This is a genomic window from Streptomyces sp. NBC_01314 (assembly GCF_041435215.1).
In the GTDB taxonomy this organism is placed as follows: Bacteria; Actinomycetota; Actinomycetes; order Streptomycetales; family Streptomycetaceae; genus Streptomyces.
The window spans coordinates 8,102,929-8,160,599 of the sequence record NZ_CP108394.1 but is presented as its reverse complement, the minus strand read 5'-3'; the positions used below and the strand labels follow the sequence as shown (position 1 = coordinate 8,160,599).

Sequence of the window (57,671 nt, the reverse complement as noted above, 5' to 3'; positions counted from 1 at the left end):
CACGTGGGAGATCGGAGCGCCGCAGGGCGGTGGGCGGTGCAAAGCGGTGAGGCCGCCGGGCGGTGAGGCCGTGGAAAAGTGGTTGCTGTGGGGGCTGGGGGCGGTTGAGCATGGCCCGTCGTGACTGCTTCCGATGATGCCTCTTCGGCCTCCACGGCTTCCTCCCCGCCCACCTCGGCCCCCTCCTCTCCCGATTCGACCTCTTCGGACTCTTCGACCTCTTCGACCTCTTCGGACTCTTCTGCGGCTTCGCGGCTGAGCGGGCTGTTACCCGATCTCGCGCCGTGGCGGGTGTCCGTGGACTTTCGGCGGTTGTGGGTGGCGGGGCTGATCACGAACTTCGGGAGTTTTCTGACCTTCGTGGCGCTGCCGGTGCAGATGAAGGAGCTGACGGGGTCGGTGGTGGCGGTCGGGGCGATCGGCGCCGTCGAACTCGTGCCGCTGATCGTGTTCGGGCTGTACGGCGGGGCGCTCGCCGACGCCCTGGACAAGCGGGCGCTGATCCTGTGGAGCGAGGCCGGGCAGGGGCTCCTGTGCGCGGGGCTGCTGGTGAACGCGTTGCTGCCGGAGCCGCTGGTGTGGCCGTTGTACCTGGTGGCCGCCCTGTCGTCCGCGCTGGTCGCGGTCCAGCGACCGGCCCTGGACTCGATCGTCCCCCGTATCGTCCCGCACGAGCATCTGCCGGCCGCCGCCGCGCTCAACTCGCTCCGCTGGACGGTGGGCGGCGTCGCCGCGCCGGCCCTCGCGGGTGTCGTCGTGGCCTACGCGGGGCTCGGCTGGGCCTACGCGGCGGACCTCGCGACCTTCGTGGCGTCCGTCGCGCTGGCCGTGGGACTCGCCCCCTCCCCCGCGTCGCACGAGGCGGCGAGACCGTCGTTGCGGTCCATCGTGGAGGGGGCGCGGTACGCCTGGAGCCGCAAGGAACTCCTCGGTACGTACGCCGTCGATCTCGCCGCGATGTTTCTGGCGATGCCGCTGGCCCTGCTGCCGTTCCTCGCGGACGAGTTGGACGCGGAGTGGTCGCTGGGGCTGATGTACGCGGCGTTGCCCGCGGGGGCGTTGCTGGTGACGTTGACCAGTGGGTGGGCGTCACGGGTGCACCGGCACGGGCGGATGGTGGTGCTGGCAGCGATGTTGTGGGGGCTGTCGGTGATGGCGGCGGGGCTGGTGCGCGATGTGTGGCTGGTGCTGGCGTTCCTGGTGCTGGGGGGTGCGTTCGACATGGTCAGCGGGATCTTCCGGGCCGCGATGTGGAATCAGACCATTCCGGATGAGTTGCGGGGGCGGCTGGCGGGGATCGAGCTGCTGTCGTACTCCGTCGGGCCTCAGCTGGGGCAGGTGCGGGCCGGGGGCATGGCGGCGTGGACGTCCGTACGGGCGTCCGTGTGGGCCGGTGGGGTGCTGTGCGTGGGGGCGGTGGGGTTGCTGGCGCTGTGCCTGCCGCAGCTGATGTCCTACGACGTGCGGACGAACGAGCATGCGGCCCGGTTGCGTGAGCGGCGGGGAGCTGTCCCACCGAGCCCGCCCGTCACTCCCGCCTGACAAGTCCGGGCCTCCAGCGGGGGCGGACCCCCGACGGCCCCTGCGGACCATGGCTCCGGCCCCACCGCCCGTGGTTGGGGCCGGACACCGGGGCGACTGCGGGCTGCGGCCGACCGGCTGTGCTGAACCCTCGCCGGAGACCCACACCCGCCGCTCGGCGGTTCCGTGCCGCCGGGCCGGTCAGTCGGTGTTCGGGTCCGTCGTCGGGGTGTCGTGCCAGCGCGGGTCGGTCTCCCATTCCGCGTTGCGTTCCTGGGCCGTTTCCATGGCCCGGGTGGCGTCCTGACGGGAGGCGTAGGGGCCCATACGGTCCTTTCCGGGGCAGTCGGGGCCCTCTTCGACCTTCTTGTGCTCCAGGCAGTAGAACCACTCGCCGGGCTTGCCGACCGTGCGCCGCTTGAACAGGGGCATGACCTGAGTTCCCTTCTCCAGTCGTCACCTGCATGGTCCCCCACCACCGCTGGTTAAACTCGCTGGCATGTCTGGCCAGTCGCTGCTCGCACCGGGGAAGCTCTCCCCCACCCGCCCCGTCCCGGGAAACATCCGCCGACCCGAGTACGTGGGCAAGCCCGCCCCGACTCCGTACACCGGGCCGGAGGTGCAGACGCCCGAGACCATCGAGGCGATGCGGATCGCCGGCCGGATCGCGGCTCGGGCGATGGCCGAGGCGGCCAAGCACATCGCGCCCGGTGTCACCACGGACGAACTGGACCGGGTCGCGCACGAGTACATGTGCGACCACGGGGCCTACCCGTCGACGCTCGGCTACCGGGGCTTCCCCAAGTCGCTGTGCACCTCGGTCAACGAGGTCATCTGCCACGGCATCCCCGACTCGACCGTGCTGCGCGACGGCGACATCGTCAACCTGGACGTGACGGCGTACATCGGCGGCGTCCACGGCGACAACAACGCCACCTATCCGGTGGGGGATGTCGACGAGGAGTCGTCGCTGCTCGTCGAGCGGACCCGGGAGTCCCTCACCCGCGCCATCAAGGCGGTCAGGCCCGGTCGCCAGATCAACATCATCGGGCGGGTCATCGAGTCGTACGCGAAGCGGTTCGGGTACGGGGTCGTGCGCGACTTCACCGGGCACGGGATCAACTCGTCGTTCCACTCCGGGCTGATCGTCCCGCACTACGACTCCCCGCACGCCACCACGGTGATGCAGACCGGGATGACGTTCACGATCGAGCCGATGCTGACGCTCGGGTCGTACGACTACGACATGTGGGACGACGGCTGGACGGTCGTCACCAAGGACCTCAAGCGCACCGCCCAGTTCGAGCACACGCTGGTGGTGACGGAGACCGGCGCGGAGATCCTCACGCTTCCGTAGCTCCACGTCGTTCGTCGCCGCGAGACAGCCTGCCCACGGTTCCGGCCGCAGGGCGGGCTTTTCGTCGTGCGGATTCGCCGCGCGGGTTCGTCGCACGGACAGTCGCCCGGACCGTTGCCCTGATCGTCGCGCAGACCGTTGGCCGGACCGTCGCGTGGATTGCATGTGGGGCCGGTGGAGATTCGGGGTACCGTTTTACCGACAGGGAGTCGGGAACCTGTTGACTTAGGTAAGCCTAACCATAGAAAATGGCGTCAGCTTCTCGTCTTCCTCACTTCGGCACCGGAGGCCTTCATGAACGCGTCGGTCACATCGGACACGGCGTTCTCCACGCTCATTCGTGCCGCCTCGCACGAGCAGCACACCGAGGTGGTGTCCACGACGTTCATGGACGACATGCTCGGCGGCAAACTCGGCGTCGAGGCGTACACGCGGTACACCGAGCAGCTGTGGTTCGTGTACGAGGCGCTGGAGAGCGCCGCGCCGGGGCTGGCCGGTGACCCGGTCGCCGGGCCGTTCATCCAGCCCGAGCTGATGCGGCTCTCCGAGCTGGAGCGGGACCTGGAGTATCTGCGCGGTTTCGGCTGGCGCTCGACGCTCACGGCGCTGCCGGCGACCGAGGCGTACGCGGCGCGGGTCGCCGAGTGCGCGCGCACCTGGGCCGGCGGTTATGTGGCCCACCACTACACGCGGTACCTCGGTGACCTCTCCGGCGGGCAGATCGTCCGGGACCGGGCCGAGAAGACGTGGGGCCTCGCCAGGAAGGGCGACGGGGTCCGGTTCTACGTCTTCGAGGAGATCACCAACCCGGCCGCGTTCAAGCGGGGTTATCGGGAGCTGCTGGACCGGGTGCGGGCCGATGATCTGGAGAAGCAGCGGATCGTGAGTGAGTGCAAGCGGGCGTTCGCGCTGAACACGGCGGTCTTTATTGCTTTGGGGGAAGAGTTTCCGTTGAGTGCGTGAGGGCTCCGCCGGGGGGTTCGTTGGTCGCTGCGGGTTCGTGGGGGCTGGTCGCGCAGTTCCCCGCGCCCCTTGAAAGCACGGGGTGCGGCCTTCCCCAAGGCGCCCCACGCTCCTCGTAAAGGCGCCCTACCGCTCTTCCCAACAGCACCCTCACCGCTCCAGGAACACCCGTCCCCCGACCTCCACCCACCCATGCGGCTGTGGCGCCGTCAGGATTTGGGAGCCCGTGCCCTGGGTGATGTTCAGGGCTCGGCCCAACTGGGCGGTCAACTGCAGCGCCGCCGCGCCCGTGGCCTCGTCCTCGTCGATACCGTCGTCGCGGCCGGGGAAGGCGCGGGCGCGGACACGGCCGGCGGCCTCGTCCTCCCAGGCCCAGGCGTAGATCCAGTCGCCGGGCGGCGGGACGCGCAGGTCGTCGACCTCGGCGGCGGAGGCGTACTGGCGGAACGTGCGGGGCGGGGCCCACTCCGGCAGGGCTTCGATCCAGCTGAACTCCCCGTCCAGCCGGGCCCCGACGACACCGGCCGGGGTGACGAGTTCGGGAACGTCGAGCAGCCAGGCCGCGCCCACGCACGGGTATCCGGCGAAGGGCAGGCGCAGCGACGGGGTGTAGATGTCGATGACACCGCGCTCGGGGTCGTCCACGAACACGGTCTCGCTGAAGCCGAGTTTGGCGGCGAACTCCTGGCGCTCGGCACGGTCGGGCATCACGGAGCCCTCGCGGACGACGCCCAGTTCGTTGCCGTATCCGCCGCGGGGTCCGCAGAACACCCGCAGCACATCGAAGTCGGTCACCCCAGCATTGAAACATCAACCGGGCCCCGGGTCGTACCAGGTCACCGCACCGCCGGTCAGCGATCAGGCAGGGCCGACCCCAGCCCTGGGACCAGCCCCGAGACCAACCTTGAGAGGATCAAGTGACCGTACTGGACAAGCCGGTTGAGCCGGAGTGGTCCGACAGGCCCGCGGAGGCGGGCGAGTCGGCCGCGGCCGGTGGGGCACAGGCCTCCGCCTCCGCCCGTCGTCACGCTCCCCTCCTCCTCACCGTCGGTCTCGTCGTCGCCCTCCTCATCCTGGTTCCCGTCGCCGGTGGACTCGGGGCCTATCCGATCCCCACCGGTGACGTGATCTCCTCGGTCGTCCACCGGATCGGGCTCGGCGGGGCGGAGCTCGAACGCGTTCCCGAGTCGGTGTTGTGGAACGTGCGGTTCCCGAGGATCGTGCTGGCGTTGCCGATCGGGGCGTCGCTCGGGTGCGCGGGGGCGCAAATGGGGCGGGCGCCGTGGGCGCCGCAGCCGCACGCGGACGAGTGAGAAGACCCCGACGACAGAGCCGTGGCGGAGGCGATGGCGGTCACGGAGGTCACCGGGTTCGCGGCGCGGACCTTCTCCGCGCTGAGCGGCGGCGAGCGCGCCCGGGTGGCGCCGGCGCGGGTGCTCGCCCAGCGGGCGCCGCTGCTGATGCTGGACGAGCCGACGGCCGCGCTGGACCTGCGGCACCAGGAACTGGTGCTGCGGGTGTGCCGGGCGCGGGCTCGGGCCGGGGACGCGATGGTCGTCGTGCTGCACGACCTGGGGCTGGCGGCGGCGTACGCGGACCGGGTGGCCGTACTGCGGGACGGGCGCATCGCGGCGGACGGGCCGCCGGGCGGGGTCTTCGAGGAGGAGTTGCTGTCGGAGGTGTACCGGCAGCCGGTCGAGGTGTTCCCGCAGCCGCGGACCGGCGATGTCCTGATCATGCCGAAACGGGATTCTTGATCACGAAGGCCCACGGAAGATCCCGTGAGGTTGCGCAAGACCCCTAAAGATCACTGATGATCCAGGAAGATCCCCAAACATCAAAGAAAGTCCAGGAACATCTAGGAACGTCCCTGAACGTTCCGGAAAGTCTCGGAAGGCCTCGGAAGGCCACAGAAGTTGACGCTTCGACGTGAAACCGCGTTCTTGACCGCCGAATGGGTCTCTTGACCCGCTCTTGACCGGATCATGGGGGCTGTTTTTGGCCACCGTGATCGGGCCGTGCTCGCACGGCTCCGGAGAGAGGGTTTCACTGGGGGTACAGCATTTGGTGAGGTTAGCCTCAGATAACTTGGGGTCGCCTCACCTTCTCTGTGTGTCCTCTGTGTACTCCCTTGGAGCCGAAATGCGCCCCCTCAGACTCTCCGCCGTCACCGCCGCCGCGACGGTGGCAGCCCTGACCGCTGTCACCGGCTGCACCGAGAAGAGCAGCGCGGGCGCGGACGGGGCCATATCGGTGACCGCGACCGACACCAAGTGCGAGGTGTCGAAGAAGGAGTTCCCGGCGGGCCACGTCGAGCTGGACATCGAGAACAAGGGCTCCAAGGTCACCGAGGTCTACCTTCTCTTCCCGGACGACCGCGTGGTCACCGAGCGCGAGAACATCGGGCCCGGCACCAAGCAGAAGGTCACCGCCGAGGTGAAGGCGGGCGACTACCGGATCGCCTGCAAGCCGGGCATGAAGGGCGACGGCATCCGGCAGGACGTCAAGGCCACCGGCGGCGGCAAGGTCGCCAAGAGGGACCCCCGGCTCGACGCGGCCGTCGCCTCGTACCGCAAGTACGTGCAGGGCCAGGCCGACGAGACCCTCCCGCTGGTGAAGGTGTTCGCCGAGGCCGTCAAGGACGGGGACGTCGAGGCCGCGAAGAAGGCGTACGCGCCCTCCCGTATCGGCTGGGAGCGGACCGAGCCGGTCGCCGAGTCCTTCGGTGACATCGACCCGAAGGTCGACCTGCGCGAGGACGGTCTGGAGGAGGGGCAGGACCTGGAGAAGGACTGGACGGGCTGGCATCGCCTGGAGCGTTCGCTCTGGCAGGACGGCAAGCTCACCGACCGTGACTCCGAGCTGGCCGACCAGCTGGTGACCGACCTGGAGGACTGGCAGAAGCGGGTCGGCAAGGCCGAGATCACCCCGACCTCCATGGCCAACGGCGCCAAGGAACTTCTCGACGAGGTCGCCACCGGCAAGGTCACCGGCGAGGAGGAGCGCTACTCGCACACCGACCTGGTCGACTTCAAGGCGAACGTCGAGGGCGCCGAGGAGTCGTACGAGTTGCTGAAGTCCGTCGCCGCCGAGAACGACCCGGAGCTGACGAAGGAACTCGACCAGCAGTTCGCGGCCCTGAACACGCTGCTCGACAAGTACCGCAAGGACAAGACGGGTTACGACTTCGTCTCCTACGACAAGGTCGGCAAGGCGGAGCAGAAGGAGCTGTCGGACGCGGTGAACGCGCTCGCCGAGCCCCTCTCGCAGCTCGCGGCAGCCGTGGTGAAGTGACGATGACCACCGACGACTCCCCCGAGCCCGGCCCCCGTACTGCGTCGGAGAACTCCCGTACTCCGTCGCGGCGTGCGCTGATCGGCTGGGGTGGTGCCGGGCTCGCGCTCGGTGCCGCCGCGGCCGGCGGCGCGGTCGCCGTGGCGCGCACCGGCGACGACACGGCTCCCAGCGCCGGGGCGGGCGTCGCCTTCCACGGCGCCCACCAGGCCGGTATCGCCACGCCCGTGCAGGACCGGCTGCACTTCGCGGCGTTCGACGTGGAGACGGACGACCGTGCCGAGTTCGTGGCCATGCTGAAGGACTGGACGGCCGCCGCGCGCCGGATGACCGCCGGGAAGGCGGTCGGCGACGGCGCGTACGGCGGTCTGGCGGAGGCCCCGCCGGACGACACCGGCGAGGCCCTGGGGCTGAAGCCGTCCCGGCTGACACTGACGATCGGCTTCGGGCCGTCGCTGTTCGACAGGTTCGGGCTGGCGGGGCAGCGGCCCGAGGCGCTGGTGGACCTGCCGCAGTTCGCCGGTGACAACCTGGACCGGGCCCGCAGCGGCGGTGACCTGTGCGTCCAGGCCTGCGCGGACGACCCGCAGGTCGCGGTGCACGCCATCCGCAACCTCGCCCGCATCGGCTTCGGCAAGGTGTCGGTCCGCTGGTCCCAGCTCGGGTTCGGCAAGACCTCGTCGACCACGCCCGAGGCGCAGACCCCGCGCAACCTCATGGGGTTCAAGGACGGCACCCGCAACATCGCGGGCACGGAGACGGCCCGGCTGAAGAAGTTCGTGTGGGTGGGCGAGAGGGACGTCGACGACAACTCGGCCTGGATGACCGGCGGCTCGTACCTCGTCGCCCGCCGCATCCGGATGCACATCGAGCCCTGGGACCGGACCTCGCTGCAGGAGCAGGAGGACATCTTCGGCCGTGACAAGGGCGAGGGCGCCCCGGTGGGCAAGGCGAAGGAACGCGACAAGCCGTTCCTGAAGGCGATGCTGCCGGACGCGCACGTACGGCTCGCTCACCCCGACTCCAACGACGGGGCGACGCTCCTGCGCCGCGGCTACTCCTTCACCGACGGCACGGACGGGCTCGGCCGCCTGGACGCGGGCCTGTTCTTCCTCGCCTACCAGCGCGATGTGCGGACGGGGTTCATCCCGGTCCAGCGCAATCTGGCCACGGACGCGCTCAACGAGTACATCCAGCACGTCGGTTCGGCGGTCTTCGCGGTGCCGCCGGGTGTCCGGGACGCGGACGACTGGTGGGGCCGGGCGCTGTTCTCGAAGGAGGCGTAGACCGTGTTCGCGAACTACCTGATCGGTCTGCGGGAGGGCCTGGAAGCCAGTCTCGTCGTCTGCATCCTCATCGCCTATCTGGTGAAGACGGACCGCCGGGACGCGCTGAAGCCCATCTGGATCGGTATCGGTGTCGCCGTCGCGCTGGCGCTCGCCTTCGGCTGCGTCCTCGAATTCGGCTCCCAGGAGCTGACGTTCAAGGCGCAGGAGGCGCTCGGCGGCTCCCTGTCGATCATCGCGGTGGTCCTGGTGACGTGGATGGTCTTCTGGATGCGGCGCACGGCCCGCCATCTGAAGGCCGACCTGCACGGCAAGCTCGACGCGGCCCTGCGGATGGGCACGGGCGCCCTGGTGGCGACCGCGTTCCTCGCGGTGGGCCGGGAGGGTCTGGAGACCTCGCTGTTCGTGTGGACGTCGGTGCGGGCGTCCGGCGACGGCGCCGAGGCCCCGCTGATCGGCGCCCTGCTGGGCCTGGCGACGGCCGTCGTGCTCGGCTGGCTGTTCTACCGGGGCGCGCTGCGCATCAACCTCGCCAGGTTCTTCACCTGGACCGGCGGCATGCTCGTCGTGGTCGCGGCCGGCGTCCTCGCGTACGGCTTCCACGACCTCCAGGAGGCCGACTTCCTGCCCGGCCTGAGGGACAGGGCGTTCGACATCACGGGGACGATCCCGCCGGACAGCTGGTACGGCACCCTGCTGAAGGGCGTCTTCAACTTCCAACCGGACCCGACGGTCCTCCAAGTCACGGTCTGGCTCCTGTATCTGATCCCGACGCTCGCGCTGTTCCTCGCCCCGGTAGGGTTCGCCTCCGGGAAGGGGAAGGTGAAGATTCCTGATGAGCAGGGTTCTCGGGGTTCCGAGCCCACGAAGGCTTCGTGAGGTTCGTCCGATTCGTGCAGGCGTGAGGTTCCTCGGGCTCCTTCGGGACACCGAACTCGGTCAGAACAGCGGACTCCTTCGGCACGACGGGCTACGTCGGCGCAACGGGCTACGTTCGTACGGCCGCGCCGCGCTGGTGACCACGGCGGTGACCGCGCTGTCCTTGACGGCGAGCGGGTGCGTGGTGGTCCGCGGCGACCTGGAGATCGTGCCCACGGCGACCCAGGGGGAGGCGGCGCGGGCGCTGGAGGACTTCACCACCGCGTACAACAAGGCGGACAAGGAGTACGACCAGTCCCAGGACGCCTCCCGGGTCACCGGCGCGCTCGCCGACATCGACGGCGGCAAGCTCCGCTCGGGCGCGAAACTCAACCCGGGCGGCAACCCGAACCACGTGGCGCTGAAACTGACCGACGTCACGTACACGATCCCGGAGAAGGCGGCCTGGCCGCGCTGGTTCGTGGCCGACGCCGCCGCCAACAAGGGCAACGCGACGGACCGTTGGCTGTTCGTCTTCACCCGGGACGGGCTGACCGATCTGTGGGAGGTGTCCTTCCTCACGGTCGTGGCCGCCGCCGACCTGCCCGAGTTCGAGAAGGACGAGAACGGCCACGCCCAGGCGGTCACGCCGGACGACCCCCAACTCTCCGTCGCGCCCGCGGAGTTGCCCGACAAGTACGTCACGTACCTGAAGGAGGACAGCGCCCTCTTCGCGGACGGCCCGTACACCTCCGAGGAGCGTTCCGAGCGCCAGCAGAACGCGGCGAAGCCGGGGCTGGCGCGGCAGTACATCGACGAGGCGCTCACCAACGGCGACTACGCGCCGGTCGGCCTGCGCACCACGGACGGCGGGGCGCTGGTCTTCTTCACCACCCGCCACTACCAGAAGCAGACCGCCGCGCGGGACGTGAACATCCCCGTCAACGACGCGGCCGTCAGGGCGCTGATGACGGGCGAGCCGAAGCAGTCCCTGACCCTGGAGTTCGTGAACAACCAGGTGGTCCTCGATCCGGCGAAGACACGGTCGGACCAGCAGGTGAAGTTCCTGAGCCAGGTGGGCGGGCTCACGGGGGCCAAGGGCGAGTGACGGAGGGCGGGGTGACCGCCGGGCCGGGCCGAGCGGTCACCGCCGGGCCGGGCGGTCAGCCCCTGGAGGGCCAGGCGGCGTTCGTGTGGCCCGACTGCTCGGCCACATGGCGGGAGCAGGCGTCGGTGAGGATTTCCAGCAGGGTCAGCGGGTCCGGCAGCGGATGCTCGGGGCCGCGCACCCAGTGGACGGTGAGGTCACCGGGGAGCCGGGCCGGTGGTACGGGGACGTAGGAACCGCGGCAGTGCCAGCGCAGGCCGGGGTGCTCGTCCATGGTCTCCGGGTGGCAGTCCAGCTCGCAGGGCCACCACTCGTCCTCGTCCTCGGGCGTGCCCCGGGTGAGGGTGAAGAAGAGCAGCCGTCCGTCGTCGGACTCGGACTCGGACTCCGCGACGGGCCCCACCTCGATCCCGGCGGCGAGCAGCCGCTCCAGGGCCTCGCTCCCGGCGGCGAGCGGTACGTCCAGCACGTCGTGGGCCATGCCGGTCGCGGTGATGAAGTTGGCCTGCGGCTGCTGCCGGGCCCAGTGCTCGATCTGGGCGCGGTCGGTGGTCGACTGCGTCTGCCAGGCGAACGACACCGGGTGCCGGGCGGGGGTGGGACAGCCCACGCGGTCACAGGAACACCCGTAGCCCGAGGGGTACGCGGCGGGGGCGAGCGGGAGTCCGGCAGCGGCGGCGGCGAGCAGCAGTTCCTCACGGCCGGCTTCGTCGGCGGCTCCGTCGAGCGGGCGGCTGGTACGTCGGGCGCGCAGCCACTCGGAGAACCTGCCCTGCCGACCGCTCCGGCCGCCGAACGTCGCGCTCATCTATCGCCTCGCCTCGCTGTGGTGCGGACAGCATGCTCCATGGTCCCACCATCCTGCGCCGCGGGTGGCCGGAGCCCACATCCGGGGTAGGTGGGGCGATGCCGGAGTGCGGACAGGAATGGTGGGCTATTGCATGATTTGACGGGATTTACGTCCCGCCCACCGGGCCACGTGTTCGGCGCTCGGCCGCCACTTGGTCGGATTGATCACACCCGGGCGGGAAGTTGACCCGGCTCAGCGGGGCGCGAGGCCGTACAGGGCGTACTCGACGAGGGCGTCCGTGTACGCGTACGAGATGGGTCCCGTGCGCTGGAGCCAGCGCTGGGCGAGCGGGGAGACGAAGAGCTCCAGGGCGATCCGCGGGTCGATGTCGGGACGTACGGCACCCTGCCGCTGGGCCGCGCGCAGGCGCTTCACATAGAGCTGGAGCTGGGGTTCGAGCAGTTTGGCGACGAACTCGGCGCCGAGCTCCCGGTTGACCACCCCCTCGGCGGCCAGGGCGCGCGAGGGGACCTCGAACCTGGGGTCGAGCAGTTCGTCCACGGTGGCGCGCAGGACCGCCTTGAGGTCGGCCTCCAGGTCCCCCGTGTCCGGGATCTCGTACTCGGCCCGCTCCCCGATGACCTCGGGCCGGGCGGCGGCCTCCGCCGCCTGGGCGCTCAGATCGATGAACGCCTCCAGCAGGACGTCGGCCTTCGACGACCACCACCGGTAGATCGTCTGCTTCCCTACGCCGGCACGGGCCGCGATGCCCTCGATGGTCGTCTTCTGGTACCCGACCTCACCGACGAGGGCGAGGGCGGCGTCGTAGATGGCGCGACGCGACTTCTCGCTGCGCCGGGCGGAATCAGGGACGGTCTTGTTGGCCATGGTCCGAATTTATCAGGTTGACAAGACGGTGCGTCTCGCTGGATGGTGGTGGACGTAAGCGAGACGAACCGTATCGTCATTGAGAGGGAGACCGTCATGGCCCGAGGTGGAGCAGGAAACATGCTGGGAGTGGGCGGTTCGCGCCGGAAACTGGGCCGCGAGGCCCTGCGCGGCGGCCCCGCGAACGGCCGTGTCGGCGGCGGCCTCGACCCCCAGGCCCAGAAGCGGGAGCTGCTGCGCAAGCTCCAGGAGAAACGCCAGGAAGCGGAGACGGCAACGGAAGGTACGACCGGCGAGTCCTCGTGAACCGCAGCGGGTCCGCCCCGCCGGAACCACCTTGAGTGGGCCCGGCGGGGCGGACCCGCCTCTCGTCCACAGATGCGGAGCCGGGCCCGCCAGGGAGGTGAGGCCTGTTGAGCGGCTCAGCGGCGGCACGGGACGGCCGTCATCCGCCCAGTTCCAGCACCGCCACCGTCTGGTCCCCGCTGGTCTCCCCCGTCGTGCGGAAGCCGAGGCCGAGATAGAAGGCCTCCGGGCCGTCGGGGCCGGGGTGCCAGGTGACGTACAGCTCGCTGCCGCCGCGGCTGCGGATCTCGGCGGCCACCGACTCGACGGCGAAACGGCCGTACCCCCGCCCCTGTTCGTCGGCGGCGATGTTGAGACGCCACAGCCCGGAGCGGATGTCGGTGCCCGATCCGTCGCCCTTCCAGTCGATGTCGAGGAAGGCCATCAGGAAACCGACGGCCCGGTCGCCGTCCCGGATCAGCCGGGGCCAGGCAACACCGGGGTGGACGTACGCCTCGGCCAGCGACTGCGCGACCGGCTCCACCAGGTGTTCCTGGTCGGGGCGGATGCGTACGGCGAGTGCTGCTGCGAGGTTGGCGGGAGTTATCTCGGCCAGGTGTGGGGTGGTCGGCATGATCGATTAGATAGCCAGAAGTGGTGCCGGTACCGCAAGCGATTTATGGGCGCGGGCAGGGGGCGGTCGGGGCAGCGGTTCAGTCCGCGCCCTCGCCCCCGCCCTCGTCCCCGTCCGCGACCGGCGGCCAGGCGTCGCCCCACTCCGCGTCGCGGGCCGCCCTGTAGAGGAGGCCGTGGCGCTTGGTGACGGTGGTCCGGCTGAGGGCGGGCACGGCTCGCGCTCCGACGGCTTCGGTCTCGGTCGCTTCCGTCTTGGTCGCTTCGGTCTCGGTCGCTTCCGTCTCGGAGTCGGTGGCCGTCTTCGTCTCGCAGAGGTCCAGGAGGACCTGGCCCTTGCGGATCTGGGGCTTGCGGACGATGCGGGAGGGGGCCGGGGCCGGGGGGAAGCGGGTGGCGGCGACGTAGCTGAACTTCTCGTCCTCGTACGGCAGGGAGCCGCCCTTGACCTGGCGGTGCAGGGAGGAACGGCTGACGCGGGCGGAGAAGTGGCACCAGTCCTCGCCGGGGACGATGGGACAGGCGGCGCTGTGCGGGCAGGGCGCGGCGATGTGGAACCCGGCGGCGACAAGACGGTCGCGGGCCTCGATGACGCGGGTGTAACCGTCGGGAGTGCCGGGTTCGATGATCACGACGACCTGGGCGGCGGTCGCGGCCGCCTCGACCACGGCCGCGCGGTCGGCGGCGGTCAGCTCACCGAGGACGTAGGAGACGGTGACGAGATCAGCGCTCTCGATCGTGAGCGCCGATCCGATACGAGAGCGCTGCCACTCGGCGGCCTTCAGCTCCGGGTTCACCGCGGCGATCTCCCGCCCCAGCGCCAGCGCCGGCTCCGCCCAGTCGAGCACCGTCACCGGCCGGCCGCCCTCCCAGGTCGCGTTCACCGCCCACGTCGCCGCGCCCGTGCCCCCGCCGACATCCACATGACTGCCGGGCACCCACCCGGGCACGGTCACCGCGAACGCCTCCAGCGCCGAGCACACCGCCTCGAACGTCGCCGGCATCCGGTAGGCCGCGTACGCCACCACGTCCGACCGGTCCCTCAGCACCGGCGCGTGCGTCGGCGTCCGCCCCCGGTAGTTCGCGATGAGCCGCTCCACCGCCTGCGTGGCCGACTTCGGCGGAAGCCCGTCGAGGAGCCCGGCGAGGGCGGTACGGAGGGTGTCGGCGGAGGAGGCGGGGGCGTTCACATGGCGATTCTATGGGGCCGTCGTCCGCCGTTTCGGCGGCCGTCCGGAGGGTCTGAGGCCCGCGATCTGAGGCCACGGTCGGGAAGGCCGGGCCGACTCCCCCGCACCGTCGCACCGCCCACGCGGCTCACCTGCCCCGCACCGCCCTCGCCACCCGGGTCCCCGCCGCCGCCCGTGCCGCGTTGATCGGGTCGCGGCGTCGGGGGTGGACCGCGTTGGTGAGGAGGACGAGGAAGGTGTCCGTCGCCTGGTCGAGGACGAGGGACGTGCCCGTGAAACCGGTGTGCCCGGCCGCGCCCCGGCCGGCCAACTCGCCCATGAACCAGGGCTGGTCGAGGGCGAAGCCGAGGCCCGGCGGGGTGAGCATCAGCTCGGTGAAGTCGGGGCCGAGTATGCGGGCGGGGCCGTAGGAGCCGCCCGCGAGCAGGGTGCGGCAGAAGATCGCCAGGTCCCGGGCGGTGGAGAAGAGTCCCGCGTGGCCGGCCACACCGCCGAGGGACCACGCGTTCTCGTCGTGGACCTGGCCGCGGACCATGCCCCGGTCCGCCTTCGCCCAGGGGCGGCGCTGGTCCTCCGTCGCCGCGGCGGCCGGGCAGGGGCCGAAGGCCGTCGCCACCATGCCCAGCGGATGGGTGATGCCGTCACGGATCAGGACGTCGAGGGTCCGGCCGGTCAGCCGTTCCAGGACGTGCTGGAGGAGCAGGAGGTTCAGATCGGAGTACAGGTAAGCCGTGCCGGGGGGCGCCGTCGGGGCCTCCGAGCGGAGCATCGCCAGCCGGGCGGCCGGGGACGGGCAGTCGTACAGCGGGAGTTCGGGGCGTAACCCGGAGGTGTGGGTGAGGAGGTGGCGGACGGTGAGGCCGTGTTCGGCGGCGCCCGTGAAGCCGGGGAGGTACGCCGCCACCTTCGCGTCGATGCCGAGGGTGCCGCGTTCCAGTTGCTGGACCGCCGCCACCGCGGTGAACAGCTTGGTGAGGGAGGCGAGGTCGAACAGGGTGTGGGGGGTCGCCGCCACGCGGGCGTCCGGCGGGAGTTCCCGTCCCCTGTCGGCGCGTTCGTCGTAGGCCTCGTAGCGGACCGCCCAGCCCGCCGCCTCCTCGACGGCGATGACGGGGCCGCGGCCGGCCAGGACCACGGCGGCGGGGGCCCGGGGGCGGTCCCCTTCCGTCAGCGTGCGCACGTCTCGTACGAGACGGCGCAGTTCCTCGGGGTCGAGTCCGGCCCGTTCCGGGGTGTCCGTGCGCAGTCTCGGCGCGCTCAGCTGTCTGCTCCCTCCACCGTCGTACCCACCGTCGTACGCCTGTTCCAAGGACGGCACAGTGCCATGAAGCAGGCCGCGGCCACCAGTGTCGCGGCCAGTTGGACGACGGCCATGGGCACGGCGGTGTCCTCGCCCGCGACGCCGACCAGGGGGGACGCTATCGCGCCGATCAGGAACGACGAGGTACCCAGCAGGGCCGACGCGGAACCCGCCGCGTGGCGCACCCGCATCAGGGCGAGTGCCTGGGTGTTGGGGAGGGTGACGCCCATCGCGGACATCAGGACGAAGAGGGCCGCCGCCACCGGCGTCAGGCCGACCTCGCCGAAGACGCCCAGGGACATCAGCAGCAGCGCGGTGGCGGACAGGGCGACGACGGTGAGGCCCGCCGCAAACACCTTGTCCAGGCTCACCCGGCCGACCAGGATCTTGCCGTTGATCTGGCCGACGATGACGAGGCCGATGGAGTTGACGCCGAAGAGCAGGCTGAACGTCTGCGGGGAGGCGCCGTAGATCTCCTGGATCACGAACGGGGAGGCGCTGATGTACGCGAAGAGGGCGGCGAAGGCGAAGCCGCCGGCGAGCGTGTAGCCCATGAAGATCCGGTCGGTGAGCAGGCCGCGCATGGCGCCCAGGGTCTCGCCGATGCCGCCGCTGTGGCGTTCGGCGGGGGTGAGCGTCTCGGGAAGTTTCACCCAGACGACCGCGAGGAGCGCGATGCCGATGACCGTGAGGACGGCGAAGACGCCCCGCCAGTCCGTGGCGCGGAGGATCTGGCCGCCGATCAGCGGCGCGATGACCGGGGCCACCCCGGAGACCAGCATCAGGGTCGAGAAGAAGCGGGCCATCGCGTCGCCGTCGTACAGGTCGCGGACCACCGCTCGGGCGATCACGATCCCGGCGGAGCCGGCGAGGCCCTGCACCACGCGGACGGCGATGAGGGTCTCGATGGTGGGGGCGAGGGCGCAGAGCGCGGTGGCGACGATGTAGACGGCGAGACCGAGGAGCAGCGGACGGCGGCGACCGAAACGGTCGCTCATCGGACCGATCAGGAGCTGGCCGAGCGCCATGCCCGCGAGACAGGCCGTGAGGGTGAGCTGGACCGTGGTGGCCGGGGTGTGGAGGGAGTTGGTGACCTCCGGCAGGGCCGGGAGGTACATGTCCATCGCGAGGGGCGGGATGGCGGTGAGGCCACCCAGGATGAGGGTGACGAGGAGACCGGTACGGCGGAGGGCGGTGGGGTTCGTCTTCGAGGACTGCGGCTTCGAGGACTGTGGGATGGACGACGGCGGGGTTGACGACCGTGGGGTTGACGGCTGTCGCTTCGGCCGTCGTGGCGGTCGCGGTTCCGCCGCCGCCGTGCCCGGCTTCGCGTACTCCCCCGCCGTCGTGTTCGACTCGGCTGCCGTCGCCGAGCCCGGTATGTCCCCCTCGGGCATGTGCCCCTCCCTCTCCGTTCGGTCCGCCACCTATGCTCTCAGCTCGTACGACGTGGGCGGGGTCACAATCCCGCGCCGGGGCCGAGGACAGGGGTGGCGATGTCGAACGACGGACGTGTGCGGTGGGGGATCCTGGCGACGGGAGGGATCGCCGCGGCCTTCACGGCCGACCTCGTCGACCTGCCGGACGCCGAGGTCGTGGCGGTGGCCTCACGGAGCGAGGCCTCGGCGAAGACCTTCGCGGAACGGTTCGGGATACCGAGGGCGTACGGCGACTGGCGCGCGCTCGCCGAGGACACGGACGTGGACGTGGTGTACGTCGCCACTCCGCACGCGGCACACCGGGTCGCCGCCGGGATGTGTCTGGAGGCGGGGCGGAACGTGCTGTGCGAGAAGGCGTTCACGCTGAACGTGCGGGAGGCGGAGGAACTGGTCGCGCTGGCGCGGGAGCACGGGCGGTTCCTGATGGAGGCCATGTGGATGTACTGCAATCCGCTGGTGCGGCGGCTGGCCGAGATGGTGCGGGACGGCGCGATCGGTGAAGTGCGGACCGTGCAGGCGGACTTCGGGCTCGCCGGGCCGTTCCCGCCCTCGCACCGGCTGCGGGATCCTGCGCAGGGCGGGGGCGCGCTGCTCGACCTCGGTGTGTACCCGGTGTCGTTCGCGCAACTGCTGCTCGGGGAGCCGTCGGATGTCACGGGGAGAGCGGTGCTCTCCGACGAGGGCGTCGATCTCCAGACCGGAGCACTGCTCTCGTGGGAGAGCGGTGCTATCGCTTCGGTGCACTGCTCCATCGTGGGTGGCACGGGCACGTCCGCCTCGGTGACCGGTTCCGAGGGCCGCATCGACATACCGTCCGGGTTCTTCTTCCCGGAGCGGTTCGTCCTGCACCGCGACGGCCGCGACCCGCAGACCTTCACCGCCGACCCGGCCCACGGCCCCCGCAACAGCCTCCGTCACGAGGCCGCCGAGGTCATGCGGGCCCTGCGCGCCGGCGAGACCGAGTCCCCCCTCGTCCCCCTCGACGGCACCCTCGCCGTGATGCGCACCCTGGACGCGATCCGGGACGGCATCGGGGTGCGCTATCCCGGCGAGGAGAGGCTGAACGAAGGTTCGTTCGCGTAGGCGGAGGCCGGGCCTGAGGCGTCCGAGGGTGGAGTAGGGGGCGGGGTCGGCGCCGGGCCGGGTCGGCCCGGCGAAAACGGAGGTTCGTTCCGCGCCGGCCCAGCCCCTCGGGCCTCCGCCCGCCCACTCCCGCCCCCGCCCCCGCCCACAAAGCGAAGGTTCGTTCGCGACCCGCCCCCGCCTAGGCCCCCGCCTACGCCCCGGTCCTCGCCTACACCGGCGTGAGCCCCGGCTTGCCCGCCTCCACCGCGAAGGATGCCACCGTCGAGATCCCGGCCCCCGTCGTCGTCACGTACGGGACGGCCTTGAAGTCGGCGCGGGCGGACCGGCGGTCGAGCGTGACGGTCGTGTAGCCGCGGCGGCCGTTGTAGAAGCGCATGTGGGGGTTGGCGGTCATGTAGGTGTCCCAGTTGGCGGGCCTGTCGGAGCCGTTGCCGCCGCTGCTGACGGAGCTGGCGACGAGTTCCGTGCCGACGGTCCGGGACGAGCGGTCGTCGAAGTCGCGTTTGATGTCGAAGGCGTAGCCGACGTGGACGTCGCCCGTGAGGACCATGAGGTTCTCGATGCCGGCGGCGTCCGCGCCGGCGAGGAGGCGTTCACGGGAGGCCGGATAGCCGTCCCAGGAGTCCATCGACACCTTGTAGACGTCGCCGACGGCGTTGCGGCGCTGGGAGAAGGTGACCTGCTGGGGGAGGACGTTCCAGATCGCGTCGGACCGGTCCCAGCCGTCGAGGAGCCAGCGCTCCTGCGTGGTGCCCGTCATCGTGCGCGCCGGGTCGGCGGACTCCGGGCCTGGGATCTGCCAGCCGTCCCCCTGCGCCTGGTTGGAGCGGTACTGGCGGGTGTCGAGTATGTCGAACTGGGCGAGGCGGCCCCACCGGAAGCGGCGGTAGAGCTTCATGTCGGGTCCGTCGGGGCGCTGAGGGCGGCGCAGCGGCTGGTTCTCCCAGTAGGCCCGGTAGGCGGCGGCGCGGCGCAGCAGGAACTCCTCGGAGGGCACGCCGCCGTCGGGGTTGTCGCCCGCGTAGTTGTTCTCGGTCTCGTGGTCGTCCCAGGTGACGACGAAGGGGTGCGCGGCGTGGGCGGCCCGCTGGTCGGGGTCGGTCTTGTGGAGGGCGTACCGCAGTCGGTAGTCCTCCAGGGTGACCGTCTCGTGGTTGAAGACGTCGGGCAGGACGCGGTCGGTGTAGTTGCGGGCGCCACCCACGGAGTTCACGGCGTACTCGTAGAGGTAGTCCCCGAGGTGGAAGACGACGTCGAGGTCCTCGTCCGCGAGGTGCCGGTAGGCCGTGTAGTAGCCCTGGTCGTACCGCTGGCAGGAGACGGCCGCGAAGGAGAGCGCGGTGGAGCCGGTCAGGTGACCGGGGGCGGTGCGGGTGCGGCCGGTCTCGCTGATCCAGGTGCCGGTGCGGAAGCGGTAGTAGTAGACGCGGCCGGGGGCGAGGAGGCCGGCCTCGACGTGGACTGTGTGGTGGAACTCGGGGTGGGCGGTGGCGGTGCCGCGTCTGACGATGTGTCGGAATCTCTCGTCACGGGCCAGTTCCCATTGGACGGCGACGCGTTCGGCGGGCAGCCCGCCGTCGGGCTGGTACGGGGCGGGGGCGAGCCGGGTCCACAGGAGCACGGAGGTGGGGTGCGGGTCGCCGGAGGCCACGCCGAGGGTGAAGGGGTCATCGGTGATCTGCCGGGCGTCGAGCGTGGCGGCGGCCGCGGCACCGGCCGCGGGGAGGTTGGTGGCGAAGGCGAGCGCGGCGGCGGCTCCCGTGACGGTGAGGAAGCGGCGGCGGTCGAAGTGCCGCGCCGCGGCGCGGAGTTCGGGCGCGTGGGACGAGCGGGGCTGCGTCGACCTGTGGGGTGTGAGTGTCATCTGGCCCTCTGCTGACGGTAGTTGTGTTTGGTATTGGAGTGGCCAGGTTCGACGATCTTCTGGCACGTACACAACACCCAGATGGCGGACGGATGAGTTCCGGATGGCGGGCCCCACCTGCGCGACGGAGCGGGGACCCTCCCCTACGCTGCGAGCCCATGAAGGTCAAAGGAACCAAGATCGCGATCGTGACGGGTGCGGGCTCCGGCATCGGCCGTGCCGTGGCCGTGGAGTTGCTGCGCGCAGGCTGGTCGGTGGCGCTGGCGGGCCGCCGCGAGGAGAAGCTCGCCGAGAGCGCGGCCGAGGCCGGCGTCACGGCGGCCGCGGGCAGCGGCAGCGGCACCGGCACCGGCAGCGACGCCGGGGCCGGGGCCCCGGAGGCGCTGTGCGTCCGTACGGACGTCTCGCGGCCCGGCGATGTGGACGCGCTCCTCGCCGCCGTGCGCGACCGGTTCGGGCGGCTGGACCTGCTGTTCAACAACGCGGGCACGTTCGGTCCCGGCGGGGTGCCGGTGGAGGAACTGGACTACGCGGCCTGGCGGCACGTCGTGGACACCAACCTCAACGGGGCGTTCCTGTGCGCGCAGGCGGCGTACCGGCAGATGAAGGAGCAGGACCCGCGGGGCGGCCGGATCATCAACAACGGCTCCATCTCCGCGCACACGCCCCGCCCGCACTCCGTCGCCTACACCGCCACCAAGCACGCGCTGACCGGCCTCACCAAGTCGCTCTCACTGGATGGGCGACCGTACGGCATCGCGGTCGGCCAGATCGACATCGGCAACGCGGCGACAGACATGACGGAGCGCATGGCGAACGGAGTCCTGCAGGCCAATGGGCAGCTCGTGCCCGAGCCGGTGATGGATGTGACCGATGTGGCCCGGACCGTACGGCACATGGCGGAGCTGCCGCTGGAGGCGAATGTGCAGTTCGCGACGGTGATGGCGACGACGATGCCGTACATCGGTCGGGGCTGAGCCGCCGGCGCGCGGGGCCGGCCCGGTGCGTAAACGGCCGGGCCGCCCGTGCGGTGGCTGCCGACAGGCCCGTGCGGTGGCTGCCGGGCGACCCGCGCGGTAGCTGCCGGACGGCCTGGCCGCTCGGGCTCGGCGGCATTCGTCCAGGGCTCAACTTACACAAACGGAACCTGTCACTCCGGGCCATTGGAGCACGTGGCAGGCATATGCTCAGGACTCGTCTCCACGAGAGCTTCACACTTGGAGGCGTAGGCTTCCGCGACCAACCCGAGGGGGGAGTGGGCAGCCGTTCCGTGCTCCGGAAGGGGGCGGACCTCGCGTGGGACCGCGAGGGATGCACCGGAGCACAGAACGGCTGCCCGCCCATTTTTCTTCTCTTCCTCTCTTCTTCTCCGGGCGGTATCCAAGCGGGATTTCCTGGCAATAGCCCATGGATGGCTCAGGAATTCGCTGTCTTATCGAAATCTGATCCCGGGCCTCGAATTCTCAGGCCCTGCACATTCCCTACTCATGACCCCTCAAAGGTTCCTCCCTAGCTTGTGACCGCGCCCACAGCGGGCGCCAAGAACCTTTGAGGAACGGGATGTTTGGCATCTATCTCAAGCGCGAGCTGAGCCGGCGCAAGAAAGCGGCTCTGGTCATCGCCATGGGTCTGGCGCTCGGAATCGCGCTGGTCATCACCGTCACCTCGGTTTCGGCGGGGATGCGGCAGGCGCAGGACAAGGTCCTGCAGTCGCTCTACGGCCTGGGCACCGACATGACGGTCACCAAGGCCAGAGAGGCACCGTCCGGGGACGACGAGGAGCAGGGCGGGCCGAGATTCGAGTTCGACGCCACCGCCGACGGCGACGACGGTGAGGAGCAGAGTTCCGACCGGGTCATGACCCAGGGCGGGCAGACCCTGAAGTCCGCGCTCGTCGCCGAGGTGGCCAAACAGGACGGCGTCGCGGAGGCCGTGGGCGCGCTCAGCCTGAACGTCACCAAGGTCGACGGTTCCTTCACCCAGGGCGAGGCACGGACCGACGACACCTCCTCCGCACAGCAGGGCCAGGGCGGCCCCGGTGGCGGCACCGGCCAGGGGGGCGGCACCAGCCAGCCCCGCGTCGAGGGCGGCGGCGCCTCGTTCGGCGTCAACAGCTACTCCGTCGCCGGTATCGACGTCACCGACCAGGACCTCGGCCCGCTCGCCACCTCGAAGATCACCAAGGGCAAGACGTTCACGGCCTCGCAGACCGACGCGAAGGTCGCGGTGCTCAGCAAGTCGTACGCCAAGGAGAACGAGTACACGGTCGGCGAGAGCGTCAAGATCTCCGGCACCAAGTACAAGGCCATCGGTATCGCGACGCCCGACACCAGCGAGTCGACCACCGACGTCTATCTGCCGCTGAAGCAGGCGCAGACGCTCGGCGACGCGAAGAACACCGTCACCACGATCTACGTCAAGGCGACCGACTCGCAGCAGATCGACGCCGTCAAGGCGACCATCCAGAAGAACATCTCGGGCACCACGGTCACCACCTCCGCCGACCTCGCCGAGACCGTCTCCGGCTCGCTGACCACCGCCTCCAACCTCGCTACCAGCGTCGGCAAGTGGCTCTCCATCGCCGTGCTCGCCGCCGCGTTCCTGGTGGCCGCGCTGCTCACCTCCTCGGCCGTCTCCCGCCGGGTGCGCGAGTTCGGCACCCTGAAGGCGCTCGGCTGGCCGAGCCGCAAGGTCACCCGGCAGGTCGTCGGCGAGTCGATCGTCAACGGTCTGCTCGGCGGTGCCCTCGGGATCGGCCTCGGCCTCGCCGCCGCGTACACGGTGACCGCGATCAGCCCGACCCTCAAGGCGGAGCTGGGCAACACCGGCGGCATGGGCGGCGGGATGGGCGGCGGCCCCGGCGGGGGCGGTGCTCCCGGTCAGCAGACCTCCAACGCCCTGGAGATCGCGCTGTCCGCGCCCGTCTCCGTGTCCACCATCGCGCTCGCGGCGGGTCTCGCCATCGCCGGCGGTCTGATCGCCGGGGCCATGGGCGGGTGGCGCGCCTCCCGGATGCGGCCCGCGGACGCGCTCCGCAGCGTGTCGTAGCCGACCGGCCCCCAACCTCCCTACAGACAAACAGGACAAACCATGTACAAGCTCACCGGCGTCACCAAGCGCTACAAGCGTGGCAAGGAGACGATCGAGGCGCTGCGCGGCATCGACCTCGTCATCGAGGACGGCGACCAGCTCGTCATCCAGGGCCCCACGGGGGGCGGCAAGTCCACCCTCCTGCAGATGATCGGCGCCCTCGACCGCCCCTCCGAGGGCAGTGTCGAGCTGGACGGTGTGGACCTCGCCTCCATCAGCGAGGCCAAGCTGACCCGGGTGCGCGCCGAGAAGATCGGCATCATCTTCCAGGCGTTCAACCTCATCCCGACGCTGACCGCGCAGGAGAACGTCGAGACCGCGCTCGTCCCGCTCGGCGTGAAGGCGAGGGAGCGGCGCGAGCGTGCCGCCGAGGCGCTGCGCTCGGTGGGCCTCGGCGAGCGCCTCACCCACGCCCCGTCCGAGCTGTCCGGCGGTCAGCAGCAGCGCGTCGCCATCGCCCGCGCGCTGGTCAAACGGCCGAAGGTGCTTCTCGCCGACGAGCCCACCGGCAACCTCGACGAGGGCACCCGCGACGAGATCATGGCCCTGCTGGAGGGGCTGTGGCGTGAGCAGGGCCTCACCTTCATCCTGGTCACACACGACTCGTCGATCGCCCGGCGGGCGCCCCGGCTCGCCACGATCAAGGCGGGACAGCTGACGGTCACGGAGCAGGAGCAGGAGCAAGGGCAGGACCAAGCGCAGGAGCAGTACGCCGGCTGAGGCCTTCGGCTTCAGTGAGGTGGCTGAGCCCCGCGGCTGCAGCGGGGCACGGGCCGTTCACCGCCCCAGGATCCGGTCGATCTCGGCCACCTGGTCCGCGGTGAGCGGCCCCTTCTCGAGGGCGCCCGCGTTCTCCTCGGCCTGGGCGACCGAGCGGAAGCCGGGGATGGGCACGGTCCGCGGGCTGCGGGCCCAGATCCAGGCGAGGGCGCCCTGCGCGAGCGTACGGCCCCCGCTGGTGAGGATCTCGCGCAGCGCCTCCACCCGGCCGAGCCACTCCGGGTCGGCGCCGGTGCCGGCGGTGAAGCCCGGCAGCCAGGCCGGCGGAGTGCTGCGGATGTCGCCGGCCTCCAGAGTGCGCCCCTGGGTGTGCCTGCCGGTGAGCAGGCCCATGGCGAGGGGGCTGCGGTTGATGCTCGCGAGGTTCGACTTCTCGCACAGCGCCAGGAGTTCGGGCGCGTCCTGCAGGATGTTCAGCCGGTGCTGCACGGCCGCGCAGTGCGGTCCCTCGGCGAACACGGCGGCGCGGTCCGGGTCGTCGGTGCTCCACGCGTACGCCCGGATCAGGCCCTCCCGGACGAACTCCTCGCAGGTCTCGCGGAGTTGGGCCGCGCGCTCCGGGTCGGCGTCGGAGAGGTGCAGCTGGTACAGGTCGACGTGGTCGGTGCCGAGGCGGTCGAGGGAGGCGGTGAGGGCGCGGCGGGCGTGGGCCGGGGTGTCGTCCTGGCCGGTGAGGGTGCGGGTGGCCTCGTCGAAGACGTTGCCCCACTTGGTGGCCACGACGACGTCCGCGCGGCGCTTGCCGAGAGCGCGGCCGAGCACTCGCTCACTGTGCCCGGTGCCGTAGGCGTCGGCCGTGTCGAAGAAGGTGACGCCGAGGTCGAGGGCGCGGCGCACCGCCCGTACGGACTCCTCGTCGTCCACCTTCCCCCAGCCCAGCGGCTGCCCGTCGGAGGCCTGCCACTCACCGCCGATCGCCCAGCAGCCGAAACCGAGGGCGCTGACCTCGATGCCACTGCGGCCGAGGGGCCTGGTGTACGGCTGCGGGTGAGTGTCCGTGTGGGAGTTCGTACCTGTGCCTGCGCCTGTGCCTGTGTGCGAGTTCGTCTCCATGACCATGGACGTTAGGAGTTGGAGTGCACACGAAGGCAAGCCCCTCGGGGGATCGGGTCGTCGTCGGTCAGGCCTGGCCCGTCTCGAAGCGGCTGATCCTGCCGTCCTCCGAGACCGTGAAGCGCCACGCGGTGCGCATCTCGCCCCAGGTGTCGTTGCAGTAGTTGGCGACCAGGGCCCGTCCGCCGGCGGACTCGCGCTTGACCTCCAGGTGGCCGTGGGAGGAGAAGATCTCCCGGTCCGTCCAGTCCGTGAGGTCGCGGTCGGAGCCGTCGTCGGACATGGTCGCGTCGTCCGTGAGGAGCGCGAAGAACGCGTTCTGGTCGTGGGCGTTCACCGCGGCGACGAAGGCCCGGACGGCCGGGTCACTGAGTTTGGCGAGTGCGATCGTCATGGCGGCCAGCCTCACACCGTTCACAGGAGCACGCCACCGGAGGCACACGGCGGATTCGAGCGAATGCGGCGGCACCCGAACGGGTGCGCGGGCGGGCCGGGGAGGTGTGATCGGTGCAACGGTGGATACGCGGGGGGACACACGCACGTTCGCACTGTCGGGTTCTCCGCCGGTACCTCTGCTGTTCGGGAGTGGTCATGACCTCATTCGACCGACGTGATCTGGGGCTGCTGCTGCTCCGGCTGGGCGCGGGCGGCGTACTCGCCGCGCACGGGACGCAGAAGCTGTTCGGCTGGTTCGGCGGGCACGGGATCGAGGGGACCGGCGCGTTCATGGAGTCCGTCGGGTACGCGCCCGGCAAAGCGAGCGCCACCGCCGCCGGGCTGGCCGAGACGGGCGGCGGCGCGCTGCTCGCTCTGGGCCTCGCGACACCCGCGGCCGGTGCCGCCGCGGCGGGCGCGATGGGCGGCGCGACCGCCATCCACGCGCCCAACGGGTTCTTCAACGCCGAGGGCGGCTACGAGTACGCCGCGACCCTGGGCCTGGCCGCCGCCGGCCTCGCGATCACCGGCCCCGGCAGGATCTCCCTCGACCACGCGTTCCGCCATGTCTTCGACCGGGGCTGGATGGTCCCGGTGGCACTCGCCGGTACGGCCGCGGTCACGACGGTGGTCGTCGGCATGCGCAACCAGCGGGTGCGCAAGGAGAAGGAGGGCGAGCAGGAGGCGCTGTTCGAGGAGTGACCGTCACTTCCGAGGGCTGACCGTCTCCTTCGGGGGGTGAGTCTCCCTCGAAGCTCTTTCGCAGCTCTTCTCAGCTCTTCCGAGGTTCTTTCGAGGCTCTTTCGAGGAGTGCCTGTCGCTGTCGTAGGGGCGTGGCAGGCTGCGCCCCATGAGTGATCAGCACGCCGAAGCCCCCGCCCCCGGCCCCCCCGGCGACCTCTGGCAGTCCGTCTCCCGCCTCCACGCCTGGCTGGAGGCCGACCAACCCCACGGCGGCCAGGAGGGCCTGCTGCTGCGGATGTTGAAGCTCCAGGAGGAGGTCGGCGAGGTCGCGCAGGCGGTCATCGGCGCGACCGGCCAGAACCCGCGCAAGGGCACCACCCACACGTGGGACGACGTCCAGTCGGAACTGTGCGACGTGGTCATCACGGCCCTGGTCGCCCTGCGCACCCTCACCCCGGACGCCCGCGCGGTCTTCACGGCCCACCTGGCCGGGGTCACCGAACGCTCGCTGGGCTCCCGCCGTGGCTGACAACGCGTTCTGGATCGCCTCGCTCACCGCCGGGACGGCCGTCCTCGCGAGCTGGGTGACGAGCCGGGGGACCTCGCGGGCGGCGCGCATACAGGCGGACACGACGGCGGGCGCGCAGCGGGTGGAGCGGCTGCGGGAGGCCCGGCGGACGGCGTACGCGGAGTACATCGAGCAGGCGCAGCGGCTGGGTGACGTGTACTGGAAGGTGTCCGAGCTGTACCGGGGCACGACGGGGGTGCTCGGGCCGGAGCAGGTCGAGGAACTGCGGCGGCTGCGTGACCGGCAGCGGGACGAGTACGGCACCCTGCGGCACCGGACGTGGATCGTCTCGCTGGAGGGGCCGGACGAGGTCGCCGAACTCGCCAACACGGTCCGGCGGTCGACGAACCCGTTCTACCGGGCGCTGGAGGCGATGATCGACGGCGACGCCGCTGCCGCCGCCCGCTTCGACGCCGCCTACGGGCCGTTCTGGAAGGCGCTGAAGGACTTCATCAAGGCCTCCCGCGACACCCTGCACGCCATGTAGGCAGGCCACGCCATGTAGGCAGGCCCCGTCATCCCTCGGTCTGACCCGGCGGCCGTGGCGTACTGCGTTCTGAGTAGCCGGAACTGTCGGCAGCCGCACGACGACGTGAGGGGGCCCCGGACGGGAGTCTTTGCAGGTATCCGAGACTTCTGACGTGGAGACCTGCGACCCATGGCAACCTTCCTTCATCGGCTGGGCCGGCTGGCCTTCCGCAAACGCTGGTACGTCATCCTGATGTGGGTGGCGGTACTGGGCGCCGTCGGTATCGGCGCCCTCAAGGCCCCGGGAGCCTCCGACGAGGAGTTCTCGATGCCGGGCATCGAGTCCCAGAAGGCGTTCGACCTGCTGGAACAGCGCTTTCCCGGGGTCACGGCCGACGGCGCCACCGCCCGGGTCGTGTTCGTCGCGCCGAGCGGTGAGAAGGTCACCGCCGCCGAGAACAGGAAGGCCGTCGAGGACACCGTGGCCGATCTGGCCGACGGCTCGCAGGTCGCGAACGCCGTCGACCCGTTCCAGGCGCGGGCGGTCAGCAAGGACGGTACGACGGCGTACGCGACCGTCACCTACGAGGTCACCGCCAGCGACCTCTCCGACGCCGCCAAGACCCAGCTGGAGCAGGCCATCGACAAGGCCCGGGACTCCGGGCTGACCGTCGAGGCGGGCGGCAACGCGGTGGTCGGACGCTCCGGCCCGGGCGGGACGGCCGAGGTGATCGGTGTCGCCCTCGCCGCCGTCGTGCTGCTGGTCACCTTCGGCTCGTTGGCCGCGGCCGGGCTGCCGCTGCTGACCGCCCTCATCGGCGTCGGCGTCAGCATGGCCGCCATCCTCGCCCTGTCCGACGCCTTCGGCCTGTCCACCACGACCGGCACCCTGGCGATGATGCTGGGCCTCGCGGTCGGCATCGACTACGCCCTGTTCGTCGTGTCCCGCTACCGCGAGGAACGCGCCAACGGCCGTACGCCCGAGGAGGCGACCGCCCTCGCCACGGGCACGGCCGGGTCGGCGGTCGTGTTCGCCGGGCTCACCGTCGTCATCGCGCTGGCCGGACTGTCCGTGGTCGGCATCCCGATGCTGACGAAGATGGGGCTGGCCGCCGCGGGCGCGGTCGTCGTCGCCGTACTGATCGCGCTGACCCTGGTCCCGGCCCTCCTCGGCTGCTGGCCGAACGCCGTTCTGGGGCGCAAGGCGCGCGGGAGCGGCCGGATCGAGGAGAGCCCCGGGACCAACGGGGGCACCCGCTGGTCGCGGTTCGTGCTGCGCCGCCCCGTGCCCGTACTGATCCTCGGTGTCATCGCTCTCGGCGCGCTCGCGGTGCCGATGACCGACCTCCAGCTGGGCATGCCCGGCGACGAGGCCAAGCAGACCTCCACCACCGAGCGCCGGGCCTACGACGCGCTCGCCGAGGGCTTCGGGCCCGGCTTCAACGGGCCGCTGACGATCGTGGTGGACGCCAAGGGCGCCGCCGACGCGAAGAGCGCCGCGCAGACCGTCGCGAAGGAGATCGGCGCCACCAAGGGGATCGTGTCCGTCTCCCCCGCGAACTTCAACGAGGCCGGCGACACCGCCGTCTTCGCGGCGGTGCCCGCCACCGCGCCGACCGACCAGAAGACCAAGGACCTGGTGACCACCATCCGGGACGAGCGTCCCGGCATCGAGTCCGGGACCGGGGCGACGTACGTGGTCACCGGCACCACCGCGCTGAACATCGACATCTCCGGCAAGGTGCAGTCCGCGCTGGTTCCGTATCTGCTGGTCGTGGTGGGCCTGGCCGTCATCCTCCTGATGGTCGTCTTCCGCTCCCTGCTCGTCCCGCTCAAGGCCGCCGTCGGGTTCCTGCTGTCGGTGCTCGCGTCGCTCGGCGTGGTCGTCCTGGTCTTCCAGCAGGGCCACGGCGCGGAGATCCTGGGCGTGGACCAGACCGGCCCGATCATGAGCCTGATGCCGATCTTCCTGGTGGGTATCGTCTTCGGCCTGGCCATGGACTACGAGGTGTTCCTCGTCTCCCGGATGCGGGAGGCGTACGTCCATGGCGACCGGGCCGACGAGGCGATCACCAGCGGCTTCCGGCACAGTGCCCGCGTGGTCGTGGCCGCCGCCCTGATCATGATCGCGGTGTTCGCCGGGTTCATCGGCGAGAGCGACTCCATGATCAAGATGATCGGGTTCGGGCTGGCCTCGGCGGTCCTGTTCGACGCGTTCGTCGTCCGCATGGCGATCGTGCCGGCCGTGCTCGCCCTGCTCGGCGACAAGGCCTGGTGGCTGCCGAAGTGGCTGGACCGGATACTTCCCCACGTCGACGTGGAGGGCGAGGCGCTCACCCGCCGCGCCGACGCGGAGCCGGCCCCGGCCGAGACGGACCCGGCATCGGCCGCCCCGGCCGAACTGGAAGTGACACGCACCTGATCCGACCGCCCCCACCGGGGCCGTCCGTGGCCAAGGACACGGACGGCCCCCGGGGCGTTCCCACCCGAAATCGACCACCATGTCGACCACCATGTCGACCCATGACGACCACCGTGGTCACCAGCCCCACCGACCGGAGTCACCGATGACCGTCAGCCTGGAACGGCGCTACGCCGATCGCCTCGAGGAATTCTCGGAACGCCATCCGTTCCTCGTTGACCTGACGATGGCCATGGCGCTGATGGGCTGTGCGGTCCTCGGCATGGCGCTCACCCTGCCCGGCGCCGCACCGCCGGCCGAGGGCAAAATCGGCGTCGCCTTCATGGGAGCGTCCTGTCTCGCCCTGCTCAAGCGCCGCACCCACCCGCGCACCGCCCTCGTCGTGACCGTGGTCGGCACCGGGGGCGCGATCTCGATGGGCTATCTGCTCACCCCGCTGCTGCTGGCGCCGATCATGGCCGCCCTCTACTGGCTGGCCACGCTCACCGACCGGGGGACCACCCGCGTCTACGGCCTCACCACCATCGCGACGATGACACTCGCGGCCGTGCTCTCCGACTCCATGACCCACCTGTCACTGGTGCTCAGGACGATCGGCCCCGCCTTCTGGCTGCTGCTGCCCCTCGCCACGGGCCGGGCGACCCAGATCCGGCGGGCCTATCTGAAGTCGGTGCAGGCCCGCGCCGAGCACGCCGAGCGCACCCGGGAGGAGGAGGCCCGCCTGAGGGTCACCGAGGAGCGGATGCGCATCGCCCGCGATCTGCACGACGTGGTCGCCCACCACCTGGCCCTCGCCAACGCCCAGGCGGGCACCGCCGCGCACCTCACCCGCACCGACCCCGAGCAGGCCCACCGGATCCTCACCGACCTGACCTCCACCACGTCGGCGGCGCTGCGCGAGCTGAAGTCCACCGTCGGTGTGCTGCGCCGCCCCGACGACCCCGAGGCGCCACTCACCCCCACCCCCGGACTGGGTCAGCTCCCGGACCTGATGGCCGCGTGCGATTCCGCCGGCCTCTCGGTCATGGTCACCACGGAGGGCGCCCCCGGTCTGCTCGACCCCGGCGTGGACCTGACCGCGTACCGGATCGTGCAGGAAGCCCTCACCAACGTCAGCAAGCACGCCGCCGTGGACGCGGCACGCATCCGCCTCACGTACGAGGAGGCCCATCTGACGATCAGGGTCACCGACGACGGCTCGGCAAGCCCCCACAGCACGCTCGGCGACCGCCGCGGCTTCGGCCTCATCGGCATGCGCGAGCGCGCCCAGTCCGTGGGCGGCTCCCTGAAGGCCGGTCAGCGTCCCGAAGGCGGCTTCGAGGTCACCACCGACCTCCCGCTGCGCCCCCGTCCCCGCGCCCCCGAACCGGACGCGGCACCGACCCCTGACCAGCGGAAGTAGAACAGCACCGTGACCATTCGTGTCCTGCTCGCCGACGACCAGGCCCTCCTGCGGGCCACCTTCCGTATCCTCATCGACTCCTGCGCGGACATGGAGGTGGTCGCCGAGGCCACCGACGGCCGGGAGGCGGTCGACCTCGTCCGCGTCCACCGCCCCGACGTGGTCCTCATGGACATCCGCATGCCCGGCACCGACGGACTCACCGCCACGGCCGTGATCTGCGCCGACGAGGAACTGGCCGACACCCGCATACTGATCCTCACGACCTTCGAGATCGACGAGTACGTGGCCCAGGCGCTGCGCTCCGGCGCCAGCGGTTTCCTCGGCAAGGACGTCACCGCGGACGTGCTCCTCGACGGCATCCGTGCGGTGGCCGCCGGCGACACCCTCCTCTCCCCCGCCGCCACCCGCACCCTCATCACCCGCTTCCTCGCCGCCCCCGCCCCCGGCAGCCGCCTCACCACCCCCGACCGACTGACCACCCTCACCACCCGTGAACGCGAGGTCATGTCGCTGGCCGCCGAGGGCCACTCCAACGACGAGATCGCCGAGAAGCTGTACGTGAGTCCGCTGACGGTACGCACCCATGTGCACCGGGCGATGACGAAGCTGGGGGCCAGGGACAGGGCTCAGCTGGTGGTAATGGCGTACCAGTCGGGGTTGGTCCAGGTCATGCCTCAGGAGTAGGGGCACCGGAAACGCACCTGCGCGCCGCCTCTCGGGCGACGCGCAGGTGAATCGCAGGTGACTCGTGAACAGCCGGACCTGATGGGACCTACTCCTTGTAGAAGGTCGCGTCCTGCCGGTCGAGGGTCGTGCTGACGGGCTGGGTGTAGAGCAGGTTGTTGAAGTGCCGGATGTAGCGGCCGGGGAAGTTGTACGACTCGTACGAGACCCCGGCCGCGGTGTCGGCGAGACCGGCCCGCTGGTAGAACGAGGCGTCGGCGTCGAACAGGGCCGTGCCGTCGTCCTTCTCCACCCACACCTCGTTGTTCTTGTGGCGGAGGTAGTAGCCGGGGAAGTTCGCCGACTCCAGCGAGACCGTGCCGCTGCCCGTGAGCCCGGTCACGATCCGGAACTGCGAGTCGGCGAGGTTGGTGACGTTGGCCTCCAGCTTCGCGCGGTACTCCCAGTGCCGGATGAACCTGTCCGGGAAGTTGTACGAGGAGAGGCGGACCGGGGTCGCGCCGTCGGCGACGGGGATGCCGAAGTTGGGCGTGCCGTCGGCGTTCCAGTACAGCTTCTGGTAGCGGGTGCGGCGGTTGGGGTCGTTGAGCGGGTCGCCGCTGATGTCCTTGTAGTTGCGGTCGTGGTAGACGAGGATGTCGGACTTTCCGTCCTCGGACGTGGTGAAGGTGTTGTGGCCGGGGCCGTACTGGCCGGTCGCGGCGTTGCTGGTGAAGACCGGGTTCGGGGTCTTCACCCAGGAGGCCGCGTTCATCAGGTCCGCGGAGGCGGAGGCGGTCAGCAGGCCGAGGCAGTAGTTGGCGTCGGTGGCGGCGGCCGAGAAGGTCATGAAGACCTTGCCGTTGCGCTGGATGACCGCCGGGCCCTCGTTGACGGTGTGGCCGACCTTCTCCCAGGCGTTGGTGGGCCGGGAGATCATGACCGGACTGCCGCTGATCGTCCAGGGGTTGGACATCGTCGCCAGGTAGATGTTGGTGCCGTCGCCGACCGCCGGGTCGTTCTGCGCCCAGCTCAGATAGCGGGTGCTGCCGACGGTGAAGGTCGTCGCGTCGAGCGAGAAGGTGTCGAGCGGCAGGGAGATGCGGCCCTTCTCGGTCCAGGTGCCGGTGATCGGGTTGGCGGAACTGGTCTCCAGGACGTACGGGCGGATCTTCCAGATGTCGTTGGAGGAGCCGGCCGTGAAGTAGATGTACCACTTGCCGTCGATGAAGTGGATCTCCGGTGCCCAGATGTGGGCACCCATCTCACCACTGGCGTGCTTGGTCCAGATGGTGGTCTCCGTCGCCGTGGCGAGACCCTGGAGGGTGGTGGCCCGCCGCATCACGATCTTGTCGTACGCCGGGACGGTGGCCGTGAAGTAGTAGTAGCCGTCGGTGTGCTTGAAGATGTGCGGGTCGGCCCGCTGCTCGGCTATCGGGTTGGTGAAGGTGACGGCGGGGGACGCGGGCGCGGCGGCCTGGGCGGGGGTGGTGACGCCGGTGAGCACGGAGAGCGCCACCGCGGCGGCCACCATGACCCGTCTGACAAGTCGTCTCATGTCTTGTTGCGGCCCTTCGGGGGTCAAGGATGTGGGGGATCAGGCGGTCGTGGGGGATCAGGCGGTCGTGGGGACGAGCCGCCACTGCTGGCAGTTGTTGTTGAGCCAGGACCACTGGCGTACGTCGGCACCGTTGGCGGTGCCGCAGTCGGCGACGTCCATGACCTTGCCGGTGGAGGCGTTGACGATACGGACGTAGTCGCCGCCGAGGTAGACCATGCGGAACTTCTGGCAGTTGTTGTTGAGCCAGGACCACTGCCGGATGTCGGCGCCGTCGGCGCTCGCGCACTCGGCGACGTCGGCGACCTTGCCGGTGGCGACGTTCACGAGACGGCTGGTGTCGTCGGCGCGGTCCTCGATCCGCCACTTCTGGTTGGCCCCGCCGTTGCAGGTCCACTGGAGGATATTGGCGCCGTCGGCGGTGCTGCCGCCGCTGACGTCCAGGCACTTGCCGCTGTTGCGGTTGACGATCGTGTACGCGGTCGGCGTGGTCGCGGTCTCACCGGAGGGGCCGGCGATGGTGGTCCCGAGGGCGACCGGGGTCCCGAAGTTCGGCGTCCCGTCGGCATTCCAGGTGAACTTCTGCGCGCGGGTCGTACGCCCGTTGTCGCACCCGTCACCGGCGGCGTCATTGGCGTGGTAGACGATCCAGTTCTCGGTCCCGTCGGGCGAGGTGAAGAACCCGTTGTGACCGGGCGCGTACACACTGTTGGCGTCGCTGCGCTGGAAGACCGGCGTCTGCTTCTTCGTCCAGGAGGAGGCGAGCAGCGGGTCGGAGCCGGTCAGCTCCAGCTGCCCGAGCTTGTAGTCGGGCCCCCAGCAGGCGCTCGCGGAGTAGACGAGGAAGGTGCGGCCGTTGCGGTACAGCGGCTCGGGCCCCTCGTTCACCTCACCGCTCTGCGTCTCCCAGCTCAGTGTCGGGCTGGAGATGACGGTGAACGTGGAGCTGGCGAGGGTGTACGGGTTGCTGAGCGGCGCGATGACGAGGCTCTGCTTGCTGCCGCCGGCCGAACCGCTGCCGACCAGGTACAGCTTGTTGTTGTACTTGAGCACGCTGGAGTCGATCAGCCAGCCGCCCGGGTTCAGGTTGGAGCCGGTGAGGGTGTTCTTGAAGGTGTACGGCCCCATGGGGTCGGACCCGGCGCTCTCCAGCACCTGGGTGCGCTGGTCGTCGCAGCAGGCGGAGTTCCGCGGCCCGGCGGAGTAGTAGAGGTACCACTTGCCGTCGAGGAAGTGGATCTCCGGCGCCCACATGTTCCAGTTGCGGCTGCTGGTGCTGTCCGACCATACCTGCACGCTGGGGGCGGTACTCAGCCCGGCCAGGGTGGGCGACTTCCGCATGGTCAGCTCACCGGTGAACGAGGTCGTCACCAGGTAGTAGTTGCCGTTGTAGTACTCCAGCCACGGGTCGGCGCCTTTCTGCGACTTGACCGGGTTGGTGAACGGCTTGCCGTCGGCCGCGGCGGCGGGCGCCGCCGGCTGGACGGCCAGGAGTGACGCGAACAGGGCCAGCAGTGCGGCCCCCAACGTCACCCAGTGACGGACTTGAATGCGGAACACGGCAAGTCCCTTCGAGGAGCGGCTCAAGAGAGGGGGGATTAAAGGGAGCAGATTGTTCGATATTGCGAACGCTGTACGTAACTTCGGCCAGAAGGTAAAGGTGAGGCAGGAGGGGCGTCAATGGATGCGACACATTTTGTGCCGACGGCCTTGCCTGCCTCGCTGGAGACGGCCTGCCTGCCTCGCCGGAATAGATCGCGAAGGCGAGCGGGTTGGCGTCTGCATGGCCAAAGAGAACAGCGTGGGACGGTACGGCATCTGGAGCATCGGCCTGCGGGCCGAGGACCCGGCTCGTAACGGCGAACTCGCCGAGGCGGCGTCCGAGTTGGAGGAACTCGGCTTCGGCGCGATCTGGCTCGGCGGCAGCACGACCGTCCAGCACGCCGTCCCCCTTGTCGAGGCGACGGCACATATCACCGTCGCCACCGGCATCCAGAGCATCTGGATGCACGAGGCCGCCGAGACAGCCGTACGCTTCGCGGAGCTGGAGGCCACCCACCCCGGCCGCTTCCTCCTCGGCCTCGGCGTGAGCCACGCGAAACTCGCGGAGCAGTACCGGCGCCCGTACGCCGCGATGGTCGACTATCTCGACGCCCTGGACACGGCCGGAGTCCCCGCTGACCGCCGCGTCCTCGCCGCCCTCGGCCCCCGCATGCTCCGCCTCTCCCGCGACCGCGCGGCCGGCTCCCACCCGTACCTGGTGACTCCGGAACACACGGCGGAGGCGCGCGAGACGCTGGGCGAGGGCCCCCTGCTGGCACCGGAACTGAAGGTGGTCCTGGAGACCGACGCGGACCGCGCCCGGTCCGTCGCCCGCGCCCACCTCGCCTTCTATCTGGGGCTCCCGAACTACACGAACACCTTCCTCCGCCTCGGCTTCACCGACTCCGACCTCGTGGACGGCGGGAGCGACCGCCTGATCGACGCGGTGTACGCGTGGGGCGACGACGACCGGATCCGGGGGCAGGTGGATGAGTTCCACGCGGCGGGGGCGGACCATGTGGCATTGCAGGTGATCGACGACGGGCCGGGCGACGCGCTGCCGCGCGAGGCGTGGCGACGGCTGGCCGGTCTGCTGGGCTGACCGGCCAGGCGGAGACCGAAGTCCACGCCTACCCGGCGTACCCGCCTACCCCTCCGATCCGGCCGACCGGCGCGACGAGCACGGTCGACAGCTCGTGGTCCGCTACGTCCGCTACGGCGCCAAGGCGGCCCGCCCCGGCACGTGGGTGTGCCGGGGCGGGCCGCTGTCGGCTGTGGGGCGTGTTACTTGATGACGATCTCGGCCAGCTGCAGACGGAACTTGGTGGACTCGTCGGAGGCGGGGGTGCCGAGTTTGGTTGCGGTCAGGCGCAGGTAGCGGCCGGTGGTGGAGGTGAGGGTGTAGGTCTGGGCGGCTCCGCTGGGGTTGGCCTGGCCGGTGACGGTGCGGGCGGTGGTGTAGGTGCTGGAGCCGTCGGGGCGGGTCTGGATCGTGAAGTCGGCGGGGAAGCCCGCCGAGCCGCCGCCGGCTCCGCTCGCGTCGGTGCGCGGGTGGAGGGTGACGGAGTCGACGGAGCGGTCGGCGCCGAGGTCGACCTCGATCCACACGGGTGTGTCGCTGACGTTGGCGGCGGGGAAGTCGATGCTGGTGAAGCCCTTGCCACCGCTGACGCTGGTGGTGGTGCCGTTCAGGATCCGGGTCTTGCCCCAGTCGCTGTTCTCCAGCGTGTAGTTGGCCGTGACGGCCGTCGCGGCGGTGGGGACGGTGAGTTCGGCGAGCTGGAGACGGAACTTGGTGGCTTCGTCGGAGGCGGGGGTGCCGAGTTTGGTGGCCTGCAGGCGGACGTGGCGGGCGGTGGTGGTCTTGAAGCCGTACGTCTGGACCTTGCCGTCGGGGTTGGCCTGGCCGGTGACGGTGCGGACGGTGGTGTAGGTGCTGGAGCCGTCGGGGCGGGTCTGGATCGTGAAGTCGACCGGGAAGCCCGCCGTACCACCACCTGCTCCCCCGGTGTCGGTGCGGGGGAAGAGACGTACGGCGTCCAGGTCGGTGTCGGCGCCGAGGTCGATCTCGACCCAGACGGGGGTGGCGCTGACGTCGGCGGAGGCGAAGTCGTTGCTGGTGTAGCCCCTGGCGCCGCTGACGCTGGTGAGTTTGCCGTCGGTGAGGCGGTTTCTGCCCCAGTTGGTGTTCTCCAGGCTGTTGCTGCTGGTGACCGTCCGGCCCAGGGCCAGGTTGTCCAGGCGGCCGGTGCCCGTCGCCGTGAACGTCCACGTGCCCGGCTGGACCTTGAAGTAGACGTACGAGGAGTCCTTGCCGTCGTAGCTCAGACCGCTGACGCTGCCCGTGGAGGAGCCGCCGGTGAAGACGGTGGTGCCGTTGGCCTTGATGACGGGCTGGGAGCCGCCGTAGGTGGGCACACCGACACGGGCCGTCGTCCCGCTCGGCGAGGTGAGGGTGAGGGTCGCCTGGGTGCCGTCGCGGGTGATGCCGAAGCGGATCTCACCCTCGACGGTCGGCGTCACCGTGTTGATCTTCGTGAGGGTGCCGGTCTGCGGGATGACCTCGTAGGTTTCCCAGCCCGCCGTGGTGGGGCGGACACCCGCTGCGTAGGCGGACAGGGCGTACAGCGGGCCGCCGTTCCAGGCGTGGTTGTCGGTGCCCTCGGACTTGACCCACACCTCCCACAGGGTGTGGCAGGCGGGGTCGGCGACCTGGGCGGCGAAGCGGTTGCGCATCCGCTCCTCCGCGACGGTGGCCGCGCCCATCAGGTACAGCCCTTCCAGGACGTAGAACTCGGTGTAGGGGCTGGCGTTGAGGTGGGTGCGCAGTACCTCGGTGATCGCCGGGTAGTGGCTGGGGGTGGCCAGGCCCGCGACGACGGCGAGGGCGTTGGCGCGGTCGTCGGTGTCGCCGTTGTAGGCGGGTGAGCGGTACTCGTTCTTCGTGGAGTTCCACAGCAGGGTGTCGAAGTTGGCCTTGATGCTGGCGCGCTGGGCCTGCCATCCGGCGACGTCACCGGTGTTGCCGCTGAGGTCGGCGAGCTTGGCGGCGGTGTCGAGGGCCAGGTAGTACCAGCAGTTGTTCAGGATCCGGGTGTCGATGTTGGTGCCCCAGTCCTGCCAGTCCCAGTCCCCGGTGCGGTGGGCCACCAGGCCGTCGCTGCCCAGGCTCCACAGGTCCATGTACTTCTTGACCGCCGGGTAGGCGGCGGTGACCGTGCTGGTGTCGCCGGTGTAGAGGTGGAAGGTCCAGAACGACCAGATGGAGGCGAGCATCTGGTTGGGCAGTTCGGCGGTCCAGATGGTCGAGGGCATCGGGGAGTACAGCACGCCACCGGGCTCCTGCCAGGCCGCCAGCTGTGCGATGGCCTTCTTGCCCAGGGCGTGGGAGTTGGTGTCGAAGGTGTAGAAGCCTTCCTTGAGCTGGTTGACCACATCGCCCCACCACTGGGCACGCTCGCGGGTGGGACAGTCCATGTAGTTGTCCCGCATGTTGACGTACATGGTGCGGGCGGCCTTGGTCCACACGGTGTCGAGGAAGGCGTCGTTGCTGGTGAACGAGCCGTCGAAGTCGGTGTCGTAGCCGGACTCCCGGTATTTGAGGTCGATGATGGTCACGCCCGCCGGGATGATGTACCGCACGGCGGTACCGCTCATCCAGGCCAGCGCCTCGAACTCCTGGACTCCGCCGGTGCAGACGTAGGTGGCGCGGACGTTGAAGATGGTGGCCTGGTCGATGCCGACCAGGCCCTTGCCGTCGTCGTAGTGGTCGGTCTGGATTCCGATCACGGTGCCGGCCGGGGCGTCGACCTTCAGGTAGGGGGTGACCTGGATGTTGGAGGGCAGGGTGGCCCAGATCGCGGTGGAACCCTGGCCGGTGGCCGGGAGCGAGGCGTTGTTGGTGTAGGACTTCAGGCCGGAGTAGCGGATCTGCGGGATCGGCCGTTCGACGAGGCCGTTCCAGGGCGCGGCGCCGGCGGCGCCGAAGTCGGTGGGTGCGCTCCAGGAGCTGTCGTCGAAGCCGGAGGACTGCCAGTCGGCCATGGCGGTGGCGTTGCGGGCGTCGTAGTAGACGTTCGATTCCGGCAGCCGGAAGTTGACCTGGGTGCCGCTGGTGTTGTTCGAGTAGCCCGGGTGGACCTTGTGCTTCCAGCCGGTGTTGCTGACCAGCCGGGTGGTGGTGGAACCGGTCTCGATGTCGGACTGGAACAGCAGTCCGCCCTTGCCGCTGCTGCTGTGCGAGAAGCCCTGCTTTCCGAAGTACGTGACCAGCAGCGCCACCGTGTTGCTGCCGCTGGTCAGGTACGGGGCGAGGTCGATCTCGTCGTAGTACGTGTCCGTACGGTTCGGGCCGCGCTTGAGGCCGCCTTCGAAGACGACGAGGGTGCCGTTGACCCACAGCCAGTACTTCGAGTCCGCCGCGATCTGGGTCACGGCCTTCGAGGGCGCGGAGTCCAGGGTGATCGTTCTGCGGAAGGCCACCCACTGGTTCGCCGAGCTGGAGGATGCCCAGATCCACTTGGCGGTCCACGAGACCGCGGCGGACGCGGTGGGCGCGAAGCCGGGCAGGACGAGTGAGCCCAGGGTGGGGGCCAGGGCCACGGCTATGGCCGAACGCAGAGCGGACCGGCGCGTCACATCGTGCATCGCGGGCTCCTAGGAGAGGTGCGGGGAGGGTGGCAACCGCGTCGGCAGCCCGGAGGGGGAGGAATCGGAATTATAGATTCCGCGCTTTTGAAACGATTCAATAACGTGGTTGCAGGCGAGATCTTTGTCCTGTTCGCAGTGCTGTGTCAATGGTTGTGCGGCCGGATTCCTCACAAAGGGCCCGAGTGCGCGGAGAGGCTCCGCCGCACAAGGGGGCGGAGCGGAGAAGGCCTGCCATCATGAGCGGCCACGGACGCGAGCGCCGGAGATCGAACTGGCCAGTTCCATTGACTCACCCCTGGCTGACATCTATCTTCTGCTCGAACTTGCGAACAATGTTCGATTTTTCGAACCACGGCCGTCAAAGGAGACAGCCCGTGCTGCGCATACGCCTCCGGCGCACTCCTGAGTCGGCTCCTCTGTCGGCCCGCTCAGCTGCCTTAGTCACCCGGCCCGCCACTGCGGCGGGGTCTCCGGTCACTGCCACACCCACGCGGAAACCGCGGCTTTCCGGCCGCTGACCGCGTATCACGCGACGTCCACGGCGCGCGGGAGCAGGTCCCGCCCCAGCGGTACGGAGGCCGGGCCTCACCCTCGACCTCACTCGCACCTGATCATGGCACTCCACAAAGACAGGAACACATATGCGCGCGGTCCTCGCTCGGCTGGCGGCGATATTCGTCGCCGCCTGCCTGCTCTTCACCGCCCAAGTCGTGACCACACCTCAACGGGCCGCCGCCGCGGACCCGGGGTACCTGATGACGCACTTCATCGGGGAGGGGGCGACCGGTCAGCAGATGTACTTCTCGTACAGCGCGGACGGTCTGAACTGGACCGACCTCAACGGCGGCGGGATGACCCTGCGCTCGACCGTGGGCACGCGCGGTGTGCGCGACCCCGCACTGGTGCGCTCACCCGACGGCAGCAAGTACTGGATCATCGCGACCGACCTGTGCATCGGCTGCGGCCAGTCATGGAGCGACTCCACCTCCAACGGCAGCCGTAACCTCGTGGTGTGGGAGTCCACCGACCTGGTCACCTGGTCTGCTCCGTGGCTGCTCAACGTCGCCGGCGCCATCCCCGACGGACGCAACGCCTGGGCGCCGGAAGCGATCTGGAACCCGGCCACCAACGACTACGTCCTGTACTGGGCGACCAACGCCACCCTCAACGGCGTACTGAAGCACCGCATCTACTACGCCCGCACCACCGACTTCCGCACCATCACCACCCCCCAGATCTACATCGACCGCGCCGGCACCCAGGGCATCATCGACACCCAGATCGTCGAGGTCCCCTCCGGCGTCGGCAACTACCGCTTCGTACGCGCCTCCGGCGACGGCCAGATCACCCTCGAAGGCAGCAACTCGGTCCTCGGCACCTGGACGAACCTCGGCAACCTCTCCGGCATCGGCCTGACCGGTTCCCAGGTCGAGGGCCCGATGTGGATGAAGTTCCGCGACCGCAACGAGTGGACCCTCTACCTCGACCAGTACGCGGCCGGGAAGGGATACATGCCGGTCTCGACGACCAACCCGTCCGTCTCCGGCAGCTACCAGCTCCCCACGTCGGGAACGTACTCCCTGGGCGGCAACAAGAAGCGCCACGGCTCGATCCTGAACCTGACGGCCGCCGAGGACGCCCGGATCCAGGCGCGCTGGGCCAACGTCCCGGCCAAGCGGCTGCAGTCCTTCAACTTCCAGGACCGCTACGTACGGCACACCAACTTCGATGTGCGCATCGACCAGAACATCACCAACGACGACGCCAAGTTCCGCCCGCGCCCCGGCCTGGCAGGCTCCGGCACCGTCTCCTTCGAGTCGGTCAACTTCCCCGGCTACTACCTGCGCAGCGACGGAGCCGACTTCCAGCTCGTCTACAACGACGGCACCACCCAGTTCGCCGAGGACGCCACCTTCCGCCAGGTCGCCGGACTCGCCGACTCGACATGGTCCTCCTTCCAGTCGTACAACCACCCCGACCGGTACATCCGCCACTACGCGTTCCAGCTGAAGCTCGAAACGATCACCAACGCGACGGGACGCAGTGACGCCACCTTCCGTCTGACGAGCTGACCCGACCGGGATGCCGGCGCCCTCAGGCGGCGCCCCACCCGCCACCCGCCCTCAAGCGAGGAGGGCGTCGGCATCCCACGCGCGAGCGCGCCACGACACGACACAACTCGACTCGACTCGACTCGACTCGACTCGTCGACTCCAGATGTCATTCGGGCGGAACGCGGCACCTCGGCCGAGGCGTCGCGTCCCCCTCTTCAGGCATGTCTTCATCACAGACGTGTCTTCTTCAGACGTGTCTTCTTCAGACGTGTCTTCTCAGGGGATGTGAACCATGCACAGCGTGCGACTTCAGTGCCGCCGAAGATTCCGGCAGGGCGCCCTGGCCGCCGTGGCCGCCGCCTCGCTCATGGTGGGCGTCGTCGGCCCGGCGGCCCCCGCCCAGGCGGCGGAGATCACCGACGGCCTGGCTCTCTGGTACAAACTCGACGCCACCTCGGGCACCGTGGCGGTGGACGCCTCCGGCAACGGACGCAACGGCACCGTCAACGGCACCGCGGGCTGGTCGGGCAACGGCGAGGGGCTCACCTTCAACGGGTCCAGCACCTACGTCAAGGTGCCGGACAACATCATGAGCGGCATGAACGCGATCACCGTCTCGATGGACGTGCAGATCGACGCCGCCCAGGCCACGCCCTACTTCATCTACGGCTTCGGCAACACCGCGAGCAGCGGCGCCGGCAACGGGTACCTGTTCACCACGGGCAACTCGTACAGGACCGCGATCGCCTCCGGGAACTCGTCCACCGAGCAGAACACCCGGACCTCCACCGCGTTGCAGCGCTCGGTCTGGAAGCACATCACCTACACCCAGACCGGCACCACGGGCGTCCTCTACGAGGACGGCGTGGAGAAGGCCCGTAACACGTCGGTCACCCTCACCCCCGGTTCCATCGGGTCCGGCATCACCACGGCCAACTACATCGGCAAGTCGGTCTACACCAGTGACAAGCTCTTCAAGGGCAAGATCCGCGACTTCCGGGTCTACGACCGCGCGCTGGCGCCCACCGAGGTCCTCGAAGTCAGCGGGAACAGCACGGGTATCGGCGCGGCCACCCACCCCAGGCTGAAGATCGACGCCATCGTCGACAACGCCAACAGCAAGATCACCCTCCCGCTGACCGAGGGCACCGACCTCACCACGCTCGCCCCGCAGTTCACCATCGCCCAGGGCGCGGCCATCAGCCCGGCCTCCGGCGCCCCGCGCGACTTCACCGACCCCGTGACGTACGAGGTGACCGGCTCCGACGGCCAGAAGCGCACCTGGACGGTCGAGGCGCTGATCATGAAGAGCCCGGTCCTGCCGGGGCTCACCGCCGACCCGAACATCGTCCGGTTCGGCGACACCTTCTACGTCTACCCGACCACCGACGGCTTCGCGGGCTGGAGCGGCACGAAGTTCAAGGCGTACTCCTCCAAGGACCTGGTCCACTGGACGGACCACGGCGTCATCCTGGACCTCGGACCCGACGTCAGCTGGGCCGACGCCCGGGCCTGGGCCCCGACGATGACCGAGAAGAACGGGAAGTACTACTTCTACTACTCCGCCGACACGAACATCGGTGTCGCGGTCTCCGACTCGCCCACCGGCCCGTTCACAGACCCCCTGGGCAAGCCACTGATCGCCCGTGGCGCCTTCACCGGCCAGATGATCGACCCGGCGGTCTTCACCGACGACGACGGCAAGACGTACCTCTACTGGGGCAATGGCAGGGCGTACGTAGTCCCTCTGAACGACGACATGGTCTCCTTCGACGCCTCGAAGGTCACCAACATCACCCCCAGCGGCTACAACGAGGGCACCTTCGTCATCAAGCGCAACAGCACCTACTACTTCATGTGGTCGGAGAACGACACACGTGACGAGAACTACCGCGTCGCCTACGCCACCGGCTCCTCGCCCACCGGCCCCTGGACCAAGCGCGGCGTCATCCTGGAGAAGGACCTCGCCCTCGGCATCAAGGGCCCCGGCCACCACTCCGTGGTCCACGTCCCGGGCACCGACGACTGGTACATCGCCTACCACCGCTTCGCCATGCCCGGCGGTGACGGCACCCACCGCGAAACCACCATCGACAAGCTGGAGTTCGACTCCGCCGGCCTGCTGAAGAAGGTCGTCCCCACCCTGGAGAGCATCGACCCGGTCACCGTAGGCGCCACCCTGCCGACGCACACCAACCGCTCGCTCCAGTCGGTCAACTTCACCGGCCGCTACGCCTCCGTCCGCGCCGACAACCTCGGCTACGTGGACCCGGTGACCTCCTCCAGCACCACGGCGGTCAAGCAGAACGCCACCTTCACCATCGTCCCCGGCCTGGCCGACCCCACCTGCTACTCGTTCCGCGACTCGTCCGGCCGCTACCTGCGCCACATGGACTTCCGGGTCCGCTTCGACGCGAGCAACGGCACGGCGACCTTCGACAAGGACGCCACCTACTGCGCCCGGCCGGGTTCAGCCACCGGCTCGGTCAGCCTGGAATCGTTCAACTACCCCGGCCGCTACCTCCGCCACTACAACTACGAGCTGCGCATCGACCCCTTCCAGAACACCACCACCTTCCGCGCCGACAGCTCCTTCACGCCGGTCAACCCCTGGGCCTGACCACGTCCCCTCGCTCCGCGCCGACTGACCCGCACGGCTTTGTCGTGCGGGTCACGCGTCTGCCGCGCCGCAGGTGCCCCAGCGAACCGGTGCGTGCACGGCATCGCCGAGCGGACGGCTCACAGACCGTGCTCGTCCATCAGCCGCATCAGGTTCCGCTTTCGTTTCTGGGAAGCGCGCAGGCCGGTGGCGTACTCCGTGAAGGCGTCCGGTGTGCCCAGGCGGCTGTGGCAGTCCCGGATGCTCAGCAGCAGGGCGACGAGCTGCTCGTAGACCGTGTTGCCGGTCTGGGCGGTCAGCGGCTCGGCCAGGCGGAGGTAGATGTCGCGCGCGTCGGCGGGGCGGTCGGGACGGATCTGGTCGGCGAGAGTGAGCCACTGTCTGTCGTGGGCGCCGGTCTCCACGGCGGCCTGCCACGCGGCGGCTCCGTCCTGGTCGTCGAGCAGGGCGTCGACCAGGACGGGGCCTCCGTACCAGCCCTGTCCCTGCCGCTCCGCGTCGGCGCGCAGCAGAGCCAGCGCCATCTCGCGCTCGGCCGGCCAGCAGTCGGCGGCCCGTGCGGCGACGCGCAGTTGCTGGTACGTGAGCAGGGAGCGGCGGGCGCCGAAGTGGTCGCGGCGCAGGGCGACGGCGTCGGGGAGCCGGGCCGCCTGAGCGTAACGTTCGCAGAGGTGGTCGACGAGGGCGGTGTCGACGGCGGCGAGGTCCTGGGTTTCCCGGATGCCGCGCTCCGCCCAGGTCAGGGCCTCGTCGGGGCGCCGGGCGGTGTCCAGCTCGCGGGCGATGAGCAGATGTGTGTGGCCGTTCGGCGTGAGGTCGGCCGCGTGCACGGCGATCACCATGTCGATGTCGCCTCCCGCTTTGGCCAGGCGTTCCATCAGGTACTTCTCGGCCCACCCGGTGCGGTTGCCCCGCCATGCCTCGACCACCAGCTTCCGCACGGCGGCCATCCCCTCGTCGCCGAGGACATCCCGGTAATCGAGCGGATCGATCTCGGTGAGGCCTTCGTCGACGTCACCGAGTGCCTGGCCGACCAGCCAGCGCGCGAGTTCCTCCGGGTCCGGAGATGCCGAGCGGCATGCTTCGAGATGGGCGGCGGCGAGGTCGGCACCGACCTGTCCGAGCCATCCGTCGGAGTCGTCGACGCTCTCCGCGGCCTCGGCCAGCAGCCGCATCGCCTCCCGCGCCAGGTCGACCGCCTCGGCGGCCCGTCCGGAGCCGGTGAGCGCCCCGATCGCCGACACCGCCTGCCCTGCCTGGTCGGCGTAGGCTCGGGCGTCGGCGTACTCGACGTGTCCGTACCGCGCGAACGGGCGTACGTCGAGCAGCTCACGAACGCTCGCCCGAACCCCGGCGAGGTCGCCACGGGCGCCCGCCGCCCGCAGCTCCAGACGTCGCCGCAACTGCCGGTCCTCGCCCACCTGTTCTTTCACCAGGGTGAGCAACTCGCCCTTGGACAGGGTGGACAGCCATGTGTCGAGGTCCTGGGCGCGGTCCCGGGCCGCCTTCCGCTGCCGCGGCAGGCTCGTCCCCCGGCCGAGCACGGTCAGGCCGAGGGCCACCAGATGCTTGCAGAAGTTGCCCTCCATCCCGTACGGGCAGTCGCACTCACCGCCCAGCCCGCCGGGCCCCTCCAGGGCCAGCTCCACCTCGTACCGCTCCGTACCGTGCACACTCGCGGTCACCCAGCCATCACCGACCTCGACCCCTGACACCGCGTCGAGGTAACCGAGCCCCCGCTCGAAGGAGCGGGGGCCGGCCAGCGCTTTGAGGTTCGCCTCGGTGAAACCGTCCACCATTCTTTTCTTTCCCTGTCCTGCTCGACGTCTTCCAAGAGGGGTTCCAGCGCCGCCTCCTCATGCAGGGCGAGCCTCAACGCCCTCAGGCTCGGGGCCCCCAGCGGACGGTAGGGCCACGTTGTTACCCTCCGCACCATGCACCAGCACATGCGGTGCATGGTGCGGGAGATGCGCTCTCCGATTCCGTCGATTCATCCGTACGTGCCCGCCCTTGAGCAACGCGGCGAGGTGATCTGTTCCATGGTTTCGCACGGCGGCTGCGACCACATACTCATCGCAGTGGTACGCCCCGAATTCAGCGACGGCACCAGCCCTCGCCGGCGGGTGTGCGATGAGTGGCTGCCCAGTCACCCAGCAGCCATCGCTCACATCACAGCCAGGGGCTTCCAGGAGCCCGTCATCTGCTGATGGGGCAGCGCCGGAGGTCCTGCTCGAAGCGGATCCGAACTCAAGGGTGACGACTACGCCGGGCGATACACGGCCTGGTCCGGGTCCGGTCTCACGATCAGGCCGTCCTTGGCCAGCTCACGCAGGTTGCTTCGGGCCTCCTTGCCGGCGGCTTCGTCGCTTGTCGGCTCGTATCCGGCGACCCGCAGGGCCAGCACGGCGCGTTCCGTGTCCCAGGTGCCGCCCAGCGCCTGGATCACCTTTGCGAGCGCTTGCTTGTGCGTCAGTGGTTTCTCGGTCATTTCGCCCTCCCCTTCGAAAACGGCCACAGCATGACACATCGCGGCCTCGTTTCCACGAAGTCCCGAGGCCTTCCCGGGAGTTGTCATGCGGCTTGGGCGCGGAAACACGACCTTTCCGCGGCCGAGTCGGGCTGCACGCCGGGGAGAATCACCGCGGCCCCACCACGCGGTGCACACAGCGACGCATCACAGCTTTTCGACGTCGGCCGAGACGATCTCGCCGTCCCGCACGGTGTAAGTCCCGGCGAACAGCAGGTGCGTTCCGTCCGTCTGCAGCGCGTCGAGTCGCACGGCCACGGTGTCGCCCGAGACGGACTCGATGGTGACCGTGTCCGAGACGGTGTCGGAGAGGCCCGCGACAAAGGAGTCGTAGGTCCCGCCCAGGTTCTTCGCCCCAAGGTCCCATGCGCGTGCGTAGTCCCCGGCGTTGATGGCGGCGAAATAGTCCTCGACGACCTGTTGGGCAGGCGCGACGGCGGCGGTGGTCGGAGGGGCTGATGTCGGTGCGGTCGTGGATGGTGCCGGTGCCGGGGTCTTGCCGGCCTTGCTGGGAGGGCTCTGCGTGGCCGTCCGGGTGACGGTGCTCTGCGAAGTGACCGTGCTCTGCGAGGTAGTGGGTGCGGACTGCGGAGTGTCTCGCGAGTCGCTGGTCATCACCACGGCTGCGGCGCCGCCACCCACCAGTGCCACCGCGAGTGCCGCTCCGGCGATCAGCAGCGACTTGCGCCGCCTGGACCGGCCGTCGTCCGCGCCGCCCGGGTGGGCGTAGTGGCCGGCGGAGGGTACCCGTACGGTCGGCGGGGTGGGCGCCCGGTTCTCGTCGTAGGCCTGCGGGACGGGCTCGGCCCGGTTGCCCGAGCCGTATGACGGCACCGGTGTGGGCGGTGTCGTCCGGGTCGGTTCTCGGGCGCGCTCCTTGCCGGTGCTGGGAGTCGGCGGCGCCAGTTGCGTGGGCGGATGCTCCTCTGTTCGGGGCGTGGGGGCACTCACCGCCGCCCCGGCCGCCACGTCGCCCAGCATCCGCTGGGCCTGCTCAGCCGTCGCCCGCTCGTTCGGGTCCTTACGAAGCAGCGCTTCTATGACAGGGGCGAGCGGGCCCGCGTGTCGGGGTTCCGGAAGCTCCTCGGCGACCACCGCCTGCAAGGTGCTCATCGTCGTGGTGCGGCGGAACGGTGACTGGCCCTCCACCGCGGCGTACAGCGTCACGCCGAGCGACCACAGATCGGACTCCGGGCCCGGACGGTGGCCCGTGGCACGCTCCGGGGCGAGGTAGTCCGGCGAACCGATGACGTCGCCGGTGCGGGTCAGGCCGCTGGAGCCGCCCATGACGGCGATGCCGAAATCGGTGAGCACTACTCGTCCGCCGCGCTCAAGCAGCACGTTTGCGGGTTTGACATCCCGGTGGAGAACCCCCAGCTGATGCGCCCGGTCCAGCGCCGACAGCAACTGCGCTCCGAGTCGGGCCGCGTCTCGTGGCAGCAGTGTGCCCTCCGTGGCAATGACGTCGGCGAGTGACTGGCCGTCGATCAGCTCCATCACGATCCACGGTCGGCCGTCCTCTTCCAGCACGTCGAACACGGTGACGACCCCCGGGTGCTTGACCCGCGCCGCAGCCCGCGCCTCCTGTTCCATGCGAGCGTGCAACACCGTGAGCTCTTCGCGCGGCAGGCCGCTGACCGTCAGCTCCTTCACCGCCACCTCACGGCTCAGCACCTGATCCTGGGCCCGCCACACGGTGCCCATCCCGCCGTGACCGAGCTGCTCGACGAGGAGATATCGGCCGGCCAACAGCCGCTCTTCGACGCCACTCATGGTGCTCCCGAGCCATGATCGGGCAGACGTGGGCACCGCGCGGAAGGTGTACGCATCGTCATAGCTCCTCACTTCCGCCGTCATGCGGTCGAGGATTCCGCCTCTTTCCATGCTGTGCCGACCGCTCAGCGATGTCGCGCCGAACCGCGTGACGACCCACCCCGACCCCGACCCCGACCCCGCCCCAGGCCGAGTAGCCGCAGCCGAGTGGTCGTACAGGAAAGGAGTGAGCCCCGTGACGCTGGCGCCCTAGCAGCCCCGGCTGCTCCACCCGCACGGCGGTCGCGCCCTCCGTGCGGGTGCGCAGAACGGCGAAGGAGCAGGGCGGGAGGTCGCAGACCGGGGAAGCCGGGGCGGGTACGAAGCGGCTCGTGGCGTGCGATGGCGTCTTCGTTGCCGACCGCCAGGTATCGAGGCCGAACGGCCCCACTCGAACCGGTGCGGATCGGGGTCCGATCAAGCCCCCGACGCGACAAGAAGGGCCACTGACCAGCATATTCGCTGTCCAGGGTCCTTGGCGGCAGACGAGTCGGGCTGTACGCCGGGGAGTGTCACCACAGCGCTATGACCTGCGCAAAGGTGCGGGGAGGGCACCCATGTAGCTACCTTGATGGCCACGCAAGACGAGATCCTGCCCCGGAGCAGTCCGGACGGGGCTTCGTCACTATTGGGGTCGGGCAGGCTACCCGATGCGCCCGAAGACGTCCGAGCGTATCTCCGTGCAGCCGCCTTCGCATGCTGCAGCCGACCCCGACGGTGGCCGCGTGGACCGCAATCACATCGATGGCTGGACAATGCGGTACCTGCGCGATATCGGCAGCCGGACACGATCCGTTCTCGACTCGCCGCACGCAGCTTCAAGGCCACCACGGTGGACACCGCCATCCGCCTCCAGAGTGGCGAGCTCGATGCAACCCTCGTTCAGCACTCCCTCTCCCGCCCTCACGACGCCGCCACATTGCGCCGGAAGATCGGCGCCTGCACGTCCTGCTCCTGCCGCCGCATTGTCTGCGCCGTGGTAACCCGCGCGGGCTTCACGCACTTGCTGGGCGGCGTGCGCATCAAGTGGTGACGGAGCAGTTGGGGCGGGCGTAACCCCTGGCGTCCGTCTGAAGCGGCCTTGACGGCTTTCCGCCTCAGCCGTCGTGCTGAAAGCGCGTCGGCTCGCCAAGCACCATGCCGGCGCTCTCGAAGTCGGCCAAGCGGGCCGCCACCGTGGCCACGGCGAGGCGTTCCGGGAGGGCGGCGGAGAACTTCAGGCCGCGTACGGCCCGGCGGTCCACATCTGGCAGGACGAGGTTCTCGGCGACGTCGTCACGGGCCGCACGCCAGTCGGCCGGGGCGAGGTTCTCGCGCAGGCGCAGCCAGCTGTCGGTGGGGCGTTGCAGAGGGTCGGTGACCGACTGGAGGGTGGCTGCCAGGGTGGCGTTGGCGCGGTAGCCGGCCCAGGTCCACCAGCGGACGTCTGAGCCGACGCGCGTGATCAACGTGCCGCCCGGGTGGACGGTGTCAGGTGCGTCGGTCTCGCGCTGTTCGGTCAGGCATGTCTCCGCCCGCCGGGTGAGGGAGACGGGCGGATTCGTGCCGAGCAGCACCTCACGCATGGCACGCGTCAGCGCGTACGACAGCCCGGCGACGCCGCCATTCATCCACTTGGCGATGCCACCGCCGTCGGCCGGCTCGACGAAGACGCGTTTGCGCAGCCAGTCGATGTACGTGACCTGCCAACTGCGTCCACCGAGTAGCAAACGCCTGGGGCCGGGACGTTCCTCCGTGAGCACGCTCGGGTCGGTGCGGCCGATCTCCGTGCGTCCGGACAGGACGGTGAACTGCGGAGGTGCGGTGAAGGAGGCGGTGAGCTCGATGAAGTGCCGTTTCCCGAAACGGCGTTCCGCCTCAGGGCCGACGAACAGCATCCCACCATCGCTGTCGAGGAAACCCTCCTCAGTGAGGAAACGCAGGATGGGAGCAGCCGACTTGTCGAAGGGGGCGAGGCCGTTCCACTGCCGGTCCCACAACTGGTCGCCGAGCTTGTGCTGTTGCAGGGTGACAGCGAGCAGTTGCTGGGCCACCAAGTGACGCGGCTCTGGCGGGGGGACGACCGGTTCCACCCAGCCCCGCGACCACAGCAGCAACAGGCCCGCCGCCTGCAGCAGTGTGTCCTTGCGGGTCGTGAGGAACAGACAGTTCCGCACGGTGCCGGAACGCCGACCGGTGCGGCCGATACGCTGCAGGAACGAGGCAACGGAGGCCGGTGAGTCGATCTGAATGACGCGGTCCAGGTCACCGACGTCAATGCCGAGCTCGAGGGTTGACGTGGAGACGATGACGCAGTCGCGGGCCTCGGCGAACGCCTGCTCGGAACGGGTACGTTCATCGACGGAGAGCGAGGCGTGGGACAGGAAGACGGTGACCTCGCGCGCGCGGAGCGCCGCGCCCAACTCCTCGACCTGGCGGCGCGAGTCGCAGAAGACGAGCCGTTTCTCTCCCCTGTGCAGCGCCGCGATGAGTTTGGCCGCATTGTCGAGGGAACCGACATAGTCGAGTTCCACTTCGCCCGCAGGCCTGCGGGACGGCTCGGGGATCGCTTCGTCGCCTCGCCCGCTGCCGTCGGTGGCCGACAGATGCACTCCAGGGGCGACGACCTGACCGTTGCGGCTGCCGACGCCCGCGCCTTGCAGCCAGTGCAGCAGCTCGGCCGGGTTGCCAACGGTCGCCGAGAGCCCTACGCGCTGAATAGGCCGCCCGGTGACCCGCTCCAACCGTTCGAGCACGGCGAGCAGGTGCCATCCCCGGTCGTCTCCTGCGAACGCGTGCACTTCGTCGACGACGACGGCTCGCACGCTCCCCAACAAGCGGGCATGGTCAGTCTTGACGCCGATCAGCATCGCTTCGAGCGACTCGGGCGTGGTCAGCAGGACGTCCGGCGCCTCGGCCCGGATGCGCTGCCGTTGCGATTCCTTGGTGTCGCCGTGCCAGAGCGCAGCCCGTCGCCCTAGCCACTGGGCGTACGCGTCGACGCGGACGACCAGGTTGTTGAGGAGTGCCTTGAGCGGGCACAGGTACAGCACGGATGTGCCGGTCCACTTCTGCTCGGTCATCGCCGACAGCAGGGGGAAACAGGCCGCCTCGGTCTTGCCCCCCGCCGTCGGAGCCAGCAGTACGGCGTCCTGCCCCTCCATGAGCGGGGGGATCGCCGCCCGCTGCAAAGGGCGCAGATCGGGCCAGCCGAGGGTGTTGACGATGTGATGCAGGACGACGGGGTCGAGTAGGTCCAGTACATCGACACCCTCGCCACCCGGGTCTCTCCCGGCCGAGAGTCCCGCGTCCGCCATCACAGCTCCAGGTCGATGTCATCGGCCGACGCGGAGTCTCCGGAGACCGTGGCCGCCAGGTTTCGCTCGACGTCGGTGAGTTCGCTGCCGGCGACGGTGAGCCGGTAGTGCTGCCGGGGATCGAAGTCGTCGAACTGGTCCACGCGGTCGAGTACGTCTCCGACGAGTTTCTTCAGGAACAGCCGGGGAGCCACTCCGACCTTCCCGCCCAGCGCCCCGCCGACGGCCACCGCGAGGTCCGCGACATACACGTCGTCGACGACCTTCCGCACACGGTCGGGTGCTTCTGCGGCATCGGCGTACAGGTCACGGATGGTGAGGCCGAGTCCTACCAGGGACTCCTGGTTGAAGCCGGGAAGCCTGATCTGCACGGCGCGAGGGTTGTCGAAGCGCGGGTCAGTGGTGAAGTCGGTGGCCAGCCGCTGAGCTAGCGGTGCCAGACGCTGCACGCCCTGTTGACCGTCGTAGAAGGCCGGGGTGCCCGTGATGACCAGATAGAGGCCAGGGAAGCGGCCCGAGTGCACCTCGTCGATGAGCTGCCGCAGCGCGTTGAGTGCCTTGTCACGGGCGTCCGACCGGACCCGCTGCAGCGTCTCTACCTCGTCGAGGACGATGAACAGCCCGGTGTGTCCTGAGTCGCGCAGCACGGTGAGGAGCCCCTGCAGGAACCCGAGCGCACCGAAGTGGTCGAGGTCGCCGCGCACGCCGGCAGATCGGCGGGCGGAGGCCGCCACGTGCGGCTGGCCGCCGAGCCACGCCAGGACGGCCGCCGCGGTCGCCTCGTCGCCGTCCGCGAGGGCGGCGCGGTAGCCGCGCAGAGCGGTGGCGAACGACGGGGCGTGCCGGGAGACCTCGGCGAGCCGTGCGACGAGCAGCTTCTCCACCTCGCCCGGAAGGTGGTCCTCGGTCGCACCGGCGGCGAGTGCGTCCTCCTCCAGTGCGTAGAACCAGGCATCGACGACGGGGCGGAGGGCACTCGCAGGGAAGCTGGAGGTGGTGAGGCGCTCGGTGAGCCGCCGGTAGACCGTCTCCAGCCTGTGCAGCGGTGTCTCGTTCTCCGAGATCTGGATCTCGGCCACGGCAAAGTTGCGACGCTTGGCCCGCTCCCCCAGCCAGCGGGTGAAGAACGTCTTGCCGGACCCGTACTCGCCCCGCACGGCCTTGAACACGGACCCGCCCGACGCCACCGAGTCCAGTTCCGCGTCCAAGGCCGCTTCGAACCGGTCGAGTCCGGTGGCCAGCAGGTCGAGTCCACTGTCGGGCACGGCACCGCGTCGCAGCGCGTCGATGACGGTACGGCGGCGGGCGGCGCTCACCTGGGCGGGGCGCTGGGATCCGGTGGTGCTCACAGGAGCCAGTCTTCCATTTCCACGGGCACGCCCGTACGGGAACCGGATGGCGGACGGCCGTCGATCGGTCCGCGCTGCGCGCGGGCACCGTGGCGGGGCGCCTACTTCGTTGAATCGGTTGACGGTCACCCGTAGACGCTGCTGGAATCACTCTCCGTACATACGGCAGGGTGGGAGTGGGACGAACGTGGCGGCACTCGACAATGTGAAGCTGAAGGACGTACTCGCGGATGTGGCGTCGGGCTCCTTACAGTTGCCCGACTTCCAGCGGAACTGGAAGTGGGACGACGACAGGATTCGCGCGATCATCGCGACGGTGACGCTGGACTATCCGCTCGGCGTGGTGATGACGCTGCAGACCGGCGGCGCCACCCGATTCCGCTCCCGAACGCTCACCGGAGCGCGCCCGGACGGGGATCCGGCCGCGGACCTCCTCCTGCTCGACGGGCAGCAGCGCCTCACCTCCCTCTTCCAGGCCCTGTGGCTGGACGCCCCGGTGGAGACCGCGGACGCCCGTAACAAGCCCATCGAGCGGTGGTATTACGTCGACATCGCGAAGGCCGTCGGCCCGTCCGCGGACCGCGACGAGGCCATCCTCTCCGTTCCGGCGGACAAAGTGCTCCGGACCGACTTCAACCGCACGGTGGTGCTGGATCTGAGCACCACAGAGGGCGAGTGCGCGGCCGGTCTCTTCCCTCTGCATCTCGTCTTCGACGCCCAACGCGTGAACCAGTGGATGATGTCGTACATCAAGGCGGACGAGAACCAGAACTGGGAACTGTGGGGCCAGTTCGACGAGTCGGTCCTCCAGCAGATCCGCGCCTTCCAGGTCCCGATGATCCGGCTGGCCGCCACCACATCCATGGACGCCGTCTGCGCGGTGTTCGAGCGGGTCAACACGGGCGGTGTGCCCCTGAACGTCTTCGAACTGCTCACCGCGACCTACGCCGGGGACCGCGAGCACGTGGACCGGACCGGGGACTACTACCAGCTCCCCAAAGTGTGGCGGGAGATCAAGCAGGGGCTGGCGGCCAAGTACCCGGTCTTCGGCCGTCTGGGCAACGGCATCGAGACCGGTCTGAGCAGCATCGACTTCCTGCAGGCCATCGCCCTGGTGCGCACCTGGGAACGGAAGCAGGCTGGCACCGGGGCGACGGTGTCGTGCAAGCGCCGGGATCTGCTGGACCTCCCGCTGGCCGACTTCGTCCGGCTGGCGCCGAAACTCACCGACGCCTTCGCCTGGGTGGGCGACTTCCTGGAACGGCAGTGCATCGTCCGTCCGAACGATCTGCCGTACAAGACACAGCTCGTCCCGCTCGCGGCCGTCCGCGCCATCCTCGACACGGCGCTGGACGGCCTGGGAGCGGAGGAGAAGACCGAGCAGTGGTACTGGTGCGGAGTCCTCGGCGAGATGTACGGAGGCTCCACCGAGACCCGCTTCACCCGTGACGTCGAGCAGCTCGTCCCCTGGATCGCGCAGGGCGACCGAGCACCCGACACCGTCACGGACGCGTTCTTCTTCGCCGACCGCCTCGACAGCCTCACCACCCGCAACAGCGCCGCCTACAAAGGCATCTACGCCCTGCTGGTCAAGCAGGGGGCGGTGGACTGGCACTACACGGACAGCCCGCTCAAGCCCGGCAGGCTGGACGAGTACAGCGTGGACGTCCGGCAGATCTTCCCCAAGACCTGGTTCCGGCGGGGCAACAGCCAGGACCTGCCCACGAACTCCATCGTGAACAAGACCCCTCTGTCCTACCGCGCGGCGATGGACATGACCGGGGCGCCGGCGTCCTACCTGTCCACGATGGTCGCCGCCTCTGACATGCGCCCCGAGTGGTTCGACGATGTGCTCGCCACCCACCTCATCGATCCGGAAGCACTCCGCGAGAACGACTACGAACGGTTCTACAACGACCGTTCCAAGCAGTTGCAGGATCTCGTGCACTCCGCCATGGGCAAGAGGACCATGCTCCGTGACCTCGCGGAGGGCGACGCCCGATGACGATCACTCCGAGCGGGCAGGACCTCGCCGCGCTCAAGGGCAGGACCGTGCCCGTGCAGGACATTCTGGACCTGTTCCAGGTCAGGGTCCGTGACCACCGGACGGTGCACCGCATCTCGCAGGCGCTCACGGACGCCGGGCTGACGACGCTGCCGGACTTCGCCGTCTGCGGCCAGCGCAGCAACGTCGACGTGGTGCCGCTCGCGTCCATCCCGGCGCAGGCCGCCCCCGCCGACACGGAGGAGGACGAGACGGAGGAGGCCCTGCCCTCGGCCGCCCTTCCGCAGCGTCTGCTGCTCGGGGACATCCCGTCGGCGCGGCGCGGCCTGGTGTCCGTCGGTCCCGGTACGCCCCTGGCGCAGACCACGTTCCTCATGCGCACGAAGGGCCTCGCCCAGGTCCCGGTGACCACCGGCATGGCGCAGGTCCATGGGGTGGTCACCTGGGGGTCCGTCGCCAAGATGTACGAGGCGGGCAAGCAGCCGACGCTGGACAACGCGATGGAGAAGGACTCCTTTCCGGTCGCCGACACCCGCCAGGAGTTCTTCTCCGCCCTGCCGGTCATCCGCGAACACGGATATCTCCTGGTCCGAGGCGACGACGGCTGTCTCTCGGGCATCGTCACCGCCGCGGACGTCACGGACCGCTTCGAGGGCGCGGCACGGCCCTTCTTCATCGTCGGGGAGATCGAGTCCCTGCTGCGCCGCTGCCTGGGCGCGGCGCTGGACGAGGAAACCATCAAGGCCGTTCAGACGAACAAGAAGGCCGAGCACCGCACCGGCCAGGTCTCCGACCTCATGTTCGGTGACTATCTGAGACTCCTTGACGGCGACCAGACGAAGACCGCGCTGGCCGAACGCGCCGACGCCAACTGGGAAGCCCTGAAGTGGCCCAACATGCCCAGGGAACAGTTCATCGGCCGCCTGGAACGAGTGAAGGACATCCGCAACCGGATCGCCCACTTCGACGAGAAGCCGCTTCCGCAGGAGCTGCTCGACGAGCTGACGACTTTCGCGAAGGTGCTACGGGCGTTCGTGTCCTGAGGCAGCGGGTGGCGGTCTCGGGAGGTGAGCGTCGGGTTGGACCGGCAAGAGGTGATAAGTGCCCGTCTCGTCCAGGACTTGTCCGGCCGATCATGTCGCGGAGGTTTGGCGGTTACGGCGAGGGAATGACGATCAGCCGAAGATGACTGAGGTCGTCGGAATCTCTTTGCCTGGTCCGACGGCTGAGGTGTCGCGGCGAAGGGTGAACCAGGGGGGGCCGCGTCGATGAGCTCTTTTGAGAGTTTCGCGGGCGATCTGGTCGAGAGGTAGCGAGATCGCAGCCTCCCACTCGCCTGTGCTCGCCGTGGCCGTCACTCTGGTGGGATTAGAGCCAGGCAGGTGGACTGGTTGGCCATCACTCCAGATGCGCCGTCTCCTCTCACGATCCATTCCCTGAACCTAAGCGCCCTTGGCCCAACGACATCCGGTACGCCGGCGCGGTGTGGGGCCGGCGTCCTCCGGGACACCGGCCCCTTGTGACGGGATCGGCAAACTGCCCGGCCCGGTCAGCCGACGAACTCGACCATGACGGTCGCCGTGCCGGGCACATGCGTGGCGTCGCCCGCGTAGGTGACCGTGTACTGGGGATACGTGTTCCAGTCAGGCGGGGTGTCACTGAAGTGGAAGGTGCCGTCCCGTCCGACCTTCACATCCGGCAGCTCCACGCCGTTCCGCGTCACCGTGACCGTTCTGTGCTTGGGGAAGGGGATCAGGGAGGTCAGTTTCCCCGTCACGGTGACCGGCGTGCCGACGGGGTTCGTCGGCGGGGCGGACAGAGTGATCGTGCTGGATGCCTTGGCGACGTCGGTGACGATGTCGAGGATGACCTCGCCCGAGTAGGGGAAGCGGGTGGCGAACAGCCGGTTGCCGTCGGGCGCCCAGGCCACGCCCCGGTCGAGCAGATTCGCGTACCCCGGCGACAACGCGACCGTGCGGTACGCGGCGGTCTCTCCCGGGCGGTAGAGGTAGACGTCCCAGTCCCCTCCCGCCACGATCCCCGCGGCAACCATGCCGTGGGAGTCGACAGCGACGGAGTTGGGGTAGGGGCCCGTGTCGTACTGGGCCTCCTCCGTCAGGTCCGACAGGCGCCACCGCTGGTGGTAGTAGTTGGAGCCGTTCGCGGTGATCACACTGCTGCCGTCCGGCGTCACCACCACGTCCTCGACGTCGCCGACGGCGTCGCTGTAGGCGATCTCCCGAAGCGTGCCGGAACCCACGTCGTACACACGCATGCCCGCCGCGCCCTGGCTCTCCGCGGCGACGAGCCGGTCGGGCGCGCCCGACGACGAGGCGAGCCGCGGCTTGCCGTACCAGACGGGGTTGTCGTCCAGGCTGACGGCCGGGCTCGCCTCGGCGATGGCGACCGACCCGATGCCGGCGTCGAAAACGGTGGCCTGGTAGCCGAAGAACAGCCGGTCGCCGGCGAGGGCGACGCTCTCCGGTTCGGTGTCGGCGCCGGTGGAGATGCGCCGCGTCTCGGTCAAGGTCGCGGTGTCGATGACGGAGATCGCGTCAGCGTCCGGGAGCGCCACGTACAGGGTGGACTCGTCGGCCGACTCGGCCATGCCCCGCGCCCCGTCGAGACCCTCCACCTTCTTCACGACCTGCCCGTCGTGGTCGGTGGCCAGCACAGCATCGTCGCCGGGCGCGCTGACATACACATGGCGACTGTCGGCGAGGGTCTGCCAGTGCGACCGCACAGGCAGAACGATGCCGCCCTGGGACTGCGCCGCTGCCGTGCCAGGGGCACCGAGCAGATTGAACGACGCGGCCGCTAAGACCAGC

The 57,671-nt window shown here is 69.8% G+C and carries 45 protein-coding genes and 1 pseudogene (2 of these 46 only partly in view); 25 read left to right on the top strand and 21 right to left on the bottom strand.

Features of this window, described 5'->3' with window-relative positions:
• Positions 1-112, bottom strand: partial view of a hypothetical protein gene (locus tag OG622_RS35870; RefSeq protein ID WP_371584478.1) — the start only. It extends 122 nt beyond the left edge of the window; 112 of the gene's 234 nt are visible here — the first part of the coding sequence; its start codon is at positions 110-112; its stop codon lies off the left edge, out of view.
• A 143-nt stretch (positions 113-255) separates the two neighbouring features.
• On the opposite strand from OG622_RS35870, the gene OG622_RS35865 reads away from it, so the two are divergent.
• Positions 256-1,542, top strand: a complete 1,287-nt coding sequence (locus OG622_RS35865; RefSeq protein ID WP_371584328.1) for an MFS transporter — start codon at positions 256-258, stop codon at positions 1,540-1,542.
• 180 nt (positions 1,543-1,722) lie between these two features.
• Here OG622_RS35865 and OG622_RS35860 read toward each other — a convergent pair whose 3' ends face one another.
• The gene (locus OG622_RS35860; RefSeq protein ID WP_371580777.1) at positions 1,723-1,953 is read right to left on the bottom strand and encodes a hypothetical protein; all 231 of its coding nucleotides are present in this window, start codon (positions 1,951-1,953) and stop codon (positions 1,723-1,725) included.
• Between the two features lie 67 nt (positions 1,954-2,020).
• Here OG622_RS35860 and map point away from each other — a divergent pair, with 67 nt between their 5' ends.
• Positions 2,021-2,878 (top strand): type I methionyl aminopeptidase, encoded by an 858-nt coding sequence (gene map, locus OG622_RS35855; RefSeq protein WP_371580776.1) that lies wholly within the window; start codon positions 2,021-2,023, stop codon positions 2,876-2,878.
• 294 nt (positions 2,879-3,172) lie between these two features.
• Positions 3,173-3,841 carry a heme oxygenase (biliverdin-producing) gene (locus tag OG622_RS35850; protein ID WP_371580775.1) on the top strand — a complete coding sequence of 223 codons (669 nt, stop codon included), beginning with the start codon at positions 3,173-3,175 and terminating at the stop codon, positions 3,839-3,841.
• 150 nt (positions 3,842-3,991) lie between these two features.
• On the opposite strand, the gene OG622_RS35845 is transcribed toward OG622_RS35850, so the two are convergent.
• Positions 3,992-4,636: a PhzF family phenazine biosynthesis protein gene (locus OG622_RS35845; RefSeq protein WP_371580774.1), complete on the bottom strand. Its 645-nt coding sequence runs from the start codon at positions 4,634-4,636 to the stop codon at positions 3,992-3,994.
• A gap of 122 nt (positions 4,637-4,758) precedes the next feature.
• Between OG622_RS35845 and OG622_RS35840 the strand changes: the two are divergent.
• The 5 genes and pseudogenes from OG622_RS35840 (at position 4,759) to OG622_RS35820 (ending at position 10,387) form a co-directional block, all read left to right on the top strand.
• A pseudogene (locus tag OG622_RS35840) lies at positions 4,759-5,598 on the top strand (iron chelate uptake ABC transporter family permease subunit).
• 385 nt (positions 5,599-5,983) lie between these two features.
• The gene (gene efeO / locus OG622_RS35835; RefSeq protein ID WP_371580773.1) at positions 5,984-7,135 is read left to right on the top strand and encodes an iron uptake system protein EfeO; all 1,152 of its coding nucleotides are present in this window, start codon (positions 5,984-5,986) and stop codon (positions 7,133-7,135) included.
• Between the two features lie 2 nt (positions 7,136-7,137).
• Complete coding sequence (gene efeB, locus OG622_RS35830) at positions 7,138-8,421, top strand: iron uptake transporter deferrochelatase/peroxidase subunit (protein ID WP_371580772.1); 1,284 nt, start codon at positions 7,138-7,140, stop codon at positions 8,419-8,421.
• Positions 8,422-8,424: 3 nt separating this feature from the next.
• Positions 8,425-9,300 carry an iron uptake transporter permease EfeU gene (gene efeU, locus OG622_RS35825; protein WP_371580771.1) on the top strand — a complete coding sequence of 292 codons (876 nt, stop codon included), beginning with the start codon at positions 8,425-8,427 and terminating at the stop codon, positions 9,298-9,300.
• A complete protein-coding gene (locus OG622_RS35820) occupies positions 9,257-10,387 on the top strand; it encodes a hypothetical protein (protein WP_371580770.1) in 1,131 nt (376 codons plus the stop codon). Before efeU ends, OG622_RS35820 begins: the two co-directional genes overlap by 44 nt.
• A 55-nt stretch (positions 10,388-10,442) precedes the next feature.
• Here OG622_RS35820 and OG622_RS35815 read toward each other — a convergent pair whose 3' ends face one another.
• A complete protein-coding gene (locus OG622_RS35815; protein ID WP_371580769.1) occupies positions 10,443-11,195 on the bottom strand; it encodes a bifunctional DNA primase/polymerase in 753 nt (250 codons plus the stop codon).
• A 234-nt stretch (positions 11,196-11,429) separates the two neighbouring features.
• On the bottom strand, positions 11,430-12,065 hold the full coding sequence (locus OG622_RS35810; protein WP_371580768.1) for a TetR/AcrR family transcriptional regulator: 636 nt from the start codon (positions 12,063-12,065) through the stop codon (positions 11,430-11,432).
• Positions 12,066-12,161: 96 nt separating this feature from the next.
• Between OG622_RS35810 and OG622_RS35805 the strand changes: the two genes are divergently transcribed.
• Positions 12,162-12,371, top strand: coding sequence for a DUF6243 family protein (locus OG622_RS35805; protein ID WP_371580767.1), 210 nt, complete (start codon positions 12,162-12,164; stop codon positions 12,369-12,371).
• 139 nt (positions 12,372-12,510) lie between these two features.
• On the opposite strand, the gene OG622_RS35800 is transcribed toward OG622_RS35805, so the two are convergent.
• The 4 genes from OG622_RS35800 to OG622_RS35785 form a co-directional block, all read right to left on the bottom strand.
• Positions 12,511-12,984: a GNAT family N-acetyltransferase gene (locus tag OG622_RS35800; RefSeq protein WP_371580766.1), complete on the bottom strand. Its 474-nt coding sequence runs from the start codon at positions 12,982-12,984 to the stop codon at positions 12,511-12,513.
• Between the two features lie 79 nt (positions 12,985-13,063).
• Positions 13,064-14,173 (bottom strand): small ribosomal subunit Rsm22 family protein, encoded by a 1,110-nt coding sequence (locus OG622_RS35795; protein WP_371580765.1) that lies wholly within the window; start codon positions 14,171-14,173, stop codon positions 13,064-13,066.
• Between the two features lie 127 nt (positions 14,174-14,300).
• Positions 14,301-15,491 carry a serine hydrolase domain-containing protein gene (locus OG622_RS35790; protein ID WP_371580764.1) on the bottom strand — a complete coding sequence of 397 codons (1,191 nt, stop codon included), beginning with the start codon at positions 15,489-15,491 and terminating at the stop codon, positions 14,301-14,303.
• Positions 15,431-16,870: a multidrug effflux MFS transporter gene (locus OG622_RS35785; RefSeq protein WP_371580763.1), complete on the bottom strand. Its 1,440-nt coding sequence runs from the start codon at positions 16,868-16,870 to the stop codon at positions 15,431-15,433. Before OG622_RS35785 ends, OG622_RS35790 begins: the two co-directional genes overlap by 61 nt.
• Before the next feature lie 99 nt (positions 16,871-16,969).
• On the opposite strand from OG622_RS35785, the gene OG622_RS35780 reads away from it, so the two are divergent.
• Positions 16,970-17,995: a Gfo/Idh/MocA family protein gene (locus OG622_RS35780; protein WP_371580762.1), complete on the top strand. Its 1,026-nt coding sequence runs from the start codon at positions 16,970-16,972 to the stop codon at positions 17,993-17,995.
• A gap of 211 nt (positions 17,996-18,206) precedes the next feature.
• Here the strand turns inward: OG622_RS35780 and OG622_RS35775 are convergent, their stop codons facing one another.
• Entirely contained in the window at positions 18,207-19,862 is a 1,656-nt protein-coding gene (locus tag OG622_RS35775; RefSeq protein WP_371580761.1) for an alkaline phosphatase, read from the bottom strand.
• Positions 19,863-20,020: 158 nt separating this feature from the next.
• Here OG622_RS35775 and OG622_RS35770 point away from each other — a divergent pair, with 158 nt between their 5' ends.
• The 3 genes from OG622_RS35770 (at position 20,021) to OG622_RS35760 (ending at position 23,672) form a co-directional block, all read left to right on the top strand.
• Positions 20,021-20,839 (top strand): SDR family oxidoreductase, encoded by an 819-nt coding sequence (locus tag OG622_RS35770; protein ID WP_371580760.1) that lies wholly within the window; start codon positions 20,021-20,023, stop codon positions 20,837-20,839.
• Positions 20,840-21,422: 583 nt separating this feature from the next.
• Positions 21,423-22,910, top strand: coding sequence for an ABC transporter permease (locus OG622_RS35765; RefSeq protein ID WP_371580759.1), 1,488 nt, complete (start codon positions 21,423-21,425; stop codon positions 22,908-22,910).
• A gap of 42 nt (positions 22,911-22,952) precedes the next feature.
• The gene (locus OG622_RS35760; protein ID WP_371580758.1) at positions 22,953-23,672 is read left to right on the top strand and encodes an ABC transporter ATP-binding protein; all 720 of its coding nucleotides are present in this window, start codon (positions 22,953-22,955) and stop codon (positions 23,670-23,672) included.
• A gap of 57 nt (positions 23,673-23,729) precedes the next feature.
• Here OG622_RS35760 and OG622_RS35755 read toward each other — a convergent pair whose 3' ends face one another.
• Both OG622_RS35755 and OG622_RS35750 read right to left on the bottom strand, forming a co-directional pair.
• The gene (locus tag OG622_RS35755; RefSeq protein ID WP_371580757.1) at positions 23,730-24,791 is read right to left on the bottom strand and encodes an aldo/keto reductase; all 1,062 of its coding nucleotides are present in this window, start codon (positions 24,789-24,791) and stop codon (positions 23,730-23,732) included.
• A 61-nt stretch (positions 24,792-24,852) separates the two neighbouring features.
• Positions 24,853-25,179, bottom strand: coding sequence for a nuclear transport factor 2 family protein (locus OG622_RS35750; protein WP_371580756.1), 327 nt, complete (start codon positions 25,177-25,179; stop codon positions 24,853-24,855).
• Positions 25,180-25,376: 197 nt separating this feature from the next.
• Between OG622_RS35750 and OG622_RS35745 the strand changes: the two genes are divergently transcribed.
• From OG622_RS35745 to OG622_RS35720, 6 genes are all read left to right on the top strand, one after another.
• Complete coding sequence (locus tag OG622_RS35745) at positions 25,377-25,922, top strand: DoxX family membrane protein (RefSeq protein ID WP_086750903.1); 546 nt, start codon at positions 25,377-25,379, stop codon at positions 25,920-25,922.
• Between the two features lie 148 nt (positions 25,923-26,070).
• Positions 26,071-26,433, top strand: a complete 363-nt coding sequence (locus OG622_RS35740; protein ID WP_371580755.1) for a MazG-like family protein — start codon at positions 26,071-26,073, stop codon at positions 26,431-26,433.
• Positions 26,426-26,959, top strand: a complete 534-nt coding sequence (locus OG622_RS35735) for a hypothetical protein (protein WP_371580754.1) — start codon at positions 26,426-26,428, stop codon at positions 26,957-26,959. Before OG622_RS35740 ends, OG622_RS35735 begins: the two co-directional genes overlap by 8 nt.
• Before the next feature lie 171 nt (positions 26,960-27,130).
• On the top strand, positions 27,131-29,362 hold the full coding sequence (locus OG622_RS35730) for an MMPL family transporter (protein WP_371580753.1): 2,232 nt from the start codon (positions 27,131-27,133) through the stop codon (positions 29,360-29,362).
• 145 nt (positions 29,363-29,507) lie between these two features.
• Positions 29,508-30,764 carry a sensor histidine kinase gene (locus OG622_RS35725; RefSeq protein WP_371580752.1) on the top strand — a complete coding sequence of 419 codons (1,257 nt, stop codon included), beginning with the start codon at positions 29,508-29,510 and terminating at the stop codon, positions 30,762-30,764.
• Positions 30,765-30,773: 9 nt separating this feature from the next.
• On the top strand, positions 30,774-31,451 hold the full coding sequence (locus OG622_RS35720) for a response regulator (protein WP_371580751.1): 678 nt from the start codon (positions 30,774-30,776) through the stop codon (positions 31,449-31,451).
• 88 nt (positions 31,452-31,539) lie between these two features.
• On the opposite strand, the gene OG622_RS35715 is transcribed toward OG622_RS35720, so the two are convergent.
• Together OG622_RS35715 and OG622_RS35710 are read right to left on the bottom strand one after the other, a co-directional pair.
• Positions 31,540-32,988, bottom strand: a complete 1,449-nt coding sequence (locus tag OG622_RS35715; RefSeq protein WP_371580750.1) for a family 43 glycosylhydrolase — start codon at positions 32,986-32,988, stop codon at positions 31,540-31,542.
• Between the two features lie 57 nt (positions 32,989-33,045).
• A complete protein-coding gene (locus OG622_RS35710; protein ID WP_371580749.1) occupies positions 33,046-34,548 on the bottom strand; it encodes a family 43 glycosylhydrolase in 1,503 nt (500 codons plus the stop codon).
• A gap of 223 nt (positions 34,549-34,771) precedes the next feature.
• Between OG622_RS35710 and OG622_RS35705 the strand changes: the two genes are divergently transcribed.
• Positions 34,772-35,632 (top strand): LLM class F420-dependent oxidoreductase, encoded by an 861-nt coding sequence (locus OG622_RS35705; RefSeq protein WP_371580748.1) that lies wholly within the window; start codon positions 34,772-34,774, stop codon positions 35,630-35,632.
• A gap of 182 nt (positions 35,633-35,814) precedes the next feature.
• Here OG622_RS35705 and OG622_RS35700 read toward each other — a convergent pair whose 3' ends face one another.
• Positions 35,815-39,177 carry a discoidin domain-containing protein gene (locus OG622_RS35700; protein WP_371580747.1) on the bottom strand — a complete coding sequence of 1,121 codons (3,363 nt, stop codon included), beginning with the start codon at positions 39,175-39,177 and terminating at the stop codon, positions 35,815-35,817.
• Positions 39,178-39,821: 644 nt separating this feature from the next.
• Between OG622_RS35700 and OG622_RS35695 the strand changes: the two genes are divergently transcribed.
• Positions 39,822-41,252: a glycoside hydrolase family 43 protein gene (locus OG622_RS35695; RefSeq protein ID WP_371580746.1), complete on the top strand. Its 1,431-nt coding sequence runs from the start codon at positions 39,822-39,824 to the stop codon at positions 41,250-41,252.
• 283 nt (positions 41,253-41,535) lie between these two features.
• Positions 41,536-43,854, top strand: a complete 2,319-nt coding sequence (locus tag OG622_RS35690) for a family 43 glycosylhydrolase (protein ID WP_371580745.1) — start codon at positions 41,536-41,538, stop codon at positions 43,852-43,854.
• Positions 43,855-43,973: 119 nt separating this feature from the next.
• Here the strand turns inward: OG622_RS35690 and OG622_RS35685 are convergent, their stop codons facing one another.
• A complete protein-coding gene (locus OG622_RS35685) occupies positions 43,974-45,650 on the bottom strand; it encodes an SWIM zinc finger domain-containing protein (RefSeq protein WP_371584327.1) in 1,677 nt (558 codons plus the stop codon).
• 138 nt (positions 45,651-45,788) lie between these two features.
• Between OG622_RS35685 and OG622_RS35680 the strand changes: the two genes are divergently transcribed.
• On the top strand, positions 45,789-46,061 hold the full coding sequence (locus OG622_RS35680) for a hypothetical protein (protein ID WP_371580744.1): 273 nt from the start codon (positions 45,789-45,791) through the stop codon (positions 46,059-46,061).
• A 53-nt stretch (positions 46,062-46,114) separates the two neighbouring features.
• On the opposite strand, the gene OG622_RS35675 is transcribed toward OG622_RS35680, so the two are convergent.
• The 4 genes from OG622_RS35675 to brxD form a co-directional block, all read right to left on the bottom strand.
• On the bottom strand, positions 46,115-46,342 hold the full coding sequence (locus OG622_RS35675; protein ID WP_371580743.1) for a hypothetical protein: 228 nt from the start codon (positions 46,340-46,342) through the stop codon (positions 46,115-46,117).
• A 186-nt stretch (positions 46,343-46,528) separates the two neighbouring features.
• Entirely contained in the window at positions 46,529-48,154 is a 1,626-nt protein-coding gene (locus OG622_RS35670) for a protein kinase (RefSeq protein ID WP_371580742.1), read from the bottom strand.
• A 1,136-nt stretch (positions 48,155-49,290) separates the two neighbouring features.
• Positions 49,291-51,489, bottom strand: a complete 2,199-nt coding sequence (locus OG622_RS35665; RefSeq protein WP_371580741.1) for a DEAD/DEAH box helicase — start codon at positions 51,487-51,489, stop codon at positions 49,291-49,293.
• On the bottom strand, positions 51,489-52,838 hold the full coding sequence (gene brxD, locus OG622_RS35660) for a BREX system ATP-binding protein BrxD (RefSeq protein ID WP_371580740.1): 1,350 nt from the start codon (positions 52,836-52,838) through the stop codon (positions 51,489-51,491). The genes OG622_RS35665 and brxD overlap by 1 nt, the downstream gene beginning before the upstream one ends.
• A gap of 187 nt (positions 52,839-53,025) precedes the next feature.
• Between brxD and OG622_RS35655 the strand changes: the two genes are divergently transcribed.
• Both OG622_RS35655 and OG622_RS35650 read left to right on the top strand, forming a co-directional pair.
• Complete coding sequence (locus tag OG622_RS35655) at positions 53,026-54,843, top strand: DUF262 domain-containing protein (RefSeq protein ID WP_371580739.1); 1,818 nt, start codon at positions 53,026-53,028, stop codon at positions 54,841-54,843.
• The gene (locus OG622_RS35650; RefSeq protein WP_371580738.1) at positions 54,840-55,886 is read left to right on the top strand and encodes a CBS domain-containing protein; all 1,047 of its coding nucleotides are present in this window, start codon (positions 54,840-54,842) and stop codon (positions 55,884-55,886) included. Before OG622_RS35655 ends, OG622_RS35650 begins: the two co-directional genes overlap by 4 nt.
• Positions 55,887-56,392: 506 nt before the next feature.
• Here the strand turns inward: OG622_RS35650 and OG622_RS35645 are convergent.
• A protein-coding gene (locus tag OG622_RS35645; RefSeq protein WP_371580737.1) for a hypothetical protein crosses the window boundary here: on the bottom strand, positions 56,393-57,671 show its 3' portion. 32 nt of this gene lie beyond the right edge of the window; only the last 1,279 of its 1,311 coding nucleotides appear in the window; the start codon falls outside the window, past its right edge; it ends in the stop codon at positions 56,393-56,395.

Bases quoted from the DNA above. Each gene is read 5' to 3' on its own strand.
- OG622_RS35850 (WP_371580775.1), top strand. From the start codon at position 3,173: ATGAACGCGTCGGTCACATCGGACACGGCGTTCTCCACGCTCATTCGT.
- OG622_RS35860 (WP_371580777.1), bottom strand. From the start codon at position 1,953: ATGCCCCTGTTCAAGCGGCGCACGGTCGGCAAGCCCGGCGAGTGGTTC.
- OG622_RS35760 (WP_371580758.1), top strand. From the start codon at position 22,953: ATGTACAAGCTCACCGGCGTCACCAAGCGCTACAAGCGTGGCAAGGAG.
- OG622_RS35695 (WP_371580746.1), top strand. From the start codon at position 39,822: ATGCGCGCGGTCCTCGCTCGGCTGGCGGCGATATTCGTCGCCGCCTGC.
- OG622_RS35680 (WP_371580744.1), top strand. From the start codon at position 45,789: ATGCACCAGCACATGCGGTGCATGGTGCGGGAGATGCGCTCTCCGATT.
- OG622_RS35715 (WP_371580750.1), bottom strand. From the start codon at position 32,988: ATGAGACGACTTGTCAGACGGGTCATGGTGGCCGCCGCGGTGGCGCTC.
- OG622_RS35665 (WP_371580741.1), bottom strand. From the start codon at position 51,489: ATGGCGGACGCGGGACTCTCGGCCGGGAGAGACCCGGGTGGCGAGGGT.
- map (WP_371580776.1), top strand. From the start codon at position 2,021: ATGTCTGGCCAGTCGCTGCTCGCACCGGGGAAGCTCTCCCCCACCCGC.
- OG622_RS35730 (WP_371580753.1), top strand. From the start codon at position 27,131: ATGGCAACCTTCCTTCATCGGCTGGGCCGGCTGGCCTTCCGCAAACGC.
- OG622_RS35755 (WP_371580757.1), bottom strand. From the start codon at position 24,791: ATGGTCATGGAGACGAACTCGCACACAGGCACAGGCGCAGGCACAGGT.
- OG622_RS35775 (WP_371580761.1), bottom strand. From the start codon at position 19,862: ATGACACTCACACCCCACAGGTCGACGCAGCCCCGCTCGTCCCACGCG.
- OG622_RS35820 (WP_371580770.1), top strand. From the start codon at position 9,257: ATGAGCAGGGTTCTCGGGGTTCCGAGCCCACGAAGGCTTCGTGAGGTT.
- OG622_RS35805 (WP_371580767.1), top strand. From the start codon at position 12,162: ATGGCCCGAGGTGGAGCAGGAAACATGCTGGGAGTGGGCGGTTCGCGC.
- OG622_RS35700 (WP_371580747.1), bottom strand. From the start codon at position 39,177: ATGCACGATGTGACGCGCCGGTCCGCTCTGCGTTCGGCCATAGCCGTG.
- OG622_RS35670 (WP_371580742.1), bottom strand. From the start codon at position 48,154: ATGAGTGGCGTCGAAGAGCGGCTGTTGGCCGGCCGATATCTCCTCGTC.
- OG622_RS35765 (WP_371580759.1), top strand. From the start codon at position 21,423: ATGTTTGGCATCTATCTCAAGCGCGAGCTGAGCCGGCGCAAGAAAGCG.
- OG622_RS35705 (WP_371580748.1), top strand. From the start codon at position 34,772: ATGGCCAAAGAGAACAGCGTGGGACGGTACGGCATCTGGAGCATCGGC.
- OG622_RS35785 (WP_371580763.1), bottom strand. From the start codon at position 16,870: ATGCCCGAGGGGGACATACCGGGCTCGGCGACGGCAGCCGAGTCGAAC.
- OG622_RS35750 (WP_371580756.1), bottom strand. From the start codon at position 25,179: ATGACGATCGCACTCGCCAAACTCAGTGACCCGGCCGTCCGGGCCTTC.
- efeB (WP_371580772.1), top strand. From the start codon at position 7,138: ATGACCACCGACGACTCCCCCGAGCCCGGCCCCCGTACTGCGTCGGAG.
- OG622_RS35815 (WP_371580769.1), bottom strand. From the start codon at position 11,195: ATGAGCGCGACGTTCGGCGGCCGGAGCGGTCGGCAGGGCAGGTTCTCC.
- OG622_RS35770 (WP_371580760.1), top strand. From the start codon at position 20,021: ATGAAGGTCAAAGGAACCAAGATCGCGATCGTGACGGGTGCGGGCTCC.
- OG622_RS35675 (WP_371580743.1), bottom strand. From the start codon at position 46,342: ATGACCGAGAAACCACTGACGCACAAGCAAGCGCTCGCAAAGGTGATC.
- OG622_RS35650 (WP_371580738.1), top strand. From the start codon at position 54,840: ATGACGATCACTCCGAGCGGGCAGGACCTCGCCGCGCTCAAGGGCAGG.
- OG622_RS35740 (WP_371580755.1), top strand. From the start codon at position 26,071: ATGAGTGATCAGCACGCCGAAGCCCCCGCCCCCGGCCCCCCCGGCGAC.
- OG622_RS35745 (WP_086750903.1), top strand. From the start codon at position 25,377: ATGACCTCATTCGACCGACGTGATCTGGGGCTGCTGCTGCTCCGGCTG.
- OG622_RS35800 (WP_371580766.1), bottom strand. From the start codon at position 12,984: ATGCCGACCACCCCACACCTGGCCGAGATAACTCCCGCCAACCTCGCA.
- OG622_RS35780 (WP_371580762.1), top strand. From the start codon at position 16,970: ATGTCGAACGACGGACGTGTGCGGTGGGGGATCCTGGCGACGGGAGGG.
- OG622_RS35725 (WP_371580752.1), top strand. From the start codon at position 29,508: ATGACCGTCAGCCTGGAACGGCGCTACGCCGATCGCCTCGAGGAATTC.
- efeO (WP_371580773.1), top strand. From the start codon at position 5,984: ATGCGCCCCCTCAGACTCTCCGCCGTCACCGCCGCCGCGACGGTGGCA.
- OG622_RS35810 (WP_371580768.1), bottom strand. From the start codon at position 12,065: ATGGCCAACAAGACCGTCCCTGATTCCGCCCGGCGCAGCGAGAAGTCG.